The following is a 44,088-nucleotide window of genomic DNA, read 5'->3' as shown; positions in this document are numbered from 1 at the left end:
GGCCACACGCGGCACGGCAAACGCGCCGCCCGGCCCGGGCGGGATGAGACGGGGCGCGCAGCGCCGGGGCGAAGACGGGCGGGAGCTTCCCATCCATGGGCGCGCGGGCAGCGTGCGGCGCGGGTGCAAGACCGCGAAGGGCGGAACCCCAGACGCGCCGCCACCGTGCGGCCCCGCGACGAAATGCACGCATCGGAATATATGGTAACTTGACCGCCATCGGGTGACACTGGTCCGGCATGACGGAGGAGGACCCCATGACACGACGCATCGCATGCGCCGCCGCACTGGCGGCCGGCCTGGCCGCAGTGGCGGGCATTGCCCCGGCCAGCGAGGACATTCCGGACAAGTACCCGCAATCCGCGCTCTACAACAAGCCGGTGGAGGTCATCCCCCATGTCTTCACCGCCATCGGCGCCACCGCACCGCCGACCTATGACAATGCCGGGCACAACAACAACCTGAGCTTCATCGTGACCGGCGACGGGGTGGTCGTCGTCAACGCGGGCGCGTCCGACACCCTGGCCGCCGCCCTGCACGACGAGATCCGCGCTGTGACCGACCAGCCCGTGCGGCTTGTCATCAACGAGAACGGCCAGGGCCACGCGATGCTCGGCAACGGCTACTGGGCCGACCAGGGGGTGGAGATCCTCGCCCATGCCGACGCGGCGCATGAATTCGAAGACCGCGGTGCACAGGGGCTTGAGGCCTTGCACAATTACGCGGGCGACCGGGCGGGACCGACCCGGGTCCAGTTGCCCGCGCGCACCTTCACCGACCGCGAGGTGATCGAGATGGGCGACATGCGCATCGAGGTGCTCCATCTCGGCCCCGCCCATTCGCCGGGCGACATCCAGGTTTGGCTGCCGGACCAGGGTCTGGTGATCGCGGGCGACATCGCCTTTCACGAACGCATGCCGCCCATTTTCGGCGATACCTGCACAAGCTGCTGGATCGAGACATGGGAGACCGCGTTCGAACCGCTTGGTGCCACCTACGTGATCCCCGGCCACGGGCACCCGACGAACATGGCGCAGGTGCGCCGCTACACCCACGATTACCTCGTCTACCTGCGCGAAAAGATCGCCGAGCATCTGGACAATGGCGGCACGCTGGCCGACGCCTATTACGTGGACCAGTCGCCCTATGCCCATCTGGATACGTTCGAAGAGCTGGCGACGAAGAACGCGGGCGTGGTCTATACGGAGATGGAGTTCGAATGACATGGCTGTGACACCCCCGGTCTGCGATTTTGGCTGGCCCGCGCCGGATTTCCGCCTGCCCGGCACCGACGGGCGGACATACACGCTGGCGGACGTGGCGGCGCCGCGTGGGACGCTCGTGATGTTCATCTGCAACCACTGCCCTTACGTGCTGGCGGTGCTGGACCGGATCACCCGGGATGCCCGCGACCTCGCCCCGCTGGGGATCGGCGTGGCGGCGATCTGTGCCAACGATGCCGACACCTATCCCGCCGACGGTTTCGACGGCATGGTGGCGATGGCGCGGGACCGCGCGTTTCCCTTCCCCTACCTGCACGATGCCGACCAGTCGGTGGCGCGGGCTTACGGCGCGGCCTGTACGCCGGATTTCTTCGGGTTCGACGCGCAGGGCGGGTTGCAGTATCGCGGGCGGCTCGATGCGTCGGGGCGGCAGCCGGGGCCGCCGGACGCGCCGCGCGAGCTGTTCGCCGCGATGAAGCAGGTGGCCGAGACCGGGCATGGCCCAAGGGAGCAGACCCCGTCCATGGGCTGCTCGATCAAGTGGAAAGCCGCATGACATCCATCGTCTTCGATCTCGACGGCACGCTGATCGACAGCGCGCCCGACCTGCACGCCGCCGCCATCAGGATGCTGGCCGAGGCCGACCTGCCCGAGATCACGTTCGACCAGACCCGCAGCTTCATCGGCAACGGCGTGCCGGTGCTGGTGCGGCGCATCATGACGGCGGCGGGGCTTCCGGAAGATCCTGATCGCCACGCAGAGATGGAGGCCGCCTTCCTGCGCCACTACAACGCGGCACCGGCGGACCTGACCGTGCTCTATCCCGGCGTGGAGGCGGCGCTGGACCGGCTGGAGGCCGCAGGCTGCGTGTTCGGGCTGTGCACCAACAAGCCCGAAGGCCCGACGCGAGACATCCTGCGCGCTTTCGGTCTTGCGGAGCGGATGCAGGTCGTGGTGGGCGGCGACACGCTGCCGGTCAAGAAGCCCGACCCCGCCCCGCTGCACCGCGCTTTCGCCGCAATGCCCGATGGTCCGCAGCTTTACGTAGGCGACAGCGAGGTGGACGCGGCCACCGCCCGCGCGGCGGGGATACGTTTCGCGCTGTTTTCCGGCGGCTACCGCAAGAGCCCAGTGGACGAGATGCTCCACGACCACCTGTTCGACCATTGGGGCGACTTGCCCGGCATGATCGGCTGACCTGACTGCGACACCGGGTCAGCATGGGGTTGGCGGCCGGGTCTGACCCGCCGCGCCGCCGCGCCATGGGCAGCGCCCCATCGTCCGCCTTGCCCGCGCCCGGCCCCGCCGCCATGGTGGGACCGGGACGGATGCGGAACGGGGGGCCCATGTCGCTGACGCTGCCACAGATCCGCATCATCGAAGCCATCTGCCGCACTGGCGCGGTGGGGGCAGCGGCACGCGATCTGGGCGTCAGCCAGCCCACCGTTTCGGCGCAGCTGCGCCAGATCGAGGACCGCTATCACCTGCGGCTGTTCCAGCGTGAAGGCCACCGGATGCTGCCCGGCCCCGTGGCATTGTCGCTCTTGCCGCGGATGCGCGCCGCGCTGGCGTTGGTGGGCGAGATGGAAACGATGCTCGACCGCACCAGTTCGCTCGATGCGGGCCGGCTGAGCATCGGCTATTCCACCCACCAGTTCGTCATGTCGCTGCTGTCGGCCTTCATCGCGCGCCATCCGGGGCTGCGGATCGAGGCGCGCTCGCAGGCGTCGGCGGACCTTCTGGACCTGCTGCGCCGGGGCGAGATCGAGGCGGCGTTCGTCACCCTGCCCGCCCCCGACCCGGACCTGACCGCGCTGGAACTGCGCCGCGACAGGATCGTGCTGATGATGCCCGTGGGCCACCCGCTGCTGGCGCGCGATGCGTTGGACTGGGCGGATGTCGCCACGGTCGGGCTGATCCGGCGCGAGGCGAGTTCCGGCACGCGCATCGTGTTCGACCGCGCAGCACAGGCATCGGGCCTGCCGATGCGGCACCTGCTGGACCTCGGGTCGTGGGAATCCCTGCGCGGCGCCGTGATCGAAGGCATCGGCTGCGGTATCGCCATGGACGGCGAGATCGACCCGGCCGACACCCAGATCAGCGCCCTGCCGATTCGCGATCCCGCGCTGGAGGTCGGCCATTTCCTCGTCTGTCTGCCCGAGATGCGCAATGTCGCGCCGGTCGCGGCCTTGTTCGCCCTGACGGCGCAGCATTTCCCGCAGGCGCGCCATGCCAAACAATAGGATTTGTCTATAGTTTGGGAATTTCATTGAATTGTCACAGGGTGTTTTCATGGTGAACGCAACTTTTTCAACGGAGCAAGCCATGACCCTTTCGATCCGTGCGCGCCTTCTTCTGGGCGTGACTTCAGGTTTCGCCGCAGGTGCCGCGCTGGCAGACTGCCCGCCCGTGACCGTGGCCGACATGCAGGGGCTAACCCCGGCCTTCCCGCAGCAGTTCGAGCTGGCCGAGTTCGAGGCCGCCGCGTCCTGCGATCTCGCCTTCGTGGAAAACCCGGACATCGCGGATCTGAACGCCCGCATCCTCGGCAATCCGGACCTGCCGCCGCTGGCCGACCGCCTGCCCGCCGAGCCGCTGGTCGTGGCCCCCTACGCGGCGATCGGCAGCTATGGCGGTGTCATCACCGGCGTGTCGCGCGGCACGGAATCGGGCACATCCGACATGCTGTCGTTCCGGCATGTGAACCTCGTGCGCTATGCGGACGACCTGAAGACCATCGTGCCGAACGTGGCAAAGTCCTGGTCCTGGAACGACGACTATACCCAGCTGACCTTCACCCTGCGCGCGGGGCACAAGTGGTCGGACGGTGCGCCCTTCACCGCCCATGACATCGCGTTCTGGTACAACGACATCCTGCTGAACCCGGCGGTGACCGAAAAGACCCCCGACCGCTGGCTGTTCGGCGGTGAACCCGCGGTGGTCGAGGCGGTGGATGACGTGACCGTGACCTTCACCTTCGCCAGCCCGCAGCCGAACCTGCTGAACCGCTGGGCGGTGGATTACGGCCAAACCTTCCAGCCGCGCCATTTCCTTGGCCGGTTCATGGACAAGTACAACGCGGACGCCGCGGCACTGCGCGCCGAGCACGGCTTTGCCAGCGAAGGCGAGGCGGTGAATTTCTACTACGGCAATTCCGACTGGAAGGACGTGCCGTCCGCGATGATGAAAGACGCGGAGAAGGCCGCCGCCATCGGCGCCAACGCGGTGCCGACGCTGGAAAGCCATATCGTCGTCGAGGAGAATACCGAGGGCCGCCGCCTGGTCGCCAACCCCTATTTCCACATGGTGGACACGGCGGGCCACCAGTTGCCCTATATCCCGGAAATCCGCGAGGATTACGTGCCCGAGCGCGAGGTCGTGAACCTGCGCATCCTCAACGGCGAGGTGGTGTTCAAGCAGCAGGCACTGGAACTGAACGACTTCCCGCTGCTGAAGGAAAACGAGGCGCGCGGCGGCTACACCGCGACGCTGGCGCCCACGCTGGGGGAAACGGTCTATTACGGCTTCAACCGCAACCACAAGGACCCGGTGCTGCGCACGATCTTCAACGACGTGCGCTTCAGCCAGGCGATGTCGCTGGGCATGGACCGCGAAGAGATCAAGGAGATCGTCTATCTCGGGCAAGGGCGGCCGTCACAATCGGTGCCCGCCGAACCCGCGACGGTGAACTTCGTGACCGTGGATCATGTCACCGCGTTCATCGACCATGACCCGGCGCGCGCGAACGCGCTTCTGGACGAGATGGGGCTGGAGCGCGGGTCCGATGGTGTGCGCCGCCGCCCGGACGGCGCGCCGCTGGTGGTGCGGATCGTCTTCGCCAGCCAGGGCTCGCCGGTGCAGCTGCACGAACTGACCCGCGACTACTGGTCGGATCTCGGCATTCAGGTGGACATCCGCGAGGTCACGTCGGACGAATACCGCTCCTCGGCCAACAGCAACGAGGTGGATGTGTTCATCTGGAAGAACGACGGCATCTCGGGGCCGTTCATCAGCCAGGACGCGACCATGCTGGTGCCGCCCTTCGGCGACTTCTTCAACCCCGGCGGCGGCTTCGACTGGGCGACCTGGGTGAACACGGAAGGCGCCGAAGGCACGGAGCCGCCCGCCGACATCCTGTCGCTGTGGGACCTGGCCGGCCAGTTCCTGACCCAGCCGCTGGGCAGCGCCGAAAGCGACCGGATCGGGGCGGAGATCGTCGATATCCACGTGGACAACCTGCTGAAGGTCGGCGTGATCGCGGACATCCCGTCGCCTTACGTCCATCGCAACGATCTGCAGAACCTCAAGCCGCTGACGGCCAAGACCTATGACTTCTACTGGACCTATCCCTACCGTCCGCAGCAGTGGTTCCTGGCCGAGAACTGATCCGACCTGCACCCCTGCCCCGCGGGGCGGGGGTGCCCCCCTGAGACCGGAGCCGCCCCATGGTCCGCTTCCTTGCAGAACGCTCTTTCGGGATGATCGTGACGCTGTTCATGGTGTCCGTCATGGTGTTCTTCATCATGGAACTGCCGCCGGGCGATTTCGCGGAACGCTATGCCTTCCGCAAGTTTTCCGGCACGGGCGTGACCATCACACCCGCCGATATCGCGGCGATCCGGGCGGAGCTTGGGCTCGACCAGCCCGCGGTCGTGCGGTATTTCGACTGGATATCCGGCATCGTGCTGCGCGGCGATTTCGGGCAGGCCTATGCCTTCGACACCTCCGTCAACAACGTGATCGGGCAGAAGGTCTGGCTGACGCTGGGGCTGCTGTTCGCCACGCTCATCATCACCTACCTGATTTCGGTGCCCATCGGCATCTATGCCGCCGTGCGCCGGGGCGGGGCGGCGGATTACGGGCTGACGCTGTTTTCCTATCTGGGCCTCGCGCTGCCGAATTTCCTGTTGGCGCTGGTGCTGCTTTACTTTGCGAACCTGTGGTTCGGCGCGTCCGTGGGCGGACTGTTCAGCGCGGAATATGCCGAGGCGCCCTGGTCCGCCGCCAAGCTGTGGGACCTGATGAAACACATGTGGCTGCCCGCGCTGGTGCTGGGCTGGTCGGCGATGGCCTATCAGATCCAGACCGTGCGCGCGACCATGTCCGACGAGATCGGCAAGCTGAACGTGACCGCCGCCCGCGCGCGCGGTGTGCCGGAAACGCGCCTGCTGCTGAAGTATCCCGCGCGGCTGGCGCTGAACCCGGTGGTGTCCACCATCGGTTTCGACGTGAACCGGATCTTTTCGGAGCTGCCCATCGTGGCGGCGGTGCTGGGGCTGACCGAACTGGGCGACCTGCTGCTGAAAAGCTTTCTCGATCTCGACATGAACGTCGCGGGCGCGATCCTGCTGATGCTGACCGTGGTGATCGTGGTGATGAATTTCGTGTCGGACCTGCTTCTGGCGTGGCTCGACCCGCGCATCCGGCTGGGGGGCTGAACCATGACCGTGATGGACCCGCAGACGCCGCTGGAGACCACGGCCGAACGCCGCGAACGCGAGAAACGCGAACGCTATTACGCGGCCTCGCAATGGACGCTGATCTGGTGGCGGTTCCGGCGGCACCGGGCGGCGATGGCGGGCGCGGCGATCCTGCTGACCATGGCGTTCCTGGGCCTCTTCGCCGAGTTCTTCGCGCCCTACGGACCGACCGAACGCAACCGCGACTATGTCAGCGGCCCGCCGCAGGTGCCGATGTTCTGCGACCAGAACGGCTGTTCGCTGCGCCCCTTCGTGCACGGCACCCGCACCGTGCGCGATCCCGTAACGCTGCGCGCCACCGCGGAGCCGGACCCGGAGACACGCCGCCATGTCGCGTTCTTCGTGCCGGGCGAACCGGCGATGCTGCTGGGGGCGATCCCCATCTCGACCCGGCTCTTCGGGCTGGAGGATGGCGCGCAACTGCACCTGTGGGGCACCGACACGCTGGGCCGCGACGTGTTCTCGCGCACGCTCTACGCCACGCGCACCTCGCTGTCGATCGGGGTGCTGGGGGTGCTGATCTCCTTCGTGCTGGCGCTCGTGATCGGGGGGGTCGCGGGGTATTTCGGCGGGCTGATCGACAGCGCCATCCAGCGCGTGACCGAGGTGGTGCGCGTCATCCCGATCATCCCGCTTTACATGGGTCTCGCGGCGGCGATGCCGAAGGAATGGTCCTCCACGCAGGTCTATTTCGCCATGACCCTGATCCTTGGCCTGTTCGGCTGGCCGACGCTGGCGCGGCGCATCCGCAGCCAGCTTCTGTCGATCCGGGGGGAGGATTACGTGCTGGCCGCACAACTGGCGGGCGCCCGGCCCGCGCGGATCATCGGCAGCCACATGCTGCCCAGCTTCACCAGCTTCATCATCGTCGATCTGGTGATCTCGTTCCCCTACATGATCCTGTCGGAAACTGCGCTGTCCTTCGTCGGGCTGGGGCTGCGCCCGCCCGCCGTGTCATGGGGCGTGATGCTGCAACAGGCGCAATCGGTGCAGGTGATCGAACAGGCGCCGTGGCTGTTCATCCCCGCCGGCTTCGTGGTGCTGGCGGTTCTGGCCTTCACCATCGTGGGCGACGGACTGCGCGACGCGGCCGACCCTTACGGACAGGCGGGGTAAGCGCGATGGGCCGGTTGCTGGAGGTCGAGAACCTGACCGTGTCGTTCCGCACCGACGAAGGGCTCATCACCCCGGTGCAGGGCGTCAGCTTCGGCGTCGATGCGGGGCGCACGCTGGGGATCGTCGGTGAAAGCGGGTCGGGCAAGTCGGTCAGCACAAAGGCGGTGATGCGGCTCCTGCCCGTCAGCGCGCGGATCGGGGACCAGAGCTGCATCGCCTTTACCGACCGCGACGGGGCGCGGATCGACGTTCACGCCCTGCGCCCCGGTGCGCGCGCGCTGCGGCGGCTGCGCGGCGGCGAGATCGGGATGATCTTCCAGGAACCCATGGCGAGCTTTTCGCCCGTCTACACCATCGGCAACCAGATCATGGAAACGATCCGGCTGCACAAGGGCCTGCGCGGGGCGGCGGCGCGCGACCTGGCGGTGGAGATGCTGACCAAGGTCGGCATCTCGAACCCCGCCGCGCGGGTGGACCAGTATCCGCACGAACTGTCGGGCGGCATGCGGCAGCGCGCGATGATCGCGCTGGCGCTGTCGGCAGGCCCGCGGCTTCTGATCGCGGACGAACCCACGACCGCGCTCGACGTGACGATCCAGGCACAGGTGCTGGACCTGATGGCGGGGCTGCAACGCGACCTCGGGATGGCGATGATCTTCATCACCCATGATCTGGGCGTGATCGCGCAGGTCGCCGATGAGGTGGCGGTGATGTACCTTGGGACCATCGTCGAGCAGGGGCCGGTGCGGCAGTTGCTGAAAACCCCCGCGCATCCCTACACGCAGGGCTTGATCGCGGCGATCCCGCGGCTTGACCGGATCGACAACCGCCTGACACCCGTGCCCGGCGAAATCCCAAGCCCCTCCGCCCGGCCATCGGGCTGCCCGTTCCGCAGCCGCTGCGCGCAGGCGATCCTAGGGGTCTGCGACCGCACGCCACCCCCGCTGACGCGGCTGGGCGGCGGGCAGTCCGTGCGCTGCCACCTGCACGACCGCGCGAGGGCCGTGGCATGACCGACACCCTGATCGAAGTGGAGAACCTCGAAGTTGCGTTCGAGATCGGGCGCAAAGGGCTTTTCTCGGGCAAGCGACGGCAGTTGCGCGCGGTCGATGGCGTGAGTTTCGACATAAGGCGCGGCGAAACCGTGGGGCTGGTCGGCGAAAGCGGGTCGGGCAAGACCACCGTGGGCCGCGCGATCCTGCGCGCCATCGAGCCGACGGGGGGCCGGGTTCTCTATCACGGTGCGGCGGGCGATCTGGACCTGACTCATGCGGACCGCGCCGAATTGTCCAAGGTGCGCGGCAAGCTGCAGATGGTGTTCCGCGAAGGGGGGCTGGACCTTGCCAGCCTTGGCGGCACCGCCTTGCGCGCGTTCCGCCCGCGCATGAGCCTCGTGTTTCAGGACCCCTATTCCAGCCTGAACCCGCGCATGACCGTGCGCGACATCATCGCCGAACCGTTGGTCGCCGCCGGGCTGATGCGTGACCGGGCCGAGATCGACGCCCGCGTGCGCGACATCGCCGCGCGGTGCAAGCTGAACCTCGAACATCTGCGCCGCTTTCCGCACGCGTTCTCCGGCGGGCAGCGCCAGCGCATATGTATCGCCCGCGCGCTGGTGGCCCGACCCGATTTCGTGGTGTGCGACGAAAGCGTGTCGGCGCTCGACGTGTCGATCCAGGCCGAGATCATCAACCTGCTGAAGGACCTGCAGGACGAGATGGGCGTGTCCTTCCTGTTCATCGCCCATGACCTGTCGGTGGTGGCCCAGATCAGCCACCGGGTCGCAGTGATGTATGTGGGCAAGTTCGTGGAATACGCCCCCACGCGCGAATTGTTCTTCCGCCCGCGCCACCCCTACACCCATGCGCTTCTGTCAGCGGTACCGCTGGCCGACCCCGATGCGGTCTTCGCCCCCGACCGGCTGGAGGGCGAGATCCCGAACCCCGCCGACGCTCCGCCCGGCTGCCGGTTTCACACCCGCTGCCCCTTCGCCACCGACCGGTGCAGCGCCGAGGAACCCCGCTGGCGCGAGATCGCACCCGGCCATCACGTCGCCTGCCACCACGCCGAAACCTTCGACTTCGGACGCGCCGAAGCACCCGCCGACCTCCATATTCCGGAACCTGCGCAATGACCCTCACCATCGAGCCGCCGCGTATGGGCGAACCCTGGCTGCTGACGCCCGGGCCGCTCAGCACCTCTTACGCCGTGAAGGCCGCCATGCTGCGCGACTGGGGCAGTTGGGACGGCGACTTCCGCGCCATGACCGCCACCCTGCGCACGCGGCTGGTGGCGATGCTGGACGACGGGGGCGGCGACTATACCTGCGTGCCGCTGCAAGGGTCCGGCACCTATTGCGTGGAGGCGATGCTGGGCACGCTGGTCCCGCGCGACGGGCGCGCGCTCGTGCTGGCGAACGGCGCCTACGGGCAACGCGCAGCGCGCATCCTGCGCCAGATGGGCCGGGCGGCGGAGGTGATCGACAAGGGCGATTACCTACCGCCGCGCGGGACCGAGGTCGCGGCAGCCCTCGCCGCCGATCCGTCCATCACCCATGTCGTTGCGATCCATTGCGAAACCTCCAGCGGTATCCTCAATCCGCTGGCCGAGATCGCCGCGGCAACGCAGGCGGCAGGGCGGCGGCTCCTTATCGACAGCATGTCGGCCTTCGGTGCCGTGCCGGTGATGCCGTCCGAGATCGCGTTCGACGCAGTGGTTTCGTCGGCCAACAAATGCATCGAAGGGGTCCCGGGGTTCGGTTTCCTGCTGGCGCGGCGGGACGTGCTGGATGGCGCGGCGCGCAACGCGACCTCGCTCAGCCTCAACGCCCATGCGCAATGGGCCGAGATGGAGCGGTCCGGCCAGTGGCGGTTCACCCCGCCGACTCATGCGGTCGCAGCTTTCCTGCAGGCGCTGGACGAGCACGCGGCGGAGGGCGGGGTCGCGGCGCGCGGCGCGCGCTATGCCGCGAACCGCGACCGGCTGGTGGCGGGGATGCGGGGGCTGGGTTTCGAGACCTTGCTGGCCGACGACTGGCTGTCGCCGATCATCACGACCTTCTTCTGCCCGGCCGACCCGGCCTTCAGCTTCGCAGATTTCTACGACCGGATGAAGGCGCGGGGGTTCATCCTCTATCCCGGCAAGCTGACCGTGGCCGACAGTTTCCGGGTGGGCACCATCGGGCGGTTCGACACGGGCGTGATGGATGCCGTCGTGACGGCGGTGGCCGAGGTGCTGAGGGATATGGGGGTGCGCAGCGCGGCACCGTCTGACAGGGACATGCAGGAACGCGCGCGCTTTCTGGCAGAGGTGGCATGATGCAGCGGTTCAAGGCGGTGGTGTTCGACTGGGCGGGCACCATGATCGATTTCGGGTCCTTCGCGCCCATGGGGGTCTTCGTCGAAGCCTTCGCGCGCTTCGACGTCACGGCGAGCGTGGCACAGGCCCGCGCCCCCATGGGCCTGCCGAAATGGGACCATATCCGCACCATGCTGAACGATCCCGACATCGCCGCACAGTGGCAGGCCGCCCATGGCGCGGCCCCGACCGATGCCGATGCCGACACGATCTACAAGGTGTTCGTGCCCATGAACGAAGAGGTCGTCGCGCGCTACGCCGACCTGGTGCCGCAAGGCGCGGAAACCGTGGCGGCGCTGCGGGCGCGCGGGCTGAAGATCGGGTCCACCACGGGCTATGTCCGGTCGATCATGGAACGGGTCCTGCCGCGCGCCGCCGAACAGGGCTACGCGCCCGACAACCTCGTCTGTGCCGACGACCTGTCCGAAGGCCGTCCCGGCCCGCTGGGGATGTATCAGTGCTTCATTGACCTGCGTGTCTATCCGCCCGCCGCGGTGGTGAAGGTGGACGACACCGAACCCGGCATTGCCGAAGGCGTCGCCGCGGGCTGCCTGACCGTGGGCGTGGCGTTGTCGGGCAATTTCGTGGGGCTGACACCTAAGGAACTGGCCGCGAAATCCGAAGCCGAGGTCGCAGACCTGCGCTCCTTGGCGGCAGACCGTCTGCACGCGGCGGGGGCCGATCACGTCATCGACACGGTGGCGGACCTGCCCGCCCTCTTGGACCGCCTCGACGGTGACGCCTGACCGCCTGAACATCCTGTTCGTCACGCTCGACCAGTTGCGCGCCGACGTGGTCGCCGGGCGTCTGGCGGGCATCGCGGCGACCCCGACGCTCGACCGGCTTGCCGCCGAAGGCGTGCGGTTCGACCAGTGCTTCACCGCGACGGTGCCGTGCGGCCCGTCGCGCGCCAGCCTGCTGACCGGGCTTTACGCCTTCAATCACCGGTCCATCCGCAACGGCACGCCGCTTGCGCGCCACCACGCCACCGTGGCGACCGAATGGCGCAAGCTGGGGCGCGAGCCGCTGCTGTTCGGCTATAACGACGTCGCGGCGGACCCGACTGGGCGCGATCTGGCCGACCCGGATTTCGCCAGCTACGAGATGCCCGCGGCGGGCTTCCGCGAACTGCTGGAGATGCGGTTCGAATCACCACTGGCCTGGATCGGATACTTGCGCAGCAAGGGCTACGACATGCCAAGTCCCCTGCCCGACCGCTGGTTCGACCTGTATCGCCCGATCCCGCCCGCGGGCCGCACCGCGCGCCCAGACGACCCGCTGGCGATCCGGGCGGAAGACAGCGAGACCGCGTTCCTGACCGACCGCGTGATCGATGCGCTGGAGGCCCGGCGCGATACGGTCTGGACGGCCCATGTCACCTATATCCGCCCGCACCCGCCGCTGTCGGCCCCGGACCCGTGGAACCGCCACGTGGCGCCCGGCGCCGTGCCTGCGCCGGTGGCGGCGGGTGGCCCCGACCACCCGTTCCGCCGCGCTTGGTTTTCCGCCCCCGCACAGGCGGGGCTTTGGCACCGGTTCGACGGCGACTGCGCGGACATGGATGCGGCGACGGCACAGACCCTGCGGGCGGTCTATCTGGGTCTGGTGGCCGAGGTCGATTTTCACCTCGGGCGTCTGTTCGACTGGCTCGATGCCGCGGGGATCGCGGACCGGACCGCGGTGATCGTGATGGCCGACCATGGCGAGATGCTGGGCGACATGGGCTATTGGGGCAAGGACAACGTGGCAGTGGCTGCACACCATGTGCCGCTGCTGATCCGGATGCCCGGCCTGCCGGGCGGCACCGTGCGGGATGCGTTCGTGTCGTCGGTCGATATCGCGCCGACGCTGATCGACATGGCGGGCGGCACGCCGCCACCGGCGATGGACGGCGCGTCGCTGCTGCCGCTGCTGCACGGGGACACGCCCCCGGACTGGCGCGACGCGGTGCTGTCGGAAATCGACCTGGCCGAGCCGCACGCGCCGACCCGGTTCCAGACCGCACTTGGGCTCGACGAACACCGCGCCAATGCGGCGGTGCTGCGCGACAGGGACTGGACGCTGGTGCATTTCAACGGCGGCCTGCCGCCCATGCTGTTCGACCGGCGCGCGGACCCGGACGAGGCGCGCAACCTTGCAGGTGACCCGGCACTCGCCCCCCGCGTGGCCGACATGCGCGCGCGGATGCTCGATCTGCGCATGACCCGTGCGGACAGGCGGCTGACGGCATGGCATATCGGTTGACCGCGGGCAGCAGCAGAGCGACCGCAAGGGCTGTCCCGGCAGATGGCAGCGCCGACCACCCCCGGACGGGCGAGGATCGCCCCCGCCCGTCACGATCTGTTCGGATTGGTCCCGGTTCCCGGCACCACATGCCCCCCACGTCCCCGGCGCCGCAAATGTGGGGGCAAGTAACGGACGCCGGGGCGTGACGCTCATCGCGCCACACCCCGTATCTAGCAGTGCAAACCTTTACGGATCAGGGGGATCGGTCGGAAATCTCGGGCGCTTTCGACACGGGTTTTCCGCGAATTCGTATCCCCCCGGTGGGGTTCACACATATCCCGGTTTCACCAGCCCCGTCAGATGCGCCAGGTTCTTCAGCCCGATCTTCACATGGGCCATGGGGCGCGCAGCTACCAGCTTCTTGTTCATGTATGCCTCGAAGGTCAGGCGCTGCACGTCGATGTCATGGCACAGCGACACGAAGCGTTCGCGCCGGTCGTCGCTACGGTAGTAAGCGTTCTGCATCGAGGCCAGCACCCGGAACACGGTCTTGTGCTCCTTCATGAACAGTTGCCGCGCCAGTTTCAGCCGCGCCACGTTGCCTGTCGCCAGCACGGCCATGCAGGCCGAGGCGGCGACACGCCCGCCGATCATGGCGTAGTAGATCCCCTCGCCCGAGGACGGCGCCACGACGCCCGCCGCGTCGCCCGCAAGCACCACGTCGCGCCCGTTGTCCCAGCGGTCCAGCGGCTTGAGCGGGATGGGCGCGCCCTCGCGCCGGATGGTCGTGCGGCCCTCCAGCCCCGAAGCGACGCGGAGGGCGGCCGTGGCAGCCTTCAGGTCCACGCCGTCCACCGCGGTGCCCATGCCGACGCTCGCCTGCCCGCCATGGGGGAAGACCCAGCCATAGAAATCGGGCGAGATCGCGCCGTCATAGATCACGTCGCAGCGCGCGGGGTCATAGGCGCCCACGGCGCCCGGTGCCTCGATGATCTCGTGATACGCAAGGACATAGGGGATCTTCGAGCCGCCCGGCAGTTCCGCCGCCGCCACCCGCGACCGCGCGCCATCCGCGCCGATCACCAGTTTCGTGGGCAGGCCGCGTTCGTCGCCGCTGGCCTTGTCGCGATAGATCACCCGCGTGCCCGCATCGTCCCGTTCGACCCGCAGAAAGGTGCCGATCCGCATGTCAGCCCCCGCCGCTGTCGCGCGGTCGCGCAGGAAGGCGTCGAAATGTTCGCGGTCCACCATGCCGACGAAGCCGTTCTCGATGGGGATGTCCACCGCGCGGCCCGTGGGCGAGATCATGCGCGCCGTGGTGATCTTTGCCACGAGCTGCTCGTCCGGGATGTCGAAATCCGCGATCAGCCGGGGCGGGATCGCGCCACCGCAGGGCTTGATACGGCCCTGGCGGTCCAGCAGCGCCACGCGCGCGCCGGAGCGAACCAGATCCTCGGCCGCGGTGGCACCGGACGGCCCCCCGCCCACGACGACGACATCATACATGGTCATTCTCCAGCAATGGCCTGAGCGGCAATGGATGTGGGGCCGTGGGCGATCACCCGAAGGGCCATGGCGGCGGCGGCAAGAAACAGCGCCGCCTCGAACAGGAAAACCGTGCCGAAGGCGGCCGGGTCGGGCAGGAACAGGCGCATGAGGTCCACGCCCGCCGCCCCCGCAAGGCCACCGAACCCCGCGGCGATCGCCTGCGCGGCGCCCCACAGCCCCATGCGCGTGCCTTCGCGCGCGCCGCGGCCCTGCCCGGCCAGCGCCATCATCGACCCGATGGCCGCGACGGCGAAGACACCGTTGAAGAAGCCCAGCCCGATCACCACGGCCATCAGCGGGACCACCGGTCCCGCCTGCCCCAGTGCGGCCACCAGCGCCAGCGCCGTGGCGGAGCCGAGACACCCGGCGGTGACCCAGCCCCGCAGGCTGCCGATCTTCAGCCCCGTGGCGGCGATGCCGACGCAGAGCATGCCGAGGAACACGCCCCCGTTCTGCGCGCCCGACAGCGAGGTGGACTGCCCCGGCGTGAACCCGAAGACGAGACCCGCGTAAGGTTCCAGGATCAGTTCCTGCATGAAATACGCGGTCATCGACAGGAAGACGAAGATGGTGAAGGCGCGCGCGCGCGGCTCGCCCCAGATCTCGCACAGCCCGTCGCGGAAGGGCATCGGGTCACGTTCGGGCGCAGTCGCGGTCAACCCGGCTTCGATTCGCCAAGTGGCCAGCAAACTCAGCACCATCGCACTGGCGGCGACGGCGGCCACGATGGTCATCAGCCGCGCGGGGCCGTAGGGATCGAGCAGCGCGCCCACGAAGCCCGCGGTCAGCGCGATGCCCGCGATCATCATCAGCCAGGTGATCGTTGCCGCCGCCGCCCGACGGCGCGGCGCGGTGGCGGTCGCCAGCAACGCCAGCAGCGACGTGCCCGACGCGCCGACCCCCACACCGATCAGAGCATAGGCCGCGATGGACAGCACGAGCCCCGGCAGGAAACTGTGCTCCAGCCACACCACGCCAAGCGCGGCGAGCACCGCCCCCGCCGCCAGCAGCGCCATCCCGCGCAGGATCCAGCGGGTCCGGTGCCCGCCCGTATCCGACAGGAAACCCCAGCGCGGGCGGCTGATCTGGATGCCGTAATGCAGCGCCACGAGGAAACCGGGCAGCAGCGCAGGCAGCGCCAGTTCGACCACCATCAGACGGTTGAGCGTCGAGGTGCACAGCACAACGACAGCCCCCAGCGCCATCTGCACCAGCCCCAGCCGGACGATCCCGGCCCAACCCAGCGTTCCCGGCACGGTCATGGCATTCCACCGAGGCTGCGCACCGCGAAAGCGGAAATCATCATGCCGCTGATATAGAGAACGACCCCGGTGCCGTTGTACCACGGCGCCTTGCCGCGCGGGTCGCGCAGCAGCACCCGCATCGCGGCGACCTGTGCCGTTAGCACCAGCGCGACCCCTGCCGCATGATAGGGCCGATCCCAGAACAGAAGTGCTGCGACCACCACAACCTGCGGCACCGCCATCACCCACGCGGCCAGCCGCGCGGCGCGTTCCGGCCCCAGCACCACGGGCAGGGAGTTCACACCGGTCTGCCGGTCGCCCTCCAATGCCTTGAAGTCATTGAGTGTCATGATCCCATGCGCGCCGATGGAATAGAGAGCGGCCAGCACCACCACGGGCAGCGCGGGCGCACCCGCCGACAGCACGGCGGCGCCCGTGAACCATGGCAGCCCTTCGTAGCACAGGCCTACAAGCCCGGGGCCCCACCAGCCCGACCGTTTCAGCCGCACAGGTTCGGCGGAATAGGCCCAGGCGGCGATGACGCCGACGACGGTCGCCCCGAAGCCCCAGGGCCCGAAGGTCCAGCCGACCAGCAGCGACAGCACCGACATGATCAACGCGATCCAGAGCCCCCAGCGCCCCGGCACGCGGCCCGACGGGATCGGGCGTTCGGGTTCGTTGATGGCGTCCACATGGCGGTCGCACCAGTCGTTGGCCGCCTGGCTCATGCCGCAGACCAGCGGCCCGGCGAGAACAAGCCCCAGCAGCACCAGCCCTGGCGCGCTTGTCGGCGCCACGCCGGACGACACGACACCGCAGAGATAGGCCCACATGGGCGGAAACCACGTGATGGGGCGGATCATCACCAGCACCGCCAGCGGGTCTGGCCAGCGGCGGGGCGCATGGGTCGGGGTGTGCAGGTCCGTGGCGCTCATGCTGTCAAGCTAGACTGACAGACCGAGTCGACACAAGAAAAAGTAACGCCAGACTGACAGACAGACTGTCACGTCACGCTGACAGTCAGTCGTCCTCGCCCTTTTTCAGGAAATCGTATTTACGCAGCTTCACATACAGGCTCTGGCGCGAAAGTCCCAGCATCTCGGCGGCGGCGACGCGGTTGTTGTTGGTCAACTTGATCGCCGTCTCGATGCACAGTTTCTCGATCACATCGCTGGTTTCGGCCACGATCTCCTTGAGCGAGGCCGACCCCACGAGTTCGAGGATATTCGCCTGCGACGCGCCGCCGCCCTGCGCGGGTGGCAGGCGCATCGTTTCGGCCCGGCTTGCATCGCGGAAAACGAACCCGATGAGCGGCGGCCCGTCGCCGGTGCGCAGCCGCGTCGCCGACAATTCCACCGGCACGCGCGATCCGAAATCGCTGACGAGTTCGGTGGCATACATCCGCACCTCCCCCAGACGCTGCACGTTCTCGAGGATCACGCCAAGATCGACCTGCCCGCGCGCAAGGAACTCACCCAGCGTGCGGGATTTCACCGACGGCAGCGCGCCGGCGTCGACCATGGACAGGAACCGTTCGTTGGCATCGCGGATGACGCCCTTCGTATCGGTGAACAGGATACCCTCGATGGCCGCGGCGAACAGCGCGTCCGGCAGGGCCGCCGGGATGTCCGCCGCAGTTGGCGCATTCTGCGGTGCCAGCCGACAGATCGCGACCCGGTCTCCGCCCACGCGGAACACGTTGGGCACCAGCACCAGCGGGCGCCCGGTGCGCGCCGTCGTCAGCAGGATGGGTTCGGCACGCTCGGACATGGCCGCGTTGACCAGCCGCGCCTCCATCTCGGTGCGCCGCGTCTCGGCGAATTGCGACGCGAAGACGGTGCCGATCAGGTCCTTGCGTGCACCGCCGAACAGGTCGGCGGCATGGTCGTTGGCATCGGTCACGCGCCCGTCGCTGAGGGAAACAAGGGCGATCGCATCGGTGACGGTAGCCAGCAGCAGCCGATAGCGGCTGTCGAATTCGCGCTGCGCCTCGTATCCCCGCTCAAGCGCGATCTGCGCCTGCACGAGCTGGCGCTGTGTTTCCGCCACCGGGCGCAGGTCGCGCCCCATCATCAGAAGCGCCCCATCCGTCCCAACCGGCTGGAGCACGTAGCGGATCGGGAACTCCCAGACCGCATTGTCGCGATGATTGATCTCGATCGGGCGCGACGGCGGGCCGCCCTGCGCCAGCCGGTCGCGGGAGGATTCGAACTTCGGGATGGATTCGGGCGTCAGGAAATCGGTGATCGGGCGCCCGACCCAGTGATCGAGCTTGCCAAAATCGGAACTGGCGGGGTTCACGCGCAGACCGAGGATACGGCCCGCCGCATCCAGCATCAGCGTGATGTCCGACGCCGCCGCGACCAGGTCCACCAGAAGATGAGGGTCCGACGCCGCGATGTCCCCCCATGACGGCATGCCCGATTGCGGCGTTCCCGAGGCACCGGCCGCTGTCATGGGGCGCGTCACGCCCGAGCCGAAAGGCTGGGAGCCGATTTTCGCTTTCTGCAAGACAAAGCCCTGTCAAGACAGTTGGTTACCGCTGCTATATCGGGCCGGGCCGCGTCAGGGTCAAGCAAGTCCACGACGATTCCGCCCAGTACGACGGGCGGCACATCGATCATGCGGGCGCGCAGCGCATGGACCATCCGCGCCACCTGGTCCAGAACCTGCGGCCGCGATGCCGACACGAGGACAAGATCGAAGCCCACCTGCTCGGTGATATCGGCCACGGCGTCCGGCGCGATATCGAGCACGGCATGGGCCGCGGCCCCGCGGCGGCGCAATTGCACCGACACGAGCTTCCAGCCCAGCGTGTGCTGATCGCCCTCGAAGCTCACCAGAAGGACGTTGGGCGCCCCGGGATGGGCCGACCGAATGGAGTCGTTGGGATGCGCCAGCCGCCCCAGCAGCGATTGCAACCGTCCGGCAGCGACGGTCACGCGCGCGAAGCTGAGCCGGTCATCGACCCAGTCGCAGCCCAGGCGGCGCGCCACCGCTGGGACATAGGCATCGGCGATGTCATCGGCGTGCACACCGGCATCGAGCATCCCACGCAGCACGTGGGCCGTATCGAAGTCATGGGCGAGCGCCGCATCGAAGAATTCCGTCACGATCCGCGGGCATGTGCGCGCCACGCTGCGCGCGGGCGCCGCGCGTTCCTTGTCGCGAAGCTTGCGCAGAACCTCCTGGACCAGGACAGGCGTCGGATCGGACAAACGGGTGTCAGGGCGCTCGATCATGCTGTCCGGCGGCATCCGATGCCTCCTTGCGGGTGGGTCGCGCACGATCTGGCAAGCGCGCAAACCGGCTGAAGAAAGTGTCCTCCAAAGGGGACAGAATGTCAAAGACAATGGACATTTCGCGGGCCGAAACGCGGTGTCGAAATATTTGTCATTTAGTAGCAGCACTTTAAAAGAAATCCGCCGCGATGCGTGACGTCTGGCGAACCGACGATGTCCGGACAAAGCTGTAAGTTATAGTTGACACATTCCCGAGCCGGCTCCAATGTTCATGACAAGCCCGGACGTGGAGTCGCCCTTGCCTGCCACCGCAAACAACAAGACCGCCAGATCGCCGCTCTATGACGCGGACCAACGCGCGCGCCGGGACGGCACGGTCTGGACCCTGATCCAGGGCATCCTCGCCCCGGTTCAGTTTCTCGTGTTTCTCGTGTCGCTGGCGCTTGTGCTCCGGTTTCTCGCCACCGGCGCGGGCTACGACATCGCCACGGCGTCGATCCTCGTGAAGACCGGCTTTCTCTACCTCATCATGGTGACCGGTGCGATCTGGGAAAAAGTCGTTTTCGGCCAGTATCTTTTCGCCCCGGCCTTCTTCTGGGAAGACGTCTTCAGCTTCGGCGTGATCGCGCTGCACACCGCTTATGTCTGGGCGCTGCTGACGGGCGCGCTGCCGCCCGTGCCGCTGATGCTGCTCGCGCTCGCAGCCTATGCGGCCTATGTCGTCAACGCGGCGCAATTCCTGCTGAAGCTGCGCGCAGCACGGCTCGATGCAGGAGCCGTGGCATGACCGATTATGCACCCATTCCCGCCGCCAAGGGCTGCCGCGACACGCCCGTCCTGCGCGAGCGCGGCCAGCACGAGGTCTTCTGCGGCCTGACCGGAATCATCTGGCTGCACCGCAAGATGCAGGATGCCTTCTTCCTCGTGGTGGGCTCGCGCACCTGCGCGCACCTGCTGCAAAGCGCCGCGGGGGTGATGATCTTCGCCGAGCCGCGCTTCGGCACCGCGATCCTCGAAGAGGGCGATCTGGCCGGCATGGCCGACGCGCAGGACGAGATCGACCGGGAGGTCGCGCGCCTGCTGTCGCGCCGCCCCGACATCCGGCAGCTTTTTCTCGTGGGGTCCTGCCCGTCCGAGGTCATCAAGCTGGACCTCGCCCGCGCCGCCGAACGGCTGAGCGGCCAGTTCGCGCCCCATGTGCGTGTCCTGAGCTATTCCGGCTCGGGCATCGAGACGACATTCACGCAAGGCGAGGACGCCTGCCTTGCCGCCATGGTGCCCGTGCTGCCCGAGACGGAGGCACGCGAGCTGGTCATGGTCGGCGCGCTGCCCGATGTCGTCGAACAGCAGGCACTGGGGCTTCTGGGCGCGATGGGCATCGGCCCCGTACGGGTGCTGCCCAGCCCGCGCGCGGCGGACTATTTCGGGCTCGGCCCGAACACGGTCTTCGCGCTGACCCAGCCTTTCCTTGGCGACACGCATGCCGCGCTGGTCCGCCGCGGCGCGCGCCACATCCCCGCACCCTTCCCGCTGGGCGAGGAAGGCACGACCGGCTGGCTTGCCGCAATCGCGCGCGAATTCGGCGTGGATGCCGCGCTGTTCGACGCCGTCACGGCCGCCCCCCGCGACCGGGCCCGCCGGGCCGTGGCGCAGGCCGCCGAACCGCTAGCGGGCAAGTCGGTGTTCTTCATGCCCGACAGCCAGCTGGAACTGCCCCTCGCCCGGTTCCTCGCGCGCGAATGCGCCATGACCCCGATCGAGATCGGCACGCCCTTCCTGCACCGCGAGTTGATGGCACCCGAGCTGGATCTGCTGCCTGCGGGTCCGCGCCTTGCCGAAGGGCAGGACGTGGAAAAGCAGCTCGACCGCGTGCGCGGCGACCGCCCCGACCTGACGGTGTGCGGGCTCGGCCTCGCCAATCCGCTGGAATCCGAGGGGCTGACCACGAAATGGGCGATCGAACTGGTGTTCACGCCCGTGCATTTCTACGAACAGGCGGGCGACCTTGCCGGGCTCTTCGCGCGTCCGTTGCGCCGCCGCGCGGCCCTGCGGCTCGATACGGCCCAGCCCCCAGCGGCATTGGCGGAGGCGCGGCGATGAAACTGTCGGTCTGGACCTACGAAGGCCCGCCCCATGTGGGCGCGATGCGCGTCGCCACCGGGATGACCGGGCTGCATTACGTGCTGCACGCACCGCAGGGCGATACCTATGCCGACCTGCTGTTCACCATGATCGAACGGCGCGACCACCGCCCGCCCGTGACCTACACCACCTTCCAGGCGCGCGATCTTGGCGCGGACACGGCGGACCTGTTCACCGCCGCCGCCAAGGCCGCCTATGCGCGGTTCAAGCCGCAGGCGATGATCGTGGGCGCCTCCTGCACGGCGGAGCTGATCCAGGACGATCCCGGCGGGCTTGCCGCGGCGATGGACATTCCCGTGCCCGTCATTCCGCTGGAACTGCCGTCCTACCAGCGCAAGGAAAACTTCGGCGCGGACGAGACGTTCTTCCAGATCACCCGCGCGCTGGCCCGGCCCTGCGACCGCACCGCGCGGCCATCGGTCAACCTGATCGGGCCGACGGCGCTGGGGTTCCGGCACCGCGACGACATCACCGAACTGACGGGCCTCTTGATGGACATGGGCGTCGCCGTGAACGTGTGCGCCCCGATGGGCGCCTGCCCCGCCGATATCACCCGGCTCGGTGCGGCCCATGCCAACGTGCTGATGTATCCCGAAACGGGCGAGGCCGCCTGCCGCTGGATGGAGCGCGAGCTTGGCCAGCCCTTCACCAAGACAGTGCCCATCGGCGTCGGCGCGACCCGCGATTTCGTTGCCGAACTGGCCGGGCTGCTGGGCATGCCCGCGCATCTCGATGAATCCCGCCTGCGCCTGCCCTGGTATTCGCGCAGCGTCGACAGCACCTACCTGACCGGCAAGCGGGTCTTCATCTTCGGTGACGGCACCCATGTCGCCGCCGCCGCCCGCATCGCACGCGACGAAATGGGGTTCGATGTCGCGGGTGTGGGCTGCTACAACCGTGAAATGGCCCGTCCGATCCGCGCGCTGGCGAAGGATTACGGGGTCGAAGCGCTGATCAGCGACGATTACCTGGAAGTCGAGGAACGGATCGAATCGCTCGCGCCCGAGATGATCCTCGGCACCCAGATGGAACGCCATATCGGCAAGCGGCTGGGCATCCCCTGCGCCGTGATTTCGGCACCCGTGCACGTGCAGGACTTCCCCGCGCGCTATTCGCCGCAGATGGGGATCGAGGGCGCGAACGTCATCTTCGACACCTGGGTGCATCCGCTGGTGATGGGGCTGGAAGAACACCTGCTGCACATGTTCCGCGAGGATTTCGAGTTCCACGACGCTGCCGGGGCCAGCCATCACGGCGGCAAGGCGGTGGCGCGCAGCGCCGAAGGCGATGCGGCGGCTGACGGGGGCTCGATGCCCCCCGAGGCCGCGCCTGCTGCCGAAGGTCCGGACACCGGCACCGACGTGCTGGTCTGGCTCGCCGAGGCCGAGCGCGAGTTGAAGAAGATCCCCTTCTTCGTGCGCGGCAAGGCGCGGCGGAACACGGAAAGCTTCGCGGCCCAGAAGGGTCTGCGCGAGATCAGCGTCGACACGCTCTACGAGGCAAAGGCCCACTATGCGCGATGACACCATGATACGCGACGGCCAGCCCGGCTACCGGATCGTCATCCTGACGCTCGACGCCCATGCGGCGGGACCCTGCGCGCGGGTGGCCGAGCGGCTGGCGGGCGACTTCCCGGGCCTGTCGCTCAGCGTGCATGCGGCGGCGGAATGGGGCGAATGCCCCGACAGCCTCGTGCGGGCAAAGATTGCCATCGCCAGTGCCGACATCGTCATCGCCAACCTGATCTTCCTCGACGAACATATCCAGGCGATTCTGCCCGATCTGGAGGCGCGCCGCCCCCAGTGCGACGCCGTGGTCGGCATGATCGCCGACGCGCAGATCGTGAAGCTGACCCGCATGGGCAGCTTCGACATGGCCGCGCCGCCTTCGGGCATGAGCAAGCTGATGAAGCGGCTGCGCGGGTCGTCGAAACCTTCCACCGAAAGCGGCGCGCGCAAGATGCAGATGCTGCGCCGCCTGCCCAAGATCCTGAAATACATCCCCGGCAAAAGCCAGGATCTGCGCGCGTGGTTCCTGTGCATGCAGTACTGGCTGGGTGCGTCGGACGACAACATCGAGGCGATGGTGCGGTTCCTCGTGTCACGCTACAGCCACGAGAGCGCGTGGCGCGGCGTGTCGGCCCCGGCGCCCATCGAATACCCGGATGTGGGTCTCTATCACCCCGACCTGCCCGCGCGGATCACCACCGACCCGGCGGACATCCCCGGCCCGGCGAACCCGGTCGCCACCGTGGGGCTGCTGATGATGCGCTCCTACGTGCTGGCGTCGGACACGGCCCATTACGACGCGGTCATCCGCGCGTTGGAAGCACGGGGCCTGCGCGTACTGCCGGCCTTCGCGGGTGGGCTCGACGGGCGGCCCGCCATCGATGGCTTTTTCCGCAACGGAGCGACAGCCAAGATCGACGCGCTGCTGTCGCTGACCGGCTTCTCGCTGGTGGGGGGACCTGCCTATAACGACAATCCCGCAGCGCTCGAGGTGCTGGGCGCGCTCGACATTCCCTACATCGCGGCACACCCGCTGGAGTTCCAGACGCTGGGACAGTGGGCGGCCTCGCCCAGCGGGCTGGGGCCGATCGAGACGACGATGCTGATCGCGCTGCCGGAACTGGACGGCGCGACCAATCCCACGGTCTTTGCCGGACGGCACGGGCTTGGCGGCTGCACGGGCTGCGCGCATCGCTGCCAGGCCGCGGGCACCGACCGCGCCATGGCGCCGTGCCCCGAGCGGATCGAGCACCTGACCGCGCGGGTCGCACGGCAGGCAGCGCTGCGTCGGTCGCGCGTGGCCGAGCGCCGCGTCGCCATCGTGCTGTTCGGGTTTCCGCCCAACGCAGGCGCCGCGGGCACTGCCGCCTATCTCGATGTCTTCCGGTCGCTGCACCACACGCTGCACGCGATGCAGGCCGAAGGCTACGACGTGACCCCGCCCGAGACGGTCGAAGACTTGCGCGAGGCCGTTCTGGCCGGCACCGCCAGCCGCTATGGGCAGGAAGCGAACGTCGCCGCCCACGTCCCCGCCGACGACATGGTCCGCGACACGCCGTGGCTGTCGGAAATCGAATCCGCCTGGGGCCCCGCACCGGGCCGGGCGCAGTCCGACGGGCGCGGCGTCTTCGTGCTGGGCGCGCAGTTCGGCAACGTCTTCGTCGGCCTGCAACCCGCCTTCGGCTATGAGGGCGACCCGATGCGCCTGCTGTTCGAACGCGGCTTCGCGCCGACCCATGCCTTCGCCACCTTCTACCTGTGGCTGCGCAACAGCTTCCGCGCGGATGTGGTCCTACATTTCGGCATGCACGGCGCGCTGGAATTCATGCCGGGCAAGCAGGCCGGGCCGGGCGCGGGCTGCTGGCCCGACCGGCTGATCGGCGACATGCCCAATGTCTATCTCTACGCCGCGAACAACCCGTCCGAGGCGACGCTGGCCAAGCGCCGCACGGGCGCCGTGACGGTCACGCACCTGACGCCGCCGCTGGCGCAGGCCGGGCTCTACAAGGGGCTGGTCGAGTTGAAGGACAGCCTGACGCGCCTGCGCGGCACCGATCCGGACGCGCCGGAACGGGCCGAACTCGCGGCACTCGTGGCCGAGCAGGCCGCCGCCGTGGACATGGACGGCAGCGACCCCGACCGGCTCTGGCTGCGCCTGCTGGAGGCCGAGGACGCGCTGATCCCCGAAGGCCTGCACGTGCTGGGCAGGCTTCTGAGCGATACCGCCCGCGCCGACCATGTCGCGCGTCTGGCCGACGCGGACGATGCCACCCGTGCACGGGTCGATGCGGCGCTCCAATCGGACCCGGAAACCCCGGCGCTGCTGCGCGCGCTTGGCGGGCGGTATATCCATCCCGTGCCCGGCGGCGACCTGATCCGCTCACCCGAAATCGTGCCGACCGGGCGCAACATCCACGCTTTCGACCCGTTCCGGATGCCCACAGCTTTTGCCTGCCGGGACGGCGCGCGGCAGGCGCAGCTTCTGCTCGACACCCACCCGACCGTGCCGCGCACCGTGGCGCTGGTGCTGTGGGGGTCGGACAACATTAAGTCCGACGGCACGCCCATCGGGCAGGCGCTGGCGCTGCTGGGCGCGCGGCCCCGCTTCGACGCCTTCGGGCGGCTGGCGGGCGCGGACCTGATCCCGCTGGCCGAGCTTGGCCGGCCGCGCATCGACGTGGTGATGACCCTGTCGGGCATCTTCCGCGACCTGCTGCCGCTTCAGACCCGGCTGCTGGCCGAGGCCGCGCTGAAGGCCGCGCAAGCCGATGAACCGGAGGCGATGAACTTCATCCGCGCCCATGCGCTGGATTACGCCGCCAAGATGGGCGTCGACATGGAAACCGCGGCCCTGCGGGTCTTTTCCAACGCCGAAGGGGCCTATGGGTCCAACGTCAACCAGCTTGTGGACAGCTCCGCCTTCGGGGAAGAGGACGAGTTGGCCGATGCCTACGAGGCGCGGAAATCTTTCGCCTACGGCGTCAACGGCAAGGCCACCCAGAACACCGCCCTGCTGCAACGCGCGCTCAAGGACGTGGACATCGCCTATCAGAACCTCGAAAGCGTGGAACTGGGCGTGACCTCGGTCGATCACTATTTCGACACGCTGGGCGGGATCAGCCGCGCGGTGAAGCGCGCCCGCGGCGGGCAGGAGGCGGCGGTCTATATCGGCGACCAGACCCGCGGCACTGCCAAGGTTCGCACCCTGTCCGACCAGATCGCACTCGAAACCCGGTCGCGCGCGCTCAACCCGAAATTCTTCGAGGCGCTGCTGGACCACGGTGCCGAGGGCGTGCGCCAGATCGAGGCGACGGTGACCAACACCGTGGGCTGGTCGGCCACGACGGGCCAGGTGGAACCCTGGGTCTACCAGCGGATTTCCGAAACCTTCGTGCTCGATGCGGCGATGCGCAAGCGGATGGCGGAACTCAACCCCGCCGCTTCGGCCCGGATGGCGAACCGCCTGATCGAAGCGCATGACAGGTCCTACTGGCAACCCGACGACGCGACGCTGGCCGCGCTGCAGGATGCAGCGGACGCGCTTGAAGACCGGCTGGAAGGGATCGCGGCAGAATGACCGACCATCGCCACCAGCTTCGACACTCCGATCCCGCAGGCCGCCCGCACGGGTGCGCACGGGACCAACACCGACCGAACGGGAGGCTTTCATGAGCCCATTGGACAGCAAGCAACCGCCCGCATCCCGCGCCGCGATGCGCGAAGCCGCCGGGCTGGAGGCACGCCGCGTGTCCTCCCCGCCGGTTCTACGCGGGCAGGATGGCGAGGGATCGGTGCAGGTGCACCAGGACGCCGACATGAAGATCGAGGGCGCCAAGGTCTTTGCCGTCTACGGCAAGGGCGGGATCGGCAAGTCCACGACCAGCTCCAACCTGTCGGCGGCCTTTGCCTCGCTCGGCAAGCGGGTGCTGCAGATCGGCTGCGACCCCAAGCATGACAGCACCTTCACGCTGACAGGACACCTGCAGCCCACGGTGATCGACATCCTCAAGGACGTGGATTTCCACGCAGAGGAACTGCGCCCCGAGGATTTCGTGACCGAAGGCTGGGGCGGCGTGATGTGCGTCGAAGCGGGCGGGCCGCCCGCGGGCACTGGCTGCGGCGGCTATGTCGTGGGCCAGACCGTGAAGCTGCTCAAACAGCACCACATGCTGGACGACACCGACGTGGTTCTATTCGACGTGCTGGGCGACGTGGTCTGCGGCGGCTTCGCGGCCCCCCTGCAGCACGCCGACCGCGCGGTGATCGTCACCGCCAACGATTTCGACAGCATCTATGCCATGAACCGCATCATCGCCGCGGTGCAGGCGAAGTCCAAGAACTACAGCGTGCGGCTGGCGGGCTGCATCGCCAACCGGTCCGAGACGACCGAGGAGATCGACCGCTATTGCGAGAAGGCGGGTTTCAACCGGATCGCACACATGCCGCCGGTGGATGCGCTGCGCCGGTCGCGGCTCAAGAAGAAGACCCTGTTCGAGATGCCGGACGAGCCGGACATCCTGACCTGCCGCGCCGAATACCTGCGGCTGGCGCAGGCGCTTTATGACGGGACCGAGCCGACGAACCCGCAATCCCTGCCTGACCGGGATATTTTCGAGCTGCTGGGATTCGATTGATGAGCTATGACGCCACACGCCTGCGGGTCGAGGATTATTTCGACCGCACCGCCACGGATGTCTGGGCGCGGCTGACCTCGGACGCGCCGGTATCGCGCATCCGGGCGACGGTGCGTGCCGGGCGCGACCGGATGCGGGCGATGCTGCTGGCGTCATTGCCGGACGACCTGACCGGGGCGCGCGTGCTGGATGCGGGCTGCGGTGCGGGGCAGATGACCGCCGAGCTGGCCGCGCGCGGGGCGAACGTGGTGGCCGTTGATATCTCGCCCGCGCTGATCGACATCGCGCGCGACCGGCTGCCCGGGGCGCTGGCGGGGCGCGTGACCTTCGCGGCGGGCGACATGCTCGATCCCACGCTGGGACGCTTCGACAATGTCGTGGCGATGGACAGCCTGATCTATTACACTGACGCGGATATCGCCGCGGCGATGGCGGGACTGACTCCGCGGGTGGCAAGCTCGGTCGCGTTCACCGTCGCGCCCCGCACCGCCCTGCTGATGGCGATGTGGCGGGCGGGCAAGCTGTTTCCCCGCGCCGACCGCGCGCCCGTGATGGTCCCCCACTGCCCCGAACGGCTGGCCGCCACGCTGGGCAGGCAGGCGACAGCAGTCCGCGACCTCGGGCGCGTCCACAAAGGGTTCTATTTCAGCCACGCGCTGGAGATCCGGCCATGACCACCGCCGCGCCCACACGTCCGCGCCTGTCGCGCTTCCTGCCGTTCTCGGACGCGGCGAGCGACGACCTGCCGCTGGGCCAGCTTCTGCGGCTGTCGCTCTTCCAGGTGTCGGTGGGCATGGCGTCGGTGATGCTTCTGGGCACGCTCAACCGCGTGATGATCGTGGAGTTGTCGGTGCCCGCGATGATCGTGGCGGTGATGATCGCGCTGCCGGTGCTGGTCGCACCCTTCCGCGCGCTTCTGGGGTTCCGGTCCGACACGTATCGGTCGGCCATCGGGTGGAAGCGCATCCCTTATCTGTGGTTCGGCTCGCTGTGGCAGATGGGCGGGCTTGCCGTCATGCCCTTCGCGCTGATCGTGCTGTCGGGCGACCAGACGCTCGGCCCGGCTTGGGCGGGCGAGGTTCTAGCGGCGCTTGCCTTCCTGATGACCGGCCTTGGCCTGCACATGACCCAGACCGCCGGTCTGGCGCTCGCCGCCGACCGCGCGACGGACGAAACCCGGCCGCGCGTCGTGGCGCTGCTCTATGTCATGTTCCTGCTGGGCATGGCGGTGTCGGCCGTGGTGATCGGCTGGCTGTTGAAGGATTTCGGCCAGATCCGGCTCGTGCGCGTGGTGCAGGGCGCTGCGGCGACGGGCATCATCCTGAGCCTGATCGCCTTCTGGCGGCAGGAACGGGTGCGCCCGATGTCCAAGGCCGAGCGCGAGGCGCCGCGGCCGCTCTTCCGCGACGCATGGGCCGATTACATGCGCGGCGGCACCGCCGGACGGCTGCTCGCGGTCGTCTTCGTGGGCACCATGGCGTTCAACATGCAGGACGTGCTGCTGGAACCTTACGGCGGCGAGGTTCTGGGCCTGTCCGTGTCGGCCACGACGCTGCTGACGACAGTCTGGGCGGGTGGCGCGCTTCTGGGCTTCGCGCTCGCGGCCCGGCGGCTCGCGGCACGGGCCAATCCGTATCGCATGGCGGGCAGCGGTATCCTTGTCGGGATCGTCGCGTTCAGCGCGGTGATCTTCGCCGGCCCGCTCGGCTCCACCACGATGTTCTTCGCCGGTGCCGGGCTGATCGGCTTCGGCGCGGGCTATTTCGCCGTCTCGACACTGACCACGGCCATGACCATGCCGGAAACCGGCCGCGCGGGCCGCGGCCTCGCGCTTGGCGCATGGGGGGCCGCGCAGGCCACCGCCGCGGGGCTGGCCATCGCCATCGGCGGCGGGGTGCGCGACTGGGTGAACGGCATGGCGCTGTCCGGCGATCTTGGCGTGGCGCTCCAGACCGCCAGCACCGGCTACTCGGTCGTCTACCATATCGAGATCGGCCTTCTCTTCGTCACGCTCGTCATTCTCGGGCCGCTGGTGCGCCACGCCGCGGCCACCGACCCGACACCCGCCCGCATCGGTCTGGCGGATTTCCCGACCTGACCCCGCCCCGAACAACACGACACCATCCGGAAGGACCTAGACCATGGACTACTACATCACCGGCAATCTCGACCTCGCCAGCGTCGCGCTGTGGCTGTTCACGGCCTTCTTCGTGGGGCTCGTGATCTACATCCAGCGCGAGAACATGCGCGAAGGCTTCCCGCTGGAAAACGACGACGGGAAGCCCAATTCCAGCCTCGGCCTGCCGATGCCGGAACCCAAGACCTTCAAGCTGGCCCATGGCCGTGGCGAGGTCAGCTATCCCAACGGCCAGACCGACCCGCGCAACAAGGATCTGGCACTCAAGCGAACCCACAACTCGGACGGCTTCCCGTTCGAACCCACGGGCGATCCGCTGGCCGATGGCGTCGGCCCCGCAAGCTGGTGCGCGCGCCGCGATGTGCCGGAACTGGACGGCCACGGCCACCCCAAGATCATCCCCATGGCCGCGTCGGAGCATTTCATGGTGTCCGCCGGGCGCGATCCCCGCGGCATGAAGGTCGAAGCGGGCGACGGCGTGATCGTCGGCAAGATCAGCGACATGTGGGTGGACGAACCCGAGCAGCTGGTCCGCTATCTCGAGATCGAACTGGACGCGGATCATGGCAACGGCAAGCGGCTGGTGCCCATGACCTTCGCCAAGATCACCGGCGGCCGCGTGCGCATCCACGCCATCTTCGGCCACCACTTCGCCGCCGTGCCCGAGACTGCGTCACCACGTCAGGTCACGATGCTCGAAGAAGAGAAAATCTCGGCCTACTATGGTGGCGGAAAGCTCTACGCTTCGGCCGCGCGGCTTGAACCGCAACTCTGATCCAGGAACCCACCGCGATGCCCCATGACGATTTCGCCTTCGAGCCCGTGAAGGGCCTGCCCGAACTCCCGCCCGAGGGCGAACACCTGCTGTGGCAGGGCCGTCCCGACGCCTGGGCGCTGATCCGGGATTCCCTGAACCTCGGCTGGGTGGCGGCCTATTTCGTCGTGCTGGCCCTTTGGCGGTTCATCGCGGTGGTGGACCTGATGCCCCTGGACAAGGCGGTTGCGGCCGCCCTGCCCTTTCTCATCCTCGGTGCGATCGTCTGCGCGCTTCTGGCCATGGTCGGCTGGGTGCAGGCGCGCACCACCGTCTACACGATCACCAACCGCCGGGTCGCCATGCGCATCGGCGCCGCGCTGACCGTGACGCTCAACATCCCCTATTCGCGGATCGAAAGCATCGACATGGACCGGCGCCGCAACGGCACCGGCACCATCGCGCTACGCACCACTGACCGGATGCCCGTGGGCTTCATCATGTGCTGGCCCCATGTGCGCCCGTGGCATTTCAGCCGCCCCGAACCCGCCCTGCGCTGCATCGCCGATGCCGACGGCGTGGCCCGTATCCTCGCCGAAGCCGCGGAGGCGCAACTGGCGACCCCCACGGTCACGCGCCACCCCGCCCCCGGCAGCGCCGCCGTCGCGGCCGAGTAAGGAGAGACCGACAATGGCCTTTTCCCCGCAGAACCAGGAACGCACGATCATGGACGACTCGAAGGTGCCCACCTTCCTCGTCAAGATCATGTTCGGGATGGTGCTGACCTGCCTCGTGCTCGTGACCGCGCACACGGTGCTGGACCGGCCGAGGGTCGCGACGCCCCCGGTGGTGCCGGTGGCGCAACAGCGGGTCATCTATCTTGACGGATCGATGGACGGCTCCGCGACCGTCCGCGCCGAAGACGGCACGATCCTCGCCGATCTCGCCCCCGAACGGGGCGGGTTCATCTCGGGTGTCTGGCGCGTGCTGCAACGTGAGCGCGCCAAGCACGGGGTCGCCGCCGATGGCCCCGTCATCCTGACCCGCGGCACCAACGGACGCGTCGCCCTGCTCGACCCGTCCACCAACTGGAGCGCCGACCTGATGGGGTTCGGCGCGGACAACACCAGAGCCTTCGCAACGCTTCTGGACTGACGCCACGCCTAGGGAGGGAACCCCATGGGACTACTGACACGAGAGGTTGAACGCGCACCCTGCACGGTCGAGATCAGCCACAAGTTCGAAAGCCTGCACGCGCATGTGCGTTTCGACAACGGGGCGGTGATCTACCCCGGAGACGAGGTGAAAGTGCACGGACCCGAGATCATGGCGCCCTTCGGCGAGATCGTGATCGAACAGCGCGACGCGACGATCGTCCGCGCGAGCAAGCTGGAACGCTTCTGGACCCGGATGACCGGTGATCTCGAGGTGATGGAGCTGTGCGAGTTCTCCTTCAGCGACGAGGTGACGCTATGAACATGCAAGCATCCGTCGGCGCCCGCCCCGAAGGCGCGACCCACACCGCCGACGCCACCACCGCCGAGGAAAGCATCGCGATCCAGGAAAAGCAGGCCGAGTTCGACAGCAAGGCCGCGACCGATCTGGCGATGCAGAACACGCTGCTGACCCCGCGCTTCTACACCACCGATTTCGACGAGCTTGACGCGATCGACGTGACCCCGGTGCGCGAGGACTGGGACAAGCTGATCGCGCAGATGGTGGCCGACCCCAACAAGGGCCATTTCAAGAAGAACGCGGATTGGGACACGGTCGACTGGGACAACATGGACCCGGTGCTGAAGAAGGAATTCATCGACTTCCTCGTTTCGTCCTGCACCGCCGAGTTCTCGGGCTGCGTACTCTACAAGGAAATGAAGCGCCGCGGGTCCAACAAGGACATCACGCAGCTCTTCCAGCTGATGGCCCGCGACGAGGCCCGGCACGCGGGCTTCATCAACGACGCGCTGCGTGAAGCGGGCGTGGCGGTGAACCTTGGTTTCCTGACGCAGAAGAAGAAATACACCTATTTCCGGCCGAAGTTCATCTACTACGCGACTTACCTGTCGGAAAAGATCGGCTATGCCCGGTACATCACGATCTACCGGCATCTCGAAAAGCACCCGGAACACCGGTTCCACCCGATCTTCAAGTGGTTCCAGGAGTGGTGCAACGACGAGTTCAGCCATGGCGAAGCCTTCGCGCTGCTGATGAAAACCGACCCCAAGCTGACTTCCGGCGGCAACAAGCTGTGGATCAAGTTCTTCCTCACGGCGGTCTATGCCACGATGCATATCCGCGACCACCAGCGCCCGGCCTTCCACGCCGCCCTTGGCGTCGATCCGGACTGGTACGGGCACGAGGTCTTCACCAAGACGTCCGAACTGACCAAGCAGATCTTCCCGCTGACGGTGGATATCGACCATCCGCGCTGGAAACGGAACCTCGAGACGCTCAAGACCGTGAACGCGGACATCGCAGCGGCCAAGGCGCGCGGCGGGGTTTCGGGCTGGCTGGCCAAGACCTGGGGCTCTGCCCGTGCGGCGCTGGCCTTCGCGTCGCTCTACACGATCCCGTCCAAACCCAACTCGCCGCCCGCCTCCGTGCGGCTGGAGCCCGCGTACTGATGCTCGCCAACCCCTGGATCGCGGCGCTTGTCGCCCTGTTCGTCTGGTGGTTCTCCACCGGGGCGATCCTGGCGGCGGTCAAGTGGTCCGACCGCCACAGCGCGCGCGCAAGCTTCGCCTGCGCGCTGGGGGGGCTGCCGATGCTGGGCCTCGGCATCTGGGGCTATACCGTGACGCTGGCCGACGGTTCGGTCGCGGGGGTGTACTGGGGGTTCCTTTCGGCACTGGCGATCTGGGGCTGGATCGAGCTGGCTTTCCTCACGGGTCAGATCACCGGCCCCAACCGCTATCCCTGCCCCAAGGACACGCCGGGCTGGGAACGCTTCCTGCGCGCCTGGGGCACCATCGCCCATCACGAGGTGCTGCTGGTCACCGCCATGGTGCTGCTGGCCGTCGCGGGCTGGGACGCCGACAACATAGCCGGGCTATGGACCTTCGTCGTGCTGTTCTTCGCGCGCGTCTCGGCGAAACTGAACCTGTTTCTGGGCGTGCCGCGCATCAACGTGGATTTCCTGCCCACGGCGCTCGCGCATCTGCCGAGCCATTTCCGCATCGCGCGGATGAACTGGGTCTTCCCGGTTTCGGTCTCGGCCCTGACCTTTGCCGCGGGCTGCTGGCTGGAACGGCTCGCCACGGCGACCACACCGGCCGAAACCGTGACATTCGCGCTGCTCGCGGCGCTGACGGGGCTTGCCGCCCTCGAACACTGGCTGATGGTGCTGCCGCTGCCGGATGAGAAACTCTGGCGCTGGATGCTGCCCGCGCCCGAAACCAACAAGAAAGAACTGAGGCCGGAGGACGCCCATGGACTATGATGCCCTTTTCACCGAACAGCTCGACGCCCTTCGGGATGACGGCAATTATCGCGTCTTCGCGGAACTGGAACGGCGCTGCGGCGACTTTCCCCGTGCCGCCTGCCACGACGATGCCAGCCCGGACGAGGTGACGGTCTGGTGTTCCAACGACTATCTCGGCATGGGCCAGCACCCCGCCGTGCGCGAGGCGATGAAGCACGCCATCGACACCTGCGGCGCGGGCGCGGGCGGCACGCGCAACATTTCCGGCACCACCCATGAACACTGCCTGCTGGAAGCCGAACTCGCGGACCTGCACGGCAAGGATGCGGCCCTGCTGTTCACGTCCGGCTACGTGTCGAACTGGGCAGCACTGTCCACGCTGGGATCGCGCCTGCCGAACGCGGTGATCCTGTCCGACGCGCTCAACCACGCCTCCATGATCGAGGGCATCCGCCATTCCCGCGCCGACAAGCGCATCTGGAACCACAACGACCCCGAGGATCTGGACCGCAAGCTCGCGGCCCTGCCCGAGGGATCGACCCCGATCGTGGCCTTCGAGTCGGTCTATTCCATGGACGGCGACATCTGCCCGATGCAGGAAATCGTCGAGGTCGCGGAAAAGCACGGCGCGATGACATATCTCGACGAGGTGCACGCGGTTGGCCTCTACGGTCCGCGCGGCGGCGGCATTTCGGAACGCGAAGGGCTGGCCGACCGCATCACCCTGATCGAGGGCACGCTGGGCAAGGCGTTCGGCGTGATGGGCGGCTACGTGACCGGCTCTGCGGCGCTGTGCGACTTCATCCGCTCCTTCGCGTCGGGCTTCATCTTTACCACCGCCCTTCCGCCCGCCGTGGCCGCGGGCGCGCGCGCGTCGATCCAGCACCTCAAGGCAAGCCAGATGGAACGCGCCCGCCAGCAGCGGCAAGTCGCGCAACTGCGCGCCAAGCTCGATGCCGCGGGCATTCCGCACATGGACAACCCGAGCCACATCATACCCGTGATGATCAAGGACCCGGTCAAGTGCCGGATGCTGGCCGACATCCTGATGCAGGATTTCGGGATCTACGTGCAGCCGATCAACTACCCCACCGTGCCCAAGGGGACGGAGCGTCTGCGCTTCACCCCCGGCCCGCTGCACACGGATGCCGATATCGACCATCTCGTTGCCGCGCTGAACTCCCTCTGGAGCCAGTGCGCCCTGTCGCGCGCCGTGGCCTGACACCCCCGCCCCCGCCCATCACGGCGGGGGCTGGTCTTTGCCGCCCGTCGCGCGCATGGTCGTGCCATGATCCGCCCGTTGCTCGCCTTGCTGCTTGCCCTGCTGCCCGCCACGGCGTTCGCGGACATGCCGCGCGCCCTGACCGATGCCGACTACCTGCCCGTCAACCGGGCCGAGGCGAATCTGGGCTGGCACCTGTTCTACGACCCGATCCTGTCGGGCAACCGCAACATTTCCTGCGCCACCTGCCACCACCCGCGCTTCGCCACCGGCGACGGGGTGTCGCTGTCGCTGGGCGAGGGCGGAACCGGGCTCGGCCCTGACCGGCAGCCCGTCCCCGACAACCTGCCCGAACGCCGGATTCCGCGCAATTCGCCCGCGCTCTTCAATCTCGGGGCGCGCGACCTGGCGTCGATCTTCCACGATGGCCGCGTCGAGACGGACCCGACCCGCAAGGCGGGCTTCCGCACGCCGCTGGAAGACGACATGGCCGCGGGCTTTTCCGGCATCGTGTCGGCGCAGACCATGTTCCCGGTCCTCAGCCCCGACGAGATGGCAGGCCATTACAGCGAAAACGACGTGGCACAGGCGGTACGGCAGGGCCGCATCACCGGGCCGGGCGGCGCGTGGGACATCATCGCCCGCCGCGTCGCTGCGATCCCCGCCTATGCCGACCGCTTCACAGCCGTCTATCCCCATGTCACGACCCCGGACGAGATCGGGTTCACCGACATCTCCAACGCCATCGCCGCCTTCATGGCCTTCGAATGGCGCAGCGACGACAGCCCCTTCGACCGCCACCTGCGCGGCGAGGCCCCGCTGACAGGTGCTGCGGCAAACGGCATGGCGCTCTTCTACGGCGATGCGGGCTGCGCCACCTGCCACGCGGGGCCGTTCCTGACCGACCAATCCTTCCATGCCATGGGCACCCCGCAATTGGGCCCCGGCAAGACCGCGCGGTTCGAGCAGCATGCGCGCGACGAAGGCCGCTACCGCGTGACCGGCGACCCGGCGGACCTTTTCGCCTTCCGCACGCCGCCCCTGCGCAATGTCACCCGCACCGGTCCTTGGGGCCATGCGGGCGCGCATGACGACCTGCGCGATTTCCTCGCCGCCCATGCCCACCCGAAGAGCGCGATGGACGGCTACGACCGCGACAATGCCGTGCTGCCGCCCGTGCCGGGTGCGGAGGACTGGGCGATCCTCGACACTCCGTCCGAGACCGCGGCGATCACGGCGGCGGCGGTGGACTGGCGCGCGAATGTATCCGGGGCCGATCTCGACGCGCTCCTCGCCTTTCTCCATGCGCTGACGGACCCCGCCGCCATCGACGGGCGGCTCGGCATCCCCGACGCAGTGCCCAGCGGTCTGCCCGTGGAGCGCTGACCCCTTGCACCCACCGTGCCCGCCGCTACCCTGACGCCATGGCCAAACGCGACCCCATAAACCCCACCGACGACGACGCCCGGGCGCTCGGGCGATCCCTGCTGCGCGACGCCCGCTTCGGCGCGCTCGGCGTGGTCGACCCCGCGACCGGCGCGCCGTCGGTGACGCGCGTGGCCGTGGTGCCGGGACCGGATCAGCACCCGCTGACGCTCGTGTCGGACCTGTCGTCGCATACCGGCGCGCTGCGCGCCGACGCGGCCTGTTCGCTTCTGCTGGGTGAGCCGGGGGACAAGGGCGACCCGCTCACCCATCCGCGCATCACACTCGCCTGCCGGGCGCAGTTCATCGAACACGGCGCCGACGGCTGGGATGCCTTGCGTGCGCACTACCTCGGCCTCGTGCCTAAGGCGAAGCTCTATATCGACTTCACCGATTTCAGCTTCGCCCGGCTGACCGTGACGGACGCGGCACTCAACGGCGGCTTCGGCAAGGCCTATCGACTGACGCCCGCCGATCTCGGGCTGGAGCCTGCCCCGTGATCCTGACGCTTCTGCATTACGTCGGCTTCGCGCTGGCCTTCGGCGGCGGCGCGGCGGTGCTGGTGCTGATGGCCCGCGCCAAGGCCGACCCACAGGCCGCGCCCCATGTCCGCCCCGCGATCCGGCCCATCGCCACCGTGGGCGTGTCCGCCATTGGCCTGTTGTGGCTCACGGGCATCCCGATGTGGATCACCCGCTACGGTGCGTCGATGGACCTAGGCGGAAGCTGGCATCTGAAGCTGACCGCCGCGGTGGTGCTGACCGCGCTCGCGGGCACCGCATGGGGCCGGATGCAGGCGGGCCGCCCCTTGCCGCCGCCCGTCGCGCGCACCGTGCTGATTGCCCAGTTGGCCGCCGCACTGACCTCCATGGCCGCGGCCATCGCCACCTTCGGGGGCTGACCGCTACCGCAGGCCCGTGCGCAGGATGACCGGGACGACGAGGTCCTCCTCGTCCTCCAGGTGCCGCGACAGGAGCGGCGCGAAGCGCGCAAGCTCCCCATGGAACGCGCCTACCGCGTCCCGGTCGGGCTGCCGGATGGCCGTGTTCGCCGCGGTCGTGAAGCGCGCAAGCCAGTCGTCCAGCGCATGGTGGTCGCGGTCCAGCATCTCGAAGCCGCGCAGAAGCCGCGGCTCCATCCCCTGCATCTGCGGGAAATAGACCGCGTCCTCCACCCCGTGATGTTCGTGCAGCGTGCCCACGAGCATTCCGCCCAGCCGCTGCACGCGTGCCGCATGATCCTGCGCCGACATGCCGCCGTCGAGCCGCGCCTCGGCATCGGTCTGCAATGCGTCCATCAGGCGGCGGAACAGCAGGTGACGCTCCATCCAGAACTGCGCGAGCCCGGCAAAGCCGGGATGGCTTTCCCAGCCCGCGCGCGGCAACTCGTCGGCCAGCACGCGCAGCGCATCGGGCAGGCCGGTGCGGATGCCGAGGGCAAGCGGATCGTCGGTCGAATCTGTCATGCCGCCCGATGTAGCCCCAATCCGCGGCCCTGCCCATGGCCCGCGACCCGTCCGCTGGTCGGAACCGCGCCCGCGCCTAGGTTTCCCCGCATGATCGCCCGCCGTACCTGTCTTGCCGGCCTTGCCGCCTGCGTCCTGCCCGTCGCACGCCCGGCGGCGCCCGCCGTGCCGGATGCCTTCGCCGCGGCGCTTGCCGCGCCCAGCACCCATGTCATCCTGCGCCACGCGCGGGCACCCGGAACGGGCGATCCGCCGGGGCTCCGGCTGGGCGATTGCAGCACGCAGCGCAATCTCGACAACCGGGGACGGGCGCAGGCGCGGCGGTTGGGCGATGCGCTGCGCGCCACCGGTGCGCCGTTCGACGCGGTGCTGACCTCGCAATGGTGCCGGTGCCGGGACACGGCCACGTTGCTCGCCCTCGGGCCGGTCACGGCGGAGCCGGTGCTCAATTCCTTCTTCGCGGGCCGCGGCGACCGGACGGCGCAGACCCGCGCCCTGCGCGACCTGCTGCGCGGCGCGGCGGACCGGCGGTTGGTGCTTGTCACCCATCAGGTGAACATCACCGCACTGACCGGGTCCGGCGTGGCATCGGGCGAGGCGTTCGCGATCCGCATGGGCGCGGCCGACCGGGCCGAGGTGCTGGCCCGCGTCCTGCCCCCCGCCTGATCCACCGATGAAAAAGGGGCCGCCCGAAGGCGGCCCCGTCATCCGTGATCGCGGCTGCGATCAGATATCGTCCAGCGACTCGACCGCCTTCTGAAGGTCGTCCTTGGACACCTCCGTCTCGGTCACGCTCGCCAGTTCGAAGATGTAATCCACAACCTTGTCCTCGAAAAGCGGCGCGCGGATCTGCTGCTGCATCTGCTGGTTCTGCTGGATGAACTCGAAGAACTGCCGCTCCTGCCCCGGATACTGGCGCGCCTGCGCCATCACCGCCTGGGTCATCTCGGCATCGGTGACCTGGATCTCCTGCTTCTGGCCCAGATCGGCCAGGAACAGGCCCAGCCGCACCCGCCGCTCGCCCAGCTTGAGATGCTCCTCGGTCGGCTCCACCTCGGGGTGGTCGTGGCCGTGCACGTCCGGGTTGTCCTCGTGCCACAGTTGGTGGGCGATCTGCTTGGCCTCGGCATCGACCAGCGTCGGCGGCAGATCGAAGCTCACCATCTCGTCCAGCCGGTCCAGCAGGTGGCGCTTCATGACCGACCGCGCGGCGTTCGCGTACTCGGCTTCAAGCCGCTCGCGGATCTGGCCCTTCAGCGCGTCCAGATCCTCCGCGCCGAACTTCTTGGCCAGCTCGTCGTCGATCTCGGCCACCTTCGGGGCCTTCACCGCCTTCACGGTGCAGTCGAACACGGCTTCCTCGCCGGCCAGGTTCTCGGCCTGGTAATCCTCGGGGAAGCTGACCGTCACGGCCTTTTCCTCGCCCGCCTTCACGCCGACAAGCTGTTCCTCGAAACCGGGAATGAAGCTGTTCGACCCCAGCGTCAGCGGATAATCCTCCGCCGCACCGCCCTCGAACGCCTCGCCATCGACCTTGCCGACGAAATCGATCACGACTTGGTCGCCATCCTCCGCCGCGGCACCGTCTTCCTTGTCCTCGAAGGATTGCGCGGTCCCGGCCAGGCTCGCCAGCGCCTCGTCCACCGACGCGTCATCGGCTTTCACGACCATCTTTTCCAGCGCGATGCCCGACAGCTCCACCTCGGGGATCTCGGGCAGCGCTTCGTAGTTCAGCGCCACGACCACGTCGTCGCCTTCCTTCCACGCCTCGTTGGTCATCTTGACCTCGGGCTGGAGCGCGGGCCGGTCGCCCGTGTCCTCGAAATGCTGCGACATCGCGCCGTCGACGGCTTCCTGCATCGCCTCGCCCAGCACCTTCGGGCCGAACTGCTTGCGCAGCAGCGCCATCGGGACCTTGCCCTTGCGGAAGCCCTTCATCTCGATCTGGGGCTGCGCCTCGGCCAGTTTCTCGACAACCTTGGCGTCAAGCTCGGCGGCGGTAAGCGTGATCTCGTAACCGCGCTTGAGCCCGTCCTTCAGGGTCTCGGTGACCTGCATGTCGTTTCGTCCTCTTTCCCATGTCCATGGTGCGGGTGGAGGGACTTGAACCCCCACGCCTTGCGGCGCCAGAACCTAAATCTGGTGCGTCTACCAGTTCCGCCACACCCGCGAAAAGCCAGGGCGACCGCCGGGGCGGCGCCGAATTCCGCGCCTTCTAGCAAGAGCCTTCGGGGGATGCGAGGGGGAAAATCGCGCCCCCGCACGCGTTCAAAGCCCCAGATCGACCAGCACGCCGGGCAGCCGCCCGGGCAGATCCTCCGCGATCAGCCCCGGCCCCGCCGCGCGCGCCGCCGCGGCATGCAGCCACGCGCCCGCCTCGGCCGCCTGCAAGGGCGAGAAGCCGCGCGCCAGAAGCCCGGTCAGCAGCCCCGCCAGCACGTCGCCCGTGCCCCCGGTGGCCAGCCAGGGCACGGCCCGCTCCCCGGTCAGGTGCAACTCGACCATGTGGCCCGCCGGGTCCGCCGCCAGCGTCACGGCCCCCTTCAGCAGCACGACCGCGCCGCAACGCGCCGCCGCCGCGCGCACCGCCGCGCGCCGGTCGTCCAGCGACGCCCCCTTCAGCCCCGCCGCCTGTTCGGGGAAAAGCCGCGTAAATTCCCCCAGATGCGGGGTCAGCACTGCCGCCCCGTGCAGCAGCACGAACAGCGCGCGGGGGGCAGTGGCGAAGCTCGACAACGCATCGGCGTCCAGCACCACGGGCCGCCGCGCCGCCAGCGCCACGCGCACCATGTTGCGCGGCTCGGTCCCCTGTCCCAGCCCGGGGCCAAGGCACAGCGCGTTCAGCCGCGGGTCGGCCAATGCGTCTTCCAGCCCCGCCGATCCGCGCACCGGGCGCACCATCACCGATGTCATCTGCGCCGCGTTCTCGGTCAGCGCCTCGGGCGGGCAGCCCAGCGTCACCAGCCCCGCGCCCACCCGCAACGCGGCCATCGCGGCCAGCCGCGCGGCACCGCCATGGCCGGGCCCGCCCGCCAGCACGAGCGCATGGCCGTGATCGTACTTGTGCTGGTGCTCGTGCTTGGCCAACCGCGCGGCCAGCGCGGGTGACAGCGGCGGCAGCGGCGCGCTCACGCCGCCGTCCCAAGGCCGATATCCACGACCGCGACCGCAGCGCCAGCCGCGGCCAGCATCGTGTGGACAGGCTTGGGCGCGTGGAAGGTCACGGTCAGGTCGGCGTCGAACGCCGCGCCCAGCACCGCCCCGGTATCCGCATCCCGTCCCGAGGGCACGTCGACCGCGACCTTGCGCGCGGTTCGCGGCACCGCATCCAGCACCGCCGCTGCATCGCCCGCCAGCGGGCGCGACAGCCCAATCCCGAACAGCGCGTCGATCACCACATCCGCGCCCGGCATCAGCGCCGGCGCCTCGGCCAGCGGCAGCACCGCGCCAACCCCGCACCACGCAGCATGCGCCGCCGCGGCGTCCGGCGGCAGCCGCACCGGATCGCCAAGGGCGCAGACCTCCACCGTCCAGCCGCGCGCGGCCAGATCGCGCGCCATCACGTAACCGTCCCCGCCGTTGTTGCCGGGCCCGCACAGCACCACCGCCCGGTGCGCGCCCGCTGCCAGATCGGGCCAATGATCCAGCATCGCCGCCACCGCGCCGCGCCCCGCGCGATCCATCAGCACCGCCCCCGTGACGCTGCCAGATGCCATCGCCGCCGTTTCAACTTCGCGCATTTCCGCGGCACTCAGCACCGCATCGCCGCGCATCTGCGCATGTTTTTTCATTTCGTCCATTTACTAGGCGCTTTGCCTATTTTCTAACATCACATGCAGGAATCGTCCTGCCGGGGGAAACACCGAAAGCCTAGCCAATTGTGACCGCCGGGTGGAAGTGTTCTCACGTCAGCCAACGCAGGTGCGGGGGAGACGCAGCATGAAGAAGATCGAGGCCATCATCAAACCCTTCAAGCTCGATGAAGTGAAGGAAGCCCTTCAGGACATCGGCGTGCAGGGTCTGTCCGTGGTCGAAGTCAAGGGGTTTGGGCGCCAGAAAGGGCATACGGAACTCTATCGCGGCGCCGAATACGTCGTCGATTTCCTCCCCAAGGTGAAGATCGAGGTGGTTCTTCCCGACGACCAGGTCGAAGCCGCGATCGAGGCGATCCTGACCGCCGCGAAGACCGACAAGATCGGTGATGGCAAGATCTTCGTCTCCACCGTCGAACAGGCCATCCGTATCCGCACCGGCGAAGAAGGCGAAGCGGCGCTCTGACCGTCGCCCTCCGCCCGGCAACTTTTACACAGCAAGAGGACCTCACCGAGATGAGCAAGGACGCCGTACTCAAGATGATCAAGGACGAGGGTATCGAATACGTCGATATCCGGTTCACCGACCCGCGTGGCAGGCTGCAGCACGTCACGGTGATGGCGGATCAGGTCGATGAGGATTTCCTTGAAGAAGGCTTCATGTTCGACGGCTCGTCGATCGCCGGCTGGAAGTCGATCAATGAATCCGACATGAAGCTGATGCCGGATACGGACAGCGTTTACATCGACCCGTTCTACGCGGAAAAGACCCTGTGCATCCACAACTCGGTGGTGGAACCCGCGACGGGCGAACCCTATGGCCGCGACCCCCGCGGCACCGCCGAAAAGGCCGAGGCTTACCTGAAATCCTCGGGCATCGGCGATGCGGCTTTCTTCGGCCCCGAAGCGGAATTCTTCCTGTTCGACGACGTGCGCTTCTCGGTCAGCATGAACAAGGTGTCCTACCAGGTCGACGCGCAGGACGGCGCGTGGAACTCGGATACCGAGTACGAGATGGGCAACATGGGCCACCGCCCCGGCATCAAGGGCGGCTACTTCCCCGTGAACCCCACCGATGACGCGCAGGACATCCGGTCTGAAATGCTGTCCACCATGAAGCGGATGGGCATGAAGGTGGACAAGCACCACCACGAAGTGGCCTCCTGCCAGCACGAACTCGGCCTGATCTTCGGCACGCTGACCAAGCAGGCCGACGAGATCCAGAAATACAAGTACGTCGTGCAGAACGTGGCCCAGGCCTATGGCAAGACCGCGACCTTCATGCCCAAGCCCATCTCGGGCGACAACGGCACCGGCATGCACGTGAACATGTCCGTGTGGAAGGACGGCAAGCCGCTCTTCGCGGGCGACAAGTATGCCGACCTGTCGGACGAGGCGCTCTACTACATCGGCGGCATCCTGAAGCACGCCAAGACCCTGAACGCCTTCACCAACCCGTCGACCAACAGCTACAAGCGCCTGATCCCCGGCTTCGAAGCGCCGGTGCTGCGCGCCTACTCGGCGTCGAACCGGTCCGGCTGCGTGCGCATCCCCTGGGCCGAAAGCCCCAAGGCCAAGCGCGTGGAGGCCCGCTTCCCCGACCCGGCGGCGAACCCCTATCTGGCGTTCTCGGCGCTGCTGATGGCCGGGCTCGACGGGATCAAGAACAAGATCCACCCCGGCGAGGCGTCCGACAAGGACCTCTACGACCTGGAGCCAGAGGAACTGGCCGGCATCCCCACCGTCTGCGCGTCCCTGCGCGAGGCGCTGGAATGCCTGGAGGCGGATCACGAATTCCTGCTCGCGGGCGACGTGTTCACCAAGGACCAGATCGAAGGCTATCTCGCGCTCAAGTGGGAAGAGGTCTACGCCTTCGAACACACCCCGCACCCGGTCGAATTCAAGATGTACTACAGCTGCTGACCGGCAGGCACAGACACGGGAAAGGGGCGCGCGAGCGCCCCTTTTTCATGCCCGTGCGCCCCACGAACCGCCACGAAAAAGGGGCACCCGACGGATGCCCCCGCGCGATGGCGCGCCGGGCTCGACCCGGCGCCTCCCCGCACCCGCCGCGGCTCAGGCCGCCTTGCGCGACCGTCCGCCACCATTGCCGCCGCCGCCACGGGCACGGC

At 68.2% G+C, this 44,088-nt stretch carries 41 protein-coding genes and 1 tRNA gene; 32 read left to right on the top strand and 10 right to left on the bottom strand.

The window, feature by feature from the left end; all coding sequences use genetic code 11:
* The first annotated feature begins 257 nt into the window (after nt 1–257).
* The 12 genes from DDE13_RS12295 (at nt 258) to DDE13_RS12240 (ending at nt 13,420) form a co-directional block, all read left to right on the top strand.
* Nucleotides 258–1,223 carry an MBL fold metallo-hydrolase gene (locus tag DDE13_RS12295; protein ID WP_111404588.1) on the top strand — a complete coding sequence of 322 codons (966 nt, stop codon included), beginning with the start codon at nt 258–260 and terminating at the stop codon, nt 1,221–1,223.
* Nucleotide 1,224: 1 nt separating this feature from the next.
* Nucleotides 1,225–1,779, top strand: a complete 555-nt coding sequence (locus tag DDE13_RS12290; RefSeq protein ID WP_111404582.1) for a thioredoxin family protein — start codon at nt 1,225–1,227, stop codon at nt 1,777–1,779.
* Nucleotides 1,776–2,420 (top strand): phosphoglycolate phosphatase, encoded by a 645-nt coding sequence (gene gph, locus DDE13_RS12285; RefSeq protein ID WP_111404581.1) that lies wholly within the window; start codon nt 1,776–1,778, stop codon nt 2,418–2,420. Before DDE13_RS12290 ends, gph begins: the two co-directional genes overlap by 4 nt.
* 149 nt (nt 2,421–2,569) lie before the next feature.
* The gene (locus DDE13_RS12280) at nt 2,570–3,466 is read left to right on the top strand and encodes a LysR family transcriptional regulator (protein ID WP_162630972.1); all 897 of its coding nucleotides are present in this window, start codon (nt 2,570–2,572) and stop codon (nt 3,464–3,466) included.
* Between the two features lie 82 nt (nt 3,467–3,548).
* Nucleotides 3,549–5,609, top strand: coding sequence for an ABC transporter substrate-binding protein (locus tag DDE13_RS12275; RefSeq protein WP_111404579.1), 2,061 nt, complete (start codon nt 3,549–3,551; stop codon nt 5,607–5,609).
* Nucleotides 5,610–5,668: 59 nt separating this feature from the next.
* Nucleotides 5,669–6,661: an ABC transporter permease gene (locus tag DDE13_RS12270; protein WP_222626091.1), complete on the top strand. Its 993-nt coding sequence runs from the start codon at nt 5,669–5,671 to the stop codon at nt 6,659–6,661.
* Between the two features lie 3 nt (nt 6,662–6,664).
* Entirely contained in the window at nt 6,665–7,819 is a 1,155-nt protein-coding gene (locus tag DDE13_RS12265) for an ABC transporter permease (RefSeq protein ID WP_235868685.1), read from the top strand.
* Between the two features lie 5 nt (nt 7,820–7,824).
* Nucleotides 7,825–8,832 carry an ABC transporter ATP-binding protein gene (locus DDE13_RS12260; RefSeq protein WP_222626090.1) on the top strand — a complete coding sequence of 336 codons (1,008 nt, stop codon included), beginning with the start codon at nt 7,825–7,827 and terminating at the stop codon, nt 8,830–8,832.
* Entirely contained in the window at nt 8,829–9,953 is a 1,125-nt protein-coding gene (locus DDE13_RS12255) for an ABC transporter ATP-binding protein (protein WP_111404577.1), read from the top strand. Before DDE13_RS12260 ends, DDE13_RS12255 begins: the two co-directional genes overlap by 4 nt.
* The gene (locus DDE13_RS12250; RefSeq protein ID WP_222626089.1) at nt 9,950–11,137 is read left to right on the top strand and encodes a 2-aminoethylphosphonate--pyruvate transaminase; all 1,188 of its coding nucleotides are present in this window, start codon (nt 9,950–9,952) and stop codon (nt 11,135–11,137) included. The genes DDE13_RS12255 and DDE13_RS12250 overlap by 4 nt, the downstream gene beginning before the upstream one ends.
* Complete coding sequence (gene phnX / locus DDE13_RS12245) at nt 11,134–11,922, top strand: phosphonoacetaldehyde hydrolase (RefSeq protein WP_235868684.1); 789 nt, start codon at nt 11,134–11,136, stop codon at nt 11,920–11,922. Before DDE13_RS12250 ends, phnX begins: the two co-directional genes overlap by 4 nt.
* A complete protein-coding gene (locus tag DDE13_RS12240) occupies nt 11,912–13,420 on the top strand; it encodes a sulfatase-like hydrolase/transferase (RefSeq protein WP_162630971.1) in 1,509 nt (502 codons plus the stop codon). Before phnX ends, DDE13_RS12240 begins: the two co-directional genes overlap by 11 nt.
* 309 nt (nt 13,421–13,729) lie before the next feature.
* Here the strand turns inward: DDE13_RS12240 and DDE13_RS12235 are convergent, their stop codons facing one another.
* The 5 genes from DDE13_RS12235 to DDE13_RS12215 form a co-directional block, all read right to left on the bottom strand.
* Nucleotides 13,730–14,908, bottom strand: coding sequence for a geranylgeranyl diphosphate reductase (locus DDE13_RS12235; RefSeq protein WP_111404571.1), 1,179 nt, complete (start codon nt 14,906–14,908; stop codon nt 13,730–13,732).
* 2 nt (nt 14,909–14,910) lie between these two features.
* Nucleotides 14,911–16,212, bottom strand: a complete 1,302-nt coding sequence (locus DDE13_RS12230) for a BCD family MFS transporter (protein WP_111404569.1) — start codon at nt 16,210–16,212, stop codon at nt 14,911–14,913.
* Nucleotides 16,209–17,129, bottom strand: a complete 921-nt coding sequence (gene chlG / locus DDE13_RS12225; protein WP_111404567.1) for a chlorophyll synthase ChlG — start codon at nt 17,127–17,129, stop codon at nt 16,209–16,211. Before chlG ends, DDE13_RS12230 begins: the two co-directional genes overlap by 4 nt.
* Before the next feature lie 85 nt (nt 17,130–17,214).
* Nucleotides 17,215–18,705, bottom strand: a complete 1,491-nt coding sequence (gene ppsR, locus DDE13_RS12220) for a transcriptional regulator PpsR (RefSeq protein ID WP_162630970.1) — start codon at nt 18,703–18,705, stop codon at nt 17,215–17,217.
* The gene (locus DDE13_RS12215) at nt 18,660–19,451 is read right to left on the bottom strand and encodes a cobalamin B12-binding domain-containing protein (RefSeq protein WP_111404563.1); all 792 of its coding nucleotides are present in this window, start codon (nt 19,449–19,451) and stop codon (nt 18,660–18,662) included. The genes ppsR and DDE13_RS12215 overlap by 46 nt, the downstream gene beginning before the upstream one ends.
* A 283-nt stretch (nt 19,452–19,734) precedes the next feature.
* Here DDE13_RS12215 and bchF point away from each other — a divergent pair, with 283 nt between their 5' ends.
* The 17 genes from bchF to DDE13_RS12130 all read left to right on the top strand — a co-directional run bounded on the left by bchF (nt 19,735) and on the right by DDE13_RS12130 (nt 37,580).
* Nucleotides 19,735–20,223 (top strand): 2-vinyl bacteriochlorophyllide hydratase, encoded by a 489-nt coding sequence (gene bchF, locus DDE13_RS12210; RefSeq protein ID WP_111404583.1) that lies wholly within the window; start codon nt 19,735–19,737, stop codon nt 20,221–20,223.
* Nucleotides 20,220–21,536, top strand: a complete 1,317-nt coding sequence (locus DDE13_RS12205; RefSeq protein WP_111404561.1) for a ferredoxin:protochlorophyllide reductase (ATP-dependent) subunit N — start codon at nt 20,220–20,222, stop codon at nt 21,534–21,536. Before bchF ends, DDE13_RS12205 begins: the two co-directional genes overlap by 4 nt.
* Nucleotides 21,533–23,101 (top strand): ferredoxin:protochlorophyllide reductase (ATP-dependent) subunit B, encoded by a 1,569-nt coding sequence (bchB, locus tag DDE13_RS12200; RefSeq protein WP_111404559.1) that lies wholly within the window; start codon nt 21,533–21,535, stop codon nt 23,099–23,101. Before DDE13_RS12205 ends, bchB begins: the two co-directional genes overlap by 4 nt.
* Nucleotides 23,091–26,663: a magnesium chelatase subunit H gene (locus DDE13_RS12195; RefSeq protein WP_111404557.1), complete on the top strand. Its 3,573-nt coding sequence runs from the start codon at nt 23,091–23,093 to the stop codon at nt 26,661–26,663. Before bchB ends, DDE13_RS12195 begins: the two co-directional genes overlap by 11 nt.
* A gap of 136 nt (nt 26,664–26,799) precedes the next feature.
* Entirely contained in the window at nt 26,800–27,720 is a 921-nt protein-coding gene (gene bchL / locus DDE13_RS12190; protein ID WP_111404555.1) for a ferredoxin:protochlorophyllide reductase (ATP-dependent) iron-sulfur ATP-binding protein, read from the top strand.
* Complete coding sequence (bchM, locus tag DDE13_RS12185) at nt 27,720–28,394, top strand: magnesium protoporphyrin IX methyltransferase (RefSeq protein ID WP_111404553.1); 675 nt, start codon at nt 27,720–27,722, stop codon at nt 28,392–28,394. Before bchL ends, bchM begins: the two co-directional genes overlap by 1 nt.
* Nucleotides 28,391–29,818, top strand: a complete 1,428-nt coding sequence (locus DDE13_RS12180; protein ID WP_111404551.1) for a PucC family protein — start codon at nt 28,391–28,393, stop codon at nt 29,816–29,818. The genes bchM and DDE13_RS12180 overlap by 4 nt, the downstream gene beginning before the upstream one ends.
* A gap of 43 nt (nt 29,819–29,861) precedes the next feature.
* Entirely contained in the window at nt 29,862–30,632 is a 771-nt protein-coding gene (gene puhA, locus DDE13_RS12175; RefSeq protein ID WP_111404549.1) for a photosynthetic reaction center subunit H, read from the top strand.
* A gap of 17 nt (nt 30,633–30,649) precedes the next feature.
* Nucleotides 30,650–31,288, top strand: a complete 639-nt coding sequence (puhB, locus tag DDE13_RS12170) for a photosynthetic complex putative assembly protein PuhB (protein WP_111404547.1) — start codon at nt 30,650–30,652, stop codon at nt 31,286–31,288.
* A 13-nt stretch (nt 31,289–31,301) separates the two neighbouring features.
* Nucleotides 31,302–31,766: a photosynthetic complex assembly protein PuhC gene (puhC, locus tag DDE13_RS12165; protein ID WP_111404545.1), complete on the top strand. Its 465-nt coding sequence runs from the start codon at nt 31,302–31,304 to the stop codon at nt 31,764–31,766.
* A 24-nt stretch (nt 31,767–31,790) separates the two neighbouring features.
* Complete coding sequence (locus DDE13_RS12160) at nt 31,791–32,087, top strand: hypothetical protein (protein WP_111404543.1); 297 nt, start codon at nt 31,791–31,793, stop codon at nt 32,085–32,087.
* Nucleotides 32,084–33,235, top strand: coding sequence for a magnesium-protoporphyrin IX monomethyl ester (oxidative) cyclase (acsF, locus tag DDE13_RS12155; protein WP_235868683.1), 1,152 nt, complete (start codon nt 32,084–32,086; stop codon nt 33,233–33,235). Before DDE13_RS12160 ends, acsF begins: the two co-directional genes overlap by 4 nt.
* Nucleotides 33,235–34,050: a putative photosynthetic complex assembly protein PuhE gene (gene puhE, locus DDE13_RS12150; RefSeq protein ID WP_111404539.1), complete on the top strand. Its 816-nt coding sequence runs from the start codon at nt 33,235–33,237 to the stop codon at nt 34,048–34,050. Before acsF ends, puhE begins: the two co-directional genes overlap by 1 nt.
* On the top strand, nt 34,040–35,254 hold the full coding sequence (gene hemA, locus DDE13_RS12145) for a 5-aminolevulinate synthase (RefSeq protein ID WP_111404537.1): 1,215 nt from the start codon (nt 34,040–34,042) through the stop codon (nt 35,252–35,254). The genes puhE and hemA overlap by 11 nt, the downstream gene beginning before the upstream one ends.
* A gap of 66 nt (nt 35,255–35,320) precedes the next feature.
* Nucleotides 35,321–36,640: a cytochrome-c peroxidase gene (locus DDE13_RS12140; protein ID WP_111404535.1), complete on the top strand. Its 1,320-nt coding sequence runs from the start codon at nt 35,321–35,323 to the stop codon at nt 36,638–36,640.
* 38 nt (nt 36,641–36,678) lie between these two features.
* Nucleotides 36,679–37,179, top strand: coding sequence for a HugZ family pyridoxamine 5'-phosphate oxidase (locus tag DDE13_RS12135; protein ID WP_111404534.1), 501 nt, complete (start codon nt 36,679–36,681; stop codon nt 37,177–37,179).
* A complete protein-coding gene (locus DDE13_RS12130; protein WP_111404533.1) occupies nt 37,176–37,580 on the top strand; it encodes a hypothetical protein in 405 nt (134 codons plus the stop codon). Before DDE13_RS12135 ends, DDE13_RS12130 begins: the two co-directional genes overlap by 4 nt.
* 3 nt (nt 37,581–37,583) lie before the next feature.
* Here the strand turns inward: DDE13_RS12130 and DDE13_RS12125 are convergent, their stop codons facing one another.
* Nucleotides 37,584–38,144 (bottom strand): hemerythrin domain-containing protein, encoded by a 561-nt coding sequence (locus DDE13_RS12125; RefSeq protein ID WP_111404532.1) that lies wholly within the window; start codon nt 38,142–38,144, stop codon nt 37,584–37,586.
* A 90-nt stretch (nt 38,145–38,234) separates the two neighbouring features.
* Between DDE13_RS12125 and DDE13_RS12120 the strand changes: the two genes are divergently transcribed.
* Entirely contained in the window at nt 38,235–38,810 is a 576-nt protein-coding gene (locus DDE13_RS12120) for a histidine phosphatase family protein (protein WP_111404530.1), read from the top strand.
* Between the two features lie 60 nt (nt 38,811–38,870).
* Here the strand turns inward: DDE13_RS12120 and tig are convergent, their stop codons facing one another.
* The 4 genes from tig to DDE13_RS23670 form a co-directional block, all read right to left on the bottom strand.
* Nucleotides 38,871–40,202, bottom strand: coding sequence for a trigger factor (gene tig, locus DDE13_RS12115; RefSeq protein ID WP_111404528.1), 1,332 nt, complete (start codon nt 40,200–40,202; stop codon nt 38,871–38,873).
* Nucleotides 40,203–40,229: 27 nt separating this feature from the next.
* Nucleotides 40,230–40,314, bottom strand: a tRNA-Leu gene (locus DDE13_RS12110).
* Between the two features lie 98 nt (nt 40,315–40,412).
* Nucleotides 40,413–41,276: an NAD(P)H-hydrate dehydratase gene (locus DDE13_RS23675; RefSeq protein WP_328587843.1), complete on the bottom strand. Its 864-nt coding sequence runs from the start codon at nt 41,274–41,276 to the stop codon at nt 40,413–40,415.
* Entirely contained in the window at nt 41,273–41,935 is a 663-nt protein-coding gene (locus DDE13_RS23670; RefSeq protein WP_162630969.1) for an NAD(P)H-hydrate epimerase, read from the bottom strand. Before DDE13_RS23670 ends, DDE13_RS23675 begins: the two co-directional genes overlap by 4 nt.
* A 148-nt stretch (nt 41,936–42,083) precedes the next feature.
* Here DDE13_RS23670 and DDE13_RS12100 point away from each other — a divergent pair, with 148 nt between their 5' ends.
* The gene (locus tag DDE13_RS12100) at nt 42,084–42,422 is read left to right on the top strand and encodes a P-II family nitrogen regulator (RefSeq protein WP_111404526.1); all 339 of its coding nucleotides are present in this window, start codon (nt 42,084–42,086) and stop codon (nt 42,420–42,422) included.
* Nucleotides 42,423–42,472: 50 nt separating this feature from the next.
* A complete protein-coding gene (glnA, locus tag DDE13_RS12095) occupies nt 42,473–43,879 on the top strand; it encodes a type I glutamate--ammonia ligase (RefSeq protein WP_111404524.1) in 1,407 nt (468 codons plus the stop codon).
* The last annotated feature ends 209 nt before the right edge of the window (nt 43,880–44,088 follow it).

Source organism: Meridianimarinicoccus zhengii, from assembly GCF_003254465.1.
GTDB classification, from domain to species: Bacteria; Pseudomonadota; Alphaproteobacteria; order Rhodobacterales; family Rhodobacteraceae; genus Meridianimarinicoccus; species Meridianimarinicoccus zhengii.
Note: the sequence above shows the minus strand (reverse complement) of the source record. Positions and strands in the feature narration are given on the sequence as shown.

Bases quoted from the DNA above. Each gene is read 5' to 3' on its own strand.
- DDE13_RS12100 (WP_111404526.1), top strand. From the start codon at position 42,084: ATGAAGAAGATCGAGGCCATCATCAAACCCTTCAAGCTCGATGAAGTG.
- phnX (WP_235868684.1), top strand. From the start codon at position 11,134: ATGATGCAGCGGTTCAAGGCGGTGGTGTTCGACTGGGCGGGCACCATG.
- puhE (WP_111404539.1), top strand. From the start codon at position 33,235: ATGCTCGCCAACCCCTGGATCGCGGCGCTTGTCGCCCTGTTCGTCTGG.
- bchL (WP_111404555.1), top strand. From the start codon at position 26,800: ATGCGCGAAGCCGCCGGGCTGGAGGCACGCCGCGTGTCCTCCCCGCCG.
- DDE13_RS12280 (WP_162630972.1), top strand. From the start codon at position 2,570: ATGTCGCTGACGCTGCCACAGATCCGCATCATCGAAGCCATCTGCCGC.
- gph (WP_111404581.1), top strand. From the start codon at position 1,776: ATGACATCCATCGTCTTCGATCTCGACGGCACGCTGATCGACAGCGCG.
- DDE13_RS12260 (WP_222626090.1), top strand. From the start codon at position 7,825: ATGGGCCGGTTGCTGGAGGTCGAGAACCTGACCGTGTCGTTCCGCACC.
- glnA (WP_111404524.1), top strand. From the start codon at position 42,473: ATGAGCAAGGACGCCGTACTCAAGATGATCAAGGACGAGGGTATCGAA.
- DDE13_RS12235 (WP_111404571.1), bottom strand. From the start codon at position 14,908: ATGTATGATGTCGTCGTCGTGGGCGGGGGGCCGTCCGGTGCCACCGCG.
- DDE13_RS12265 (WP_235868685.1), top strand. From the start codon at position 6,665: ATGACCGTGATGGACCCGCAGACGCCGCTGGAGACCACGGCCGAACGC.
- DDE13_RS12270 (WP_222626091.1), top strand. From the start codon at position 5,669: ATGGTCCGCTTCCTTGCAGAACGCTCTTTCGGGATGATCGTGACGCTG.
- DDE13_RS12250 (WP_222626089.1), top strand. From the start codon at position 9,950: ATGACCCTCACCATCGAGCCGCCGCGTATGGGCGAACCCTGGCTGCTG.
- DDE13_RS12230 (WP_111404569.1), bottom strand. From the start codon at position 16,212: ATGACCGTGCCGGGAACGCTGGGTTGGGCCGGGATCGTCCGGCTGGGG.
- puhB (WP_111404547.1), top strand. From the start codon at position 30,650: ATGCCCCATGACGATTTCGCCTTCGAGCCCGTGAAGGGCCTGCCCGAA.
- DDE13_RS12140 (WP_111404535.1), top strand. From the start codon at position 35,321: ATGATCCGCCCGTTGCTCGCCTTGCTGCTTGCCCTGCTGCCCGCCACG.
- DDE13_RS12120 (WP_111404530.1), top strand. From the start codon at position 38,235: ATGATCGCCCGCCGTACCTGTCTTGCCGGCCTTGCCGCCTGCGTCCTG.
- DDE13_RS12255 (WP_111404577.1), top strand. From the start codon at position 8,829: ATGACCGACACCCTGATCGAAGTGGAGAACCTCGAAGTTGCGTTCGAG.
- chlG (WP_111404567.1), bottom strand. From the start codon at position 17,129: ATGAGCGCCACGGACCTGCACACCCCGACCCATGCGCCCCGCCGCTGG.
- hemA (WP_111404537.1), top strand. From the start codon at position 34,040: ATGGACTATGATGCCCTTTTCACCGAACAGCTCGACGCCCTTCGGGAT.
- puhC (WP_111404545.1), top strand. From the start codon at position 31,302: ATGGCCTTTTCCCCGCAGAACCAGGAACGCACGATCATGGACGACTCG.
- DDE13_RS12295 (WP_111404588.1), top strand. From the start codon at position 258: ATGACACGACGCATCGCATGCGCCGCCGCACTGGCGGCCGGCCTGGCC.
- puhA (WP_111404549.1), top strand. From the start codon at position 29,862: ATGGACTACTACATCACCGGCAATCTCGACCTCGCCAGCGTCGCGCTG.
- bchB (WP_111404559.1), top strand. From the start codon at position 21,533: ATGAAACTGTCGGTCTGGACCTACGAAGGCCCGCCCCATGTGGGCGCG.
- acsF (WP_235868683.1), top strand. From the start codon at position 32,084: ATGAACATGCAAGCATCCGTCGGCGCCCGCCCCGAAGGCGCGACCCAC.
- DDE13_RS12160 (WP_111404543.1), top strand. From the start codon at position 31,791: ATGGGACTACTGACACGAGAGGTTGAACGCGCACCCTGCACGGTCGAG.
- DDE13_RS12290 (WP_111404582.1), top strand. From the start codon at position 1,225: ATGGCTGTGACACCCCCGGTCTGCGATTTTGGCTGGCCCGCGCCGGAT.
- tig (WP_111404528.1), bottom strand. From the start codon at position 40,202: ATGCAGGTCACCGAGACCCTGAAGGACGGGCTCAAGCGCGGTTACGAG.
- bchM (WP_111404553.1), top strand. From the start codon at position 27,720: ATGAGCTATGACGCCACACGCCTGCGGGTCGAGGATTATTTCGACCGC.
- DDE13_RS12195 (WP_111404557.1), top strand. From the start codon at position 23,091: ATGCGCGATGACACCATGATACGCGACGGCCAGCCCGGCTACCGGATC.
- DDE13_RS12275 (WP_111404579.1), top strand. From the start codon at position 3,549: ATGACCCTTTCGATCCGTGCGCGCCTTCTTCTGGGCGTGACTTCAGGT.
- DDE13_RS23670 (WP_162630969.1), bottom strand. From the start codon at position 41,935: ATGAAAAAACATGCGCAGATGCGCGGCGATGCGGTGCTGAGTGCCGCG.
- DDE13_RS12180 (WP_111404551.1), top strand. From the start codon at position 28,391: ATGACCACCGCCGCGCCCACACGTCCGCGCCTGTCGCGCTTCCTGCCG.
- DDE13_RS12205 (WP_111404561.1), top strand. From the start codon at position 20,220: ATGACCGATTATGCACCCATTCCCGCCGCCAAGGGCTGCCGCGACACG.
- DDE13_RS12125 (WP_111404532.1), bottom strand. From the start codon at position 38,144: ATGACAGATTCGACCGACGATCCGCTTGCCCTCGGCATCCGCACCGGC.
- DDE13_RS12135 (WP_111404534.1), top strand. From the start codon at position 36,679: ATGGCCAAACGCGACCCCATAAACCCCACCGACGACGACGCCCGGGCG.
- DDE13_RS12215 (WP_111404563.1), bottom strand. From the start codon at position 19,451: ATGCCGCCGGACAGCATGATCGAGCGCCCTGACACCCGTTTGTCCGAT.